The organism is Shewanella sp. SG44-2 (assembly GCF_014164215.1).
Lineage (GTDB): Bacteria > Pseudomonadota > Gammaproteobacteria > Enterobacterales > Shewanellaceae > Shewanella > Shewanella frigidimarina.
In genome coordinates this window covers 55250-112920 of the sequence record NZ_JACJEU010000009.1, presented here as the reverse complement: position 1 = coordinate 112920, position 57671 = coordinate 55250, and the positions used below count along the sequence as shown (strand labels likewise).

Sequence of the window (57671 nt, the reverse complement as noted above, 5' to 3'; positions counted from 1 at the left end):
GGCAAAAAATGAATCACTGCAAATATACGGCGGCGGCATTTTAAGTTCACCGGGTGAAACCATGTATGCATTAAGTGACAGTCCTGAACGTAAGCCGTTTGATTTACTCGATGTACTGCGCACGCCGTATCGTATTGATATCATGCAGCCAATTTATTATGTTATCGATCATATTGACTATTTAGATGAAATTGCCCGTATGGACATTATGAGTATGGTGACCAAAGCGCGTCAATTAGGCATGTTTGAGCCTAAATTTGCTCCAAAAGTCAAAGCCAGTTAACGATTTATTGCAGCTGAGCTTTAGCTCAACAATCTGCAAGTGAGACACTATTTAATTTAGCCAAGGAGTACAAATGAACGCATTAACCGAGATGAAGTGTGAAGCATGCCAAGCAGACGCACCAAAAGTAACGGATGCAGAGTTAGCAGAGCTTGTCGGCATGATCCCAGATTGGGGCGTTGAAGTTCGTGACGGCATTATGCAGTTAGAGCGAGTATATAAATTTAAAAACTTTAAGTTAGCGATGGCCTTTACTAATAAGTTGGCCGATTTAGCTGAAGCTGAGTTCCATCACCCAGGTATCTTAACCGAGTGGGGCAAAGTCACCGTGACGTGGTGGTCACACTCAATTAAAGGGTTACACAAAAACGATTTCATTATGGCTGCCAAGACCGACCAGTTGTTAGACTAGTTACTATCGCCATCCATTTCAGCATGTTACGTTAACGTAACATGCTGAAATAGTTTCTCTGTTACAATTCTACTGTAAACTTCACTTGCCACCGAAGCCATATCCCTCTAACGTTAAGCCAAATTTCCGCAATAAAACATTAATAAATAGGGAATCGTTACATTATGCGTTTGGAAGTTAGCTGTATCGATCGCGTGGGTTTAGCGAAAGACATCCTCGTCGTGCTTGAAAAACATGGTATTAACTTAATTGCCATTGATGCCAGTAATAAAGGTTTCCTGTTTTTGCAGTTTGCAGAAATCAGTTTCGAAACCCTGCGTGAGCTTATGCCACAAATTCGTAAAGTCGAAAGTGTGCATGATGTCCGTACCGTATCTTTTATGCCGTCAGAGCAAGAACATTACGCCCTAAAAACCTTACTTAAAACCTTACCCGATTCGGTGTTTTCAACAGACGCGAAAGGGCGGATCCGCATAGCCAATGAGTCGGCTTTATTGACACTTGGTATGGGCGAGCACGAAGTGGTGGGTGAGTCACTTAATCATTGGGTGCAAGGATTTAACTTTGCTCGTTGGATGAGTGAAATACCGGTGTTGGCGCAAGCCACACGAGTACAAATTAACTCGAGCGAGTATTTGGCTGAAATGCTGCCAATTTACTTACCCGATGACGATGATAAAACCATTTTAGCGGGTGCGGTTATTTCGCTAAAATCGCCCGCTAGAGTGGGTAAACAGTTTAATGCCCTGCAAAATCAAACTACTGGCTTTGATAATGTATTGGCTATCAGCGACAAAATGAAAGACATACTCAAGCAAGCCAAACGTATGGCGCAACTTGATGCACCGTTACTCATCACCGGTGAAACAGGAACAGGTAAAGAGTTGATGGCTCGTGCTAGTCATGACGCCAGCATGCGCCGCGAACATCCTTTTATCGCGATTAACTGTGCCGCTTTGCCTGATAGTGTTGCTGAAGAAGAGCTGTTTGGCTTTGTCAGTAATGGCACAGTCGTTAAACGTGGTCTGTTTGAAGAAGCAAAAGGCGGTACGGTGTTTCTTGATGAAATAGCCGAGATGTCTAAAACCGCACAAGTTAAATTATTGCGTTTATTACAAGACGGGACTTTTAGACGGATTGGTGGCGATGAAGAAGTGCGCGCCGATGTACGAATTATTTGTTCAACCCAAAAACACTTAGCTGAACTTTGCCAATCTGGTGAGTTTAGAGAAGATTTGTATTATCGAATCCATGTTTTAAGTTATCACATGCCATCACTGCGTGAGCGTCGTGTGGATGTGATTCCATTAACTGAGATGTTTTTAGAGCATTATAGTCAGCAGTTATCGAGTCCCTTAAGGCGTATATCGGCAAGTTGTCGCGATTACCTATTTACCTACGCATGGCCGGGTAATGTGCGCCAATTGAAAAATGCAATTTTTAGAGCGGTATCAATGTGGGATGGCTCAACAGAATTGACTGTTGAACAACTTAAATTACCTTCATATGCCGAAGGATTTGGTTATTTCGATGAAGAGTTTGAGGGCACGTTAGACGAGGCGATGAAAGAGTATGAAGCCAGTTTATTACGTCGGTTATATCCCGCGTACCCAAGTACACGCCAATTAGCCAAAAAGTTAGGTGTGTCTCACACCGCTATTGCTAACAAGTTGCGTGATTACAGTATTAGTAAGAAAAAGTAATGTAACGATTTAATGCCAGCCAAGTGCTGGCATTTTGGTCATTTTAACGCTGATAATCAGTGCTGACGTGGCCTTTTATGTTTTGTAACGAATAATTTACAAATCACGATTAGCACCACAAAAATGTGATTTGGTACCTACTATAGGATTTTCCGTCTCGATCGGTTATTTCTATGGTTAGATTGAGAGTCTTGTCTCAAGTAGGACGCAGATCTCACCCAGAATTTAGGAGCAGTAATGAAACTTGCAAGTTATCACAACGGACGTCGCGACGGCCAATTGATGTTAGTCAGTAAAGATTTGACCAAAACAGTCGCGGTACCCGCTATTGCTCATACTATGCAGCAATTATTAGATGCTTGGGATTTGTTATACCCACAACTCAATGAGTTGTATGAAGCACTAAACGCCGGTCAAATGGACAATGCAGTAGATTTTGATGAAGCACGTTGTTTATCACCTTTACCACGAGCCTACCAATGGGCCGATGGCAGTGCGTATGTTAACCATGTTGAGTTAGTACGCAAAGCACGTGGCGCTGAAATGCCAGCATCGTTTTGGACTGATCCTTTAGTGTATCAAGGTGGTTCTGACAGCTTTATCGCCCCTAAAGCGGATATTCAAATGGCCAGCGAAGAGTACGGTATCGATTTCGAATCAGAAATCGCTATTGTTACTGATGATGTTGCCATGGGTGTTAACAGCGAAGATGCGACTAAACACATCAAATTATTGATGTTAGTTAACGACGTATCACTGCGTAACTTAATCCCTGGCGAATTAGGTAAAGGCTTTGGCTTTTTCCAATCTAAGCCATCTAGTGCATTTTCGCCCATTGCGATTACTCCAGACGAGTTAGGTGATAAATGGCAAGACAGCAAAGTACATTTGCCGTTGGTGACTCATTTAAACAGTGAACTATTTGGTCGCCCGAATGCCGGCGTCGACATGACGTTTAACTTTAGCCAGTTAGTAGAGCACGTGGCTAAAACACGTCCATTAGGCGCAGGTGCAATTATTGGTTCTGGTACTATTTCTAACTACGATCGCAGTGCAGGTTCAAGCTGTTTAGCGGAAAAGCGCATGCTTGAAATCATTGCCGACGGTAAAGCCTCAACACCCTTTATGCATTTTGGCGACACTGTTCGCATTGAAATGTTTGATGATAACGGTGTGAGCATCTTTGGTTCTATCGATCAAAAAGTGGTTGAATACAAAGCTTAATATTTTGAAAGCGATGTAAATCGAAATATAAAGGCAATAGCGGTAAACCGTTATTGCTTTTTTATTAGGCTGAATAAAACAAAAGTAAGGGAATTGACATGAAACTCTATGGCTATTGGCGTTCAAGTGCGGCATATCGGGTGCGTATTGCGTTAAATTTAAAGCAGTTAACGGCAGAACATATTTCAGTTCATTTGGTTAATAATGGCGGAGAGCAACACTCAGAGGCTTATCATCAACTCAATCCCTCGGATCTTGTGCCAACGTTTATCGACAATAATGAGTCAGGCGAGATTAACTTATCGCAATCGTTAGCGATTATGGAATACCTCGACGAAAAACACCCTCAGCAACCGTTACTTCCTAGTAATATTGAGCACAGGGCCATTGTTCGAAGCATGGCTCAAGCCATCGCATGTGAAATTCATCCATTAGATAATCTTCGAGTATTACAATATTTAGTTAACGAAATGGGCGTATCAGAAGCAGATAAAATGCGTTGGTATCACCATTGGATACACCTTGGTTTTGCCGCTTTAGAACAGCAGTTAAGCCAATATTCAGGACGTTTCTGTTTTGGTGATACTCCTTCGTTGGCCGATATTTGTCTGATCCCGCAAGTGTATAATGCCAAACGCTTTAATCTAGAGCTTGCAGCGTATCCTAATATTGTCAGAATTTGGGATGAGTGCCATAAGTTACCTGCATTTGTTGATGCTGCGCCAGAACAACAGCATGACGCGACATAAGCAAACTTTGTTTAATCTGCCCTTGTTTAATCCGCCCCAGTTAAATCTGCCTCAGTTAAATCAAGTGGCCATTGATCAGTTACAACAAGGACAGGCTAAACGATTGTCCTTGTTGTGGCTGTGGTTGCAACAAGATGAAACCAGACTGGCTGCGTTAATGGTGTGCCAGAAAGTGATGCAACAACAAGGGATCACCGATTGGTTAATTAGCGCGGGTTTTATCCGCAATTTAATTTGGGACAATTTGCACGGCTTAGCTTCACAAGCCTTAAACGACATTGATGTGATTTACTGGCGCGATAACAATCCATCTTCCGCAGAAGATCAAGCAATACAAGCGATGTTGATTAAACAGATTGATTTGCCTTGGTCGGTGAAAAATCAAGCGAGAATGCATCTTAGAAATGGTGATATGCCCTATATTTCTTGTGCTGATGCCATGTCTTTTTGGCCAGAAAAACAAACGGCTATAGGGGTAAAATTAGTCCCCTGCGATGACCATACAACAGCTGAATTTCAATTGCAGGTAATCAGTGTGTTTGATTTAAGCTGTTTGTTTGATTTGTCCTTAAGTCCAAACCCAAAGCGTGACAAGGCTATTTTTAATCAACGTGTGCTTCAAAAGGAGTGGTTAACTCACTTCCCCAAACTATCAGTCACTGAATAGTCATCAGCAATAATTCCCATGATCAACCCCACAAAAACCTAACTATAAAATACCTCTTTCATCTCTTTTTGTGTTTATTTTGTGATCTGCTTCAAATGCTTTGCATCTAATTAGGTACCCCTATATAGGTACTGCAATTTTGTTGATCTGAATCAATGATATTAGCGATTAACTTCAGTAGGTTGGCCGAAAATGTTGAGGATGCACAGAATTGCATCTAGTTGTCATTGCCAAGGAGTGTTAAAAAATGAATAAGAAAATTACCCTAAGTTTAGTTGTTGCTTCTTTATTAACTACTGGTTTTTCATTTGGTGCTGCGGCCCATCAAGCAGGTGATATTATTGTTCGTGCTGGTGTGGCGATGGTTGCTCCAAATGAGTCAAGCCCAGTAGTCGCAAATATTGCTGAATTTGGCGTGGATCATGATGTCCAATTAGGGTTAAATTTTGGTTATATGCTAACTGATAATTTGGGCATTGAATTATTAGCCGCATCGCCTTTTAGTCACGATGTGTCACTGGGTGAACTCGGTAAAATAGCCGATTCAAAGCAATTGCCGCCAACGCTGGTAGCGCAATATTACTTTGGAGATTCACAGTCTGCTTTACGTCCCTACATTGGTTTAGGGATTAACTTTACTAACTTCTATGACAGTGAATTTACTCAAGAAGCGAAAGATCTAGGTTTAGATAATTTGAGCTTATCTAACTCTTGGGGCGTTGCAGCTCAAGTTGGACTTGATTATCAAATTGACAAAAAATGGTTAGTTAACGCGTCTGTTTGGTACGCACAAATTTCAACGGATGTGAGCTTTGACATGGGGGCAGACCATGTTGTGGTTGATACCGACATTGATCCTTGGGTTTACATGGTCAGCATCGGTTATACTTTTTAAGCTAGCGTAAAATACGTTAGAGAAGAAACAAGAATATGACAAACAGGAACCTGCGGGTTCCTGTTTTTGTTGATGGCGTTTATTGAGACTTTTTACGCGGTTTCCAATGGCGGGTATTGTAAATGTACTCTGGTAATAAACGATTTATCCAAGCGACAACACGCCAGCGTTTAGTGACATAAACTCGCCGTTTGCCTTTTTGTAATGCCGTGATGATTTGTTTCGCCACTTTATCGATAGGCGACAGGAGCAGTTGTGTATTCAAATGAACGGCTTTATCAAATAACCCTAATTGAATATCACTAATGGTAATAGGCAGCTTTAATCGTTGCGCATGCATACTCAAGCCTTGCAGGTAATTTTCAGCAAAGGCTTTAGACGCATGATAAGCCACATTAGGGCCTCCACGTTGACCGGCTATTGAGTTAATGGCGGCAAGTTGGCCATAACCTTGATCGCACATTAATTTAAAAATACAGTTATTGGCAGCAGCAAATCCCATAACGTTAATATTGATGGCGAGCTTATCAATTGCCCAAGGCAGGGAAGGGTCGTAGTCATTGACACCAGTATTAACAATCACCAAATGGGCGCCATTATGTTTGGTCCAAGCAGTATTAAGCTGTGTAATTAGCGTATCAGGTTGATCAATCGCTAACGGATAAACACTCACTTCACCTGGCAGACTTTGACTAAACTCGTTAAGTGATTCAGGGTCGTTAACAAAAAGCACTAACGAAACTTGCTGTGCAGATAACTGTCTGGCTAATGCTTGGCTCAGTTGCGAGCTGGCACCAATAATCATCGCTGTCGCTGTAGACATGATTCATCTCATCAAAAATAATGACTCATAATAGAAATAACATCAGTTGATAACAAGCGAGAAAAAAATTCAACTTAAGACGTGTAGACTTCTAGCCATCCGAGTGTATGATGGTTATCTAACAGATTGACCGCTATTAACGTTAACAATAAGCCATTCTGCCGCGGTGTAGGCTGGTTGAGCATGCTAATGATGTTTGCAAGCGACATCAGACATTCGATGATGGCCACGGTTTTCAGCGACAAACTGAATGTTGAAACTGTGACATAACAGACATTAACGTTATTGTGAAAAGGCTGGTTGGTTAACCGAACGTTGGTTAATCAAGTACATGTATTTAATTAATCTAAAGGTGAGACGTATGCCGGTTCGAATTCCAGATAACCTGCCTGCAGCAGGTATTTTAGAGTCAGAAAATATCTTTGTGATGTCTGAAACCCGAGCTGCTAATCAGGACATTCGTCCAATGCGGGTATTAATCTTGAATCTAATGCCTAATAAAATTGAAACAGAAACCCAGTTATTGCGATTACTGGGCAATACGCCCCTGCAAGTTGGGGTCGATTTATTACGCATTCATGATAAAGAATCAAAGCATACATCAGTGGATCACATGAATACCTTTTATCGTGATTTTGAAGACATCAGAAATAACAATTACGATGGTTTGATTATTACTGGCGCGCCGTTAGGGCAAATTGATTTTAAAGATGTGGTGTATTGGGACCACATTCGCGAAATTATTGACTGGTCACAACAACATGTCACTTCGGTGCTGTTTCTATGCTGGGCAGCTCATGCTGGTTTGTATCATCTTTATGATTTACATCGTCAGTTATTAGCGAATAAACGTTCTGGTGTATTTAATCATCGTAGAACCAGCGACCCACACCCGCTATTGCGTGGTTTTGATGATGAATTTTTTGCACCGCACTCACGATTTGCAGAAATGGATATTGAACAAATTCGTCAACATCCAGATTTAGAAGTACTGGCTGAATCAGATGAGGCTGGCGCGTATATTGTGCTGAGTCGTGATAATCATAATGTGTTTGTTATGGGACACCCAGAGTACCAAAAAGACACACTGAATGAAGAATATGTGCGCGATGTTGGTGAAGGCCTTAATCCAGATATTCCACAAAATTATTACCGTCAAGATGACCCCACACAAGATACTATTGTTCGTTGGCATAGTCATGGCAGCTTATTAGTCAGTAATTGGCTCAATTATTATGTTTATCAGCTAACGCCATATGACCTGTCTGATATGAATGCTAAAACACCATGGGAAAGTAAAAAGTAAATTTGAATATAGTTTCACCAGCGTTTTAACGTTGACTTCGTTTCGATAAAAGCTATTGTTAAACTTAGATGTTTTTATTGTAAGGTCGAGGTTAAATGGTTAAAACCAAGTTGATGATATTATTGGTGTGTGCAATGAGCTGGCCGCTAACGTCTTGGGGGGCCGGTGATGTTTTTAGTGACGTTAATGACACTAAAATGAATGGCGCCAATGTTAGTAATAGTACTGTTAGCGATAATATCGTTAGCGACAATACTGATAGCGCAACAATTACTGATATCAAACAACAGTTAGCCACATTAGACTTACCACAACAACGAATTGACTTTTTACAACAACAGCTACAACAAAGTGCTCAATGGCCGATTGAACAGCAAGGCCAGTTGTTGCATTTGCTAGCAATAGAGCAAGAAGTTAACAGTGATCTTGTCGCGGCAATTGACAGTTATACTCAGGCAATTAAATTACTTACACCACATCCTCTTAGTCAAGAACTGGTCAAAAGCTATCTCGAACGCTCATTCATACTTTACCTTCAAACTAACGACACCCAAGTTTATTGCCCAGATCGTGAAGTGGCGATTACATTAGCCCGTCAGCTTGGAAACGTTGATATCTTGGCCGAAGTGTTAGCTCAAAGCGCGTATTGTTATAATAAACCAAGTGATTTTGGCGAAGGTCTGAAAAGGTTAAATGAAGCATTAGCGTTAGCACAACAGCATCAATTAGGACTGAGCCGCCAAGCGATGATATTTAATGCCACCGCTGCTATCTATCGTGACAATGGTTTAAACCGTAAAGCCTATGAATATTTTAACAAAGCTTATGGCTTTTGGGAGCAAGCCCAAGATAAACAAGACATGTTTAATATGTTGCATAACATGGTGGGTGAATCGATTAAATTGGCCATGTGGGTGGAAAATAAAGCCCATTTAGCCCAAATGCAGCAGTTAGTTGAACAATCGCCAGAGTTTGCTGACTTTGATTTTTTCTATCAATTTAATACTGGCATTAGCTGTTGGGCCCAAGGTTTATTTCAAGAAGGTATTGATCATTTTTTACGAGCATTAGCGGTGCAAGATACAACCCAAGAAAAATACTTTGTCGACGCCACGCATGCATGGTTGGCATTGAGCTATTTTCGCCAACAACAACCAAATAAAGCTTTTAAGTATGCTGAAATATTTTCTGGTTCGGCGACTTATGACGGCCATTCCAATGAACTGAAATTGATGATTGCTGCCATTATTGATTACGCCAATGGGTCGAGTAATCTTGGTATGAATAAGCTTTTGGATACCATCGATTTACAAAAAAAGAACTTTGCTAATATTATTAATAATGATGTGGTTAATTCATCATTAGACCATAATCTTACCGTGGCTGAGTTCAATAATCGTCTGCTCGAAAAGCAATTGGCAATCAATAAGCTGAATTTAGAGGCCGAAATTGATTCTCAAAAAATTACTAACTTATCAATGGCAATCGCAGTGCTAATTGCATTGGTGTTATTGGTGGTGGTCATTTTCTTGTGGCAATCTCGCCGACAATTTAAACGCCGCTCTCAAACTGATTATTTGACGGGTATTGCAAATAGACGTCATACCTTTGAACAGGGTAAAAAGCGCTTTTATCAGGCTAAAAAACATAATCGATCACTAGCCGTTATTATGTTCGATATCGATAACTTTAAAGCCATTAATGATCATTATGGTCATGATATTGGCGATTTAGCCATAAAAGCGTGTGGTAGACGAGCACGCAATTGGCTCAAGAAAAACGATATTTTAGGTCGCATCGGTGGCGAAGAGTTTTTAATTATTTTACCTGATACAGAGCAAGCACAAGCCGTTGAAATAGCCGAACGATTGCGAACCAGTATTGAGTCAAACCAGTTTGTGTTTAACGATGTTAAAATGAATTTCACTATCAGTGTGTCTGTCGCGATGTTAACCCCGCAAACTCATGAGCTTGTCGACATTATTAAACAAGCCGATTTAGGCTTATATCAAGCAAAAGACAACGGCCGTAATCAAGTCGTGGTTGTCGATCATTAACCCTCCCTAAGTGCCGATGCAGTTGTTTGGTCGCTTCGGCTACTTTCTACTTAGACTAAAGTTTTACGCTCAATAAATCACTCAACAGTAATCATGTTACTGATAAATAGGTATTGATATATATCATAAAAACAATATCTTACATCAAATTTAAACGTGACATTCTTAAACTGTAAATCTTCACTGACAATTCCTATTAATTAACATCTGTATTTAGACCATTTTTTACTTGCTTTACGTTCGCGTCAACGTCAAAGTGATATCCATATTATTGATGTTAATTTTTTAAGCGCAGTAAATTGGAGTGGTTATGAGTACAGAGCAAACAGGTCAAGATATCGTTATTGTTGCCGCGAAACGTACACCAATGGGTGGGTTTCAAGGCGCATTGTCTGAGGTAGCTTCTCCAGTATTAGCTGCAACCGCTATCAAAGGTCTTATCGCCCAAACGGGGATCAGCGTTGATGCTGTTGACGAAGTATTGATGGGTTGTGTATTGCCAGCCGGTTTGGGCCAAGCACCTGCTCGCCAAGCGACGCTAGGTGCGGGTTTACCGTTAAGCGTTGGCGCAACAACAGTCAATAAAGTTTGTGGTTCTGGTATGAAAACCGTCATGTTAGCGCACGATTTAATTAAAGCTGGTAGCAGCCAAGTTGTGGTTGCTGGTGGCATGGAAAGCATGAGCCAAGCACCATATTTACTCGATAAAGCACGTAGCGGTATGCGCATGGGCCACGGCAAAGTCATGGACCACATGTTTTTAGACGGCCTTGAAGACGCTTATACCGGTGGTGCAATGGGCACATTTGCCCAAAAAACCGCTGATGACTTTGGTTTAACTCGTGAGCAAATGGATGATTTTGCATTAGGTTCGCTCGAAAAAGCCAATGCAGCGATTAACTCTGGCGCATTTAAAGACGAAGTCGTGCCAGTAACCATTAGTACGCGCCGTGGCGACGTGACGGTAGAGATAGATGAACAACCTGGTAATGCTCGTCCTGAAAAAATCCCGACATTACGCCCTGCATTTACCAAAGACGGTACGATTACTGCGGCCAACTCAAGTTCAATTTCGGACGGCGCTGCAGCGTTAATGTTAATGACACGCGAAAAAGCACAGCAATTGGGCTTAAGCGTATTAGCGACCATTAAAGGCCACACCACTCATTCACAAGAACCGTCAATGTTCACCACCGCACCCGTTGGCGCAATGCAAAAACTGTTCGATAAAGTGCAGTGGAACAAAGATGACGTCGATTTATACGAAATCAACGAAGCGTTTGCCATGGTCACCATGTTAGCTATTTCTGAGCTGAACTTAGATGCCAACAAGGTCAACGTTAATGGCGGTGCATGTGCAATGGGACACCCAATTGGTTGTTCTGGAACGCGTTTGTTAGTCACATTGATTTATGCCTTAAAAGCACGCGGCCTTAAGCGCGGCGTGGCATCGTTATGTATTGGTGGCGGCGAAGCCACAGCAATGGCGATTGAAGTGTAAATAGACAATACAAGTTAAGTTCGACAAGACCACCGCACAGGTAGATGTACACGCAGCCACTGTTAGTGAGACTGACAAACACAACAAATCGCGTCACCTGTGCAGTAACTCAATACGAGTGATGTTATTCACTCATAAGATGTCCAAGGATCGAGGAAAACAACATGATCACACAAGTTAAGCATTATATTGATGGCGAATTCACTTATGGCAGCGGAGATCGCAATATTGATGTGACCAACCCGGCCAATAATAGCGTTATTGCTAAAATTAATTGCGCTACCACTGCCGAAGTTGAGCAGGCCATTCACAGTGCTAAAGAAGCATTTAAAACGTGGAAAGAAGTCCCTGTGTCTGAACGTGCGCGCGTCATGTTGCGTTACCAACATTTACTCAAAGAGCATCACGACGAACTGGCGACCATTTTGGCGCAAGAAACCGGTAAAACATTTGAAGATGCTAAAGGCGATGTATGGCGCGGCATTGAAGTAGCTGAACATGCTTGTGGTGTTGCGTCGTTAATGATGGGTGAAACTGTTGAAAACGTCGCTCGAAATATCGATACCTATAGCTACACTCAACCATTAGGTGTGTGTGCGGGTATTACCCCATTCAACTTCCCAGCAATGATCCCGCTATGGATGTTCCCGTTATCGATTGCTTGCGGTAACACGTTTATTTTAAAGCCGTCAGAACAAGATCCTATGACGCCACAGCGTTTAGTTGAATTGTTTGTTGAAGCAGGCGCGCCAAAAGGCGTGTTGCAACTTATTCATGGCGACAAAACAGCAGTAGACATCTTGCTAAGAGACCCAGCCATTAAAGCGATTTCGTTTGTTGGTTCTGTGGGGGTTGGTCAATACATTTACAAAACCGGTACCGACAATCTAAAGCGTGTGCAAGCGTTTGCAGGAGCTAAAAACCATTGCGTGATCATGCCTGATGCGAACAAGCAGCAAGTGATCAATAACATGGTTGGTGCCTCTGTTGGTGCTGCCGGTCAGCGTTGTATGGCGATTTCAGTCGCTATTTTTGTGGGTAAAGCTAAAGAATGGATCCCTGAATTAAAAGAAGCGTTAGCTAAAGTTCGTCCTGGTTTATGGGATGACAAAGAAGCTGCTTACGGTCCAGTTATCAGTCCAGCAGCAAAAGAGCGTGTACTAAAACTGATTGCTCAAGGTAAAGCTGAAGGTGCTGATTGCTTACTCGATGGAACCGATTTTACCGTTGCAGGTTACGAGTCGGGTAACTGGGTTGGCCCAACCATGTTTACCAATGTCACCACCGACATGAGCATTTACAAAGAAGAAATATTTGGCCCAGTACTGTGTTGTATGGAAGCGGATAACTTAGACGATGCTATCGAACTGGTTAACAACAGCCCATACGGCAACGGCACTTCAATCTTTACTGCATCAGGCGGCGCAGCGCGTAAATATCAACATGAAATTGAAGTAGGCCAAGTGGGTATTAACGTGCCAATTCCTGTGCCATTACCTTTCTTCTCGTTCACTGGATGGAAAGGCAGTTTCTATGGCGACCAACACGCCTACGGCAAGCAAGCGGTGCGCTTCTGCACCGAAACCAAAACCATCACAACTCGTTGGTTTGACTCAGAAGCCGTTAGCGGTCCTAACATGAGTATTGATCTTAAATAGGAATGATGTTTATTGCCGTGACGCCGTCACGGCAATATTTTTCGCTAAACAACAAGACCACCTTACCTCCCATTGCACCTAGTAATGAGTTAACTGCTTAAAGCGGTATGCGGCTAAGGCAATAAATGACCCAAGAGTCATCCAAGACAATATTAGGAGTCCAGCATGGATTTTAATTTAAACGAAGATCAGCGTCAGTTTGCTGATTTAGCCCGTCAATTTTCTGCCGAAGAACTCGCGCCATTCGCCGCCAAGTGGGACGAAGAACATCACTTTCCTAAAGACGTGATTCAAAAAGCTGGTGAGCTGGGGTTCTGTTCTTTGTACTCGCCAGAATCAGAAGGCGGTATGGGCTTATCTCGGTTAGATTCTTCGATTATTTTTGAAGAATTAGCCCATGGTTGTACAGCCACCACAGCAATGCTAACAATTCATAATATGGCCACTTGGATGGTGACTACGTGGGGCACTGAAACCTTACGTAAGCAGTGGTCAGAAGGCTTAACCACAGGGCAGTTATTAGCCTCTTACTGTTTAACAGAACCTGGTGCTGGCAGTGATGCAGCTTCATTGCAAACCAAAGCTGTGCGTGATGGTGATGATTACTTGATCACCGGTTCAAAAATGTTTATCTCTGGTGCGGGTGAAACCGAGCTTTTAGTGGTGATGTGCCGCACAGGTGAAGCAGGCCCTAAAGGGATTTCAGCGATTGCCGTACCTGCCGATGCGGCCGGTGTTACTTACGGAAAAGCTGAAGATAAAATGGGTTGGAACGCACAGCCAACAAGATTAATTAGTTTTGAAAACGTGCGCGTGCCTGCCGCTAACTTACTTGGCGAAGAAGGCCAAGGTTTTACCTTTGCGATGAAAGGCCTAGACGGCGGACGTATTAATATTGCTACCTGTTCAATAGGTACAGCGCAAGCTGCACTAACTCGTGCAACTGAATACATGAATGAGCGTAAGCAATTTGGTAAACCGCTAGCGGCATTCCAAGCATTGCAGTTCAAACTGGCTGACATGGCAACAGAATTGGTTGCTGCTCGTCAAATGGTACGTTTAGCGGCGTTTAAATTAGACACTCAAGACCCAGAAGCCAGCGCTTATTGTGCCATGGCGAAACGTTTTGCGACCGATGTAGGTTTCCAAGTGTGTGACGGTGCACTGCAAATTCACGGTGGTTACGGTTATATCCGTGAATATCCGCTAGAACGCCATTTCAGAGATGTGCGCGTGCACCAGATTTTAGAAGGCACTAATGAAATTATGCGCCTGATTATTGCTCGTCGTTTGCTCGCTAGCGATGCTCATCCAATCCTGTAATTAGCTGATCCACTCGTGACTCACTAGCTCTAGCATAAGGACATAGCATTATGACTGCACACCCTGCGATTCTTAAACATATAGTCGGCCACACGGCCATTTTGACCTTGAACAATCCGCCAGCCAACACCTGGACAGCAGACAGCTTGCAAGCACTGAAACACACAGTACTTGAACTGAATCAAAACAAGGACGTTTATGCCCTTGTGATTACCGGTCAAGGTGACAAGTTTTTCTCAGCAGGCGCTGATTTGAATTTGTTTGCCGACGGCGATAAACAAAATGCAGCCTCCATGGCAAAACATTTCGGTGAAGCGTTTGAAGCATTAAGTGCATTTAGAGGTGTTTCGATTGCGGCCATTAATGGTTATGCCATGGGTGGCGGGTTAGAAGTGGCATTAGCCTGCGATCTACGTATTGCAGAAGCGCAAGCCCAAATGGCATTGCCAGAGGCCTCAGTGGGGTTACTACCTTGTGCTGGTGGCACCCAAAACCTAACGGCTTTAGTGGGGGAAGGTTGGGCAAAACGGATGATTTTATGTGGCGAACGTATTGATGCCGCCAAAGCGGAGAAAATAGGCCTTGTTGAAGAAGTAGTAGGACAAGGTCAAGTCTTAGATGCTGCAGTGGCATTAGCCGCTAAAGTGGCTAAGCAATCACCTAGCAGTGTCAGCGTATGTAAAACCCTTATTCAAGCCGGACGAACTATGCCGCGGGCTCAAGCATTGCCGTTTGAGCGCGAAATGTTTGTGGACTTATTTGATACCGAAGATCAGGCTGAAGGTGTGAATGCCTTTTTACAAAAACGCACTCCAAACTGGAAGAACTGCTAATGACTCAAGATGTAATATTTCAAACCCAAGGCACGTTATCAGGTCAATCTATTGGCATGGTAACTCTGAATATTGAAAAAGCACTAAATGCATTAACCCTCGACATGGTTGCAGCAATGCAGGCACAACTCACCAAGTGGCAACAAGACGACAGCATTGCGTGTGTTGTGTTAGATGGCGCCGGCGAAAAAGCCTTTTGTGCTGGCGGCGATGTGCGCGCTATTTACCATGCATCTGTCGCCAACCCAAACAACATCACCACAGAAGCGTGTGAGTTTTTTACCCAAGAATACCAACTTGATTATTTACTGCATCAATTCGGCAAACCCGTTTTAGTATGGGGTGATGGTATTGTTATGGGCGGTGGACTTGGGTTAATGGCGGGCGGCAGTCATCGTGTTGTTACCGAGCGAAGCCGTATTGCAATGCCAGAGGTGACCATTGGTTTATATCCAGACGTTGGCGGCAGCTACTTTTTAAACCGTATGCCAGGTAAGACAGGATTGTTTTTAGGCTTAACCGCTTACAACATGAACTGTGCAGATGCGCTGTATGTTGGTTTAGGAAATCACATTCTTAATAGCGATGAAAAAGAGCCACTATACAATGCCATGGCTGAACTCGCTTGGAGTCAAGATAGTGAGCAAAATCATCAATTGCTAAGCGGATTGTTGACCAATATGAGTCAGCCGCATTTAGCGGCATTATCTATTAGCCCACTGCAACAATTCCAAGCACAAATCGATTTGTTGATGTCGGGTGACATCCTTGATGTGCATCATCAATTATCGTCATTAAACACTGATCTGGATTGGCTAAAACGAGCACAAAAAACCGCCTTAGCAGGTAGTCCAATAAGCTGGCATTTAATTTTTGCTCAGGCTGCACTTGGCACCGAAATGAGTTTGGCAGACTGCTTTAAGTGGGAGTTAGGTGTAAGCGTCAATTGCTGCTCTATGGGTGATTTTTGCGAAGGTGTTCGCGCCTTATTGATTGATAAAGATCGTCAACCTAAATGGTTATTTGCAGATGTAGACGCAGTGGATGCGAATAAAGTGACCCAATTGGTTACCTCGCCTTGGGCTGAAGATAAACACCCATTAGCAGACTTTACTTAAAAAGGATTAACGACATGGCAACAGTAGCATTTATTGGTTTAGGTAACATGGGTGGCCCAATGGCGGCCAATTTAATTAAAGCGGGTATGACAGTCACAGTGTTTGACTTAAATCCTACAGCAGTCGAAGCGTTAACAGCTCAAGGTGCACTCAGCGCTAAAACAGCATGCGGCGCAGCGGCAGCCGCCGATTTTGTGATTACCATGCTGCCAGCAGGCAAGCATGTACGCAGCTTGTACCTAGGCGATGACAATAATAAAGGTTTGTTAGATGTCGTGTCTAAACAGGCATTATTGATAGATTGCTCAACCATTGATGCCGACAGCGCCCGTTTAGTTGGGGCAAAAGCCGCTGAAAAGGGCATCGAATTTATGGATGCGCCAGTATCTGGCGGTACAGCAGGCGCAGCAGCCGGTACCTTAACCTTTATTTGTGGTGGTAGTGAAGCCGCCTATCAACAAGCCCAAACGGTATTAACGGTTATGGGTGGCAATATATTTCACGCCGGTGCAGTAGGTGCAGGTCAAATAGCAAAGATTTGTAATAACATGCTGTTGTCTGTGTTGATGGTGGGTACTAGCGAATCGTTACAACTTGGTTTGGATAATGGTTTAGATCCTAAAGTGTTGTCTGATATCATGAAAGTCAGTAGCGGCGGTAACTGGACGTTAGAAAAGTACAACCCATGCCCAGATGTGATGGAAAATGTGCCGTCGTCAAAAGGTTACCAAGGTGGTTTTATGGTTGACTTGATGGTTAAAGATTTAGGGTTGTCGCAAGAAGCGGCAGTCGCCTCTAATTCAAGTACACCTATGGGTTCCTTGGCTCGTAGCTTATATGTTAATCATGCTCGCCAAGGCCATGGCCGTCGCGATTTTTCGAGTATTTTTGAACAATTTTCAAAGAAAAAATAAAGGATTCAGTTGATGGAATTAAAAGATAAGGTTGTCGTCATTACTGGCGGAGCAGGTGGGTTAGGTTTAGCTATGGCGCATGATTTAGCTGCCCAAGGTGCTAAATTGGCGCTTATCGATGTTGATCAGGCTAAACTTGAACAAGCTTGTGCTGATTTAGGTTCTGTAACTGAAGTTCAAGGTTATGCATTAGACATTACCGATGAAGAAGATGTGGTCTCTGGCTTTAAATTTATCGTTGAAGACTTTGGCAAAGTGAATGTATTAATTAACAATGCCGGTATTTTACGTGATGGGCTAATGATTAAAGCCAAAGATGGCGTAGTGACTGACCGCATGTCATATCAGCAGTTCCAATCTGTTATCAATGTTAATTTAACTGGCACCTTTTTATGTGGTCGCGAAGCCGCAGCAGCGATGATTGAAACCAAGCAAGCTGGGGTTATTATCAATATCTCTAGCGTTGCTAAAGCCGGTAACATGGGACAATCTAATTATTCAGCGTCTAAAGCGGGCGTTGCGGCTATGGCGGTTGGTTGGGCAAAAGAGTTAGCTCGCCATAATATTCGCAGCGCAGCAGTTGCTCCTGGAGTTATTGCTACCGAAATGACCGCAGCAATGAAACCAGAAGCATTAGAGCGTTTAGAAAAAATGGTCCCAGTAGGGCGCTTAGGTCAGCCAGAAGAAGTGGCTGCAACGGTGCGGTTTATTATCGAAAACGATTACGTTAACGGTCGTGTATTTGAAATTGACGGCGGTATTCGCTTATAAGCGATAGAGTGATGCTTTTGCTCATTATCTGTTCGCTCAGCGCAATATAACGCGTTGAGCACTTTCATATAATGAATGTGATTGGTATTCCCTGTATTCAGTTTGTTATGATGTTGTCACGCCGAGCTTATGCTCGGCGTGGCTTTTTTACTTTTAAGGATTAATGACGTGGCGAAGTTAGAATACCTGCTAAAAAAAATCATGCTAATCGTAGGCATTCTGGGCGTGATTATTATCTATGGCGGATTTTTGTATTTATTATTTTCAGGTCGCTCAACTGCTGCGCTACCGTGGTTTTTACTCCTTTCACCGTGGATTTGTGTTTACTTTGGTTTAACCCACGTACAGCAAGTGGCTGTAATACAGTGGTTTACTCATAAATTTAGTTTCAAAAAATCGACTAAGTAACTCTGTTATGTCTAGCTTATCCGCATTTTTATCAAGGTTTTCTATCGCTTTGTATACCTTAATTGCCTTGGTCGCATTTGCTGCCAATTCAGTTTTGTGTCGCATGGCGTTATCGACTCAACAAACTCCGGCACTCATCGATCCCAGTAGTTTTACTGCAATTCGTTTAACCGCAGGTGCGTCGGTATTGTGGTTGTTAATGCTGTTGCGAAGTACTAAAACCACAGTGAGTAACTCTACTAGCCGTGGCAGCATGTTTGCAGGGGCATTGTTGTTTATCTACGCGGTGACTTTTTCATACGCCTATGTGTTACTTGATACCGCGACCGGAGCACTAATTTTGTTTGCCGCAGTGCAAATTAGCATGATGTTAATCAGCTATTTTCAAGGCCAGCGGTTAACGCTACTTGAGTGGATAGGCGCATTATTGGCATTCAGTGGATTTGCTTATTTAGTATTACCTGGCGTAAGCGCGCCTTCGATGACCGGATTAGTATTAATGGCGATCAGCGGTTGTGCTTGGGGCGGGTATACTTTGTTAGGTAAAAAGTCAGTTAACCCATTATTTGATACAGGTTATAACTTTATTCGCAGCCTACCTTTGGTTGTGGTGATGATATTGGTGGTGTGGCTCCTGCCTCAATTAACCTCAGCGACACAATTAGTCTCAATATCACAAGTAACAGTATTGTCTGCTAAAGGCATATTGTTGGCTGTGTTATCGGGTGCAATGGCATCGGGTATTGGTTATGCGTTGTGGTATCAAGCATTGCGCGGACTCACATCAACCCATGCTGCGGTTTTACAATTAACGGTACCTGTGATTGCCGCAGTGGGCGGTATTCTCTTTTTAGATGAAGTGATCAGTTTTCACCTTAGTGTATCGGCGGGCATTATTTTTGTTGGGATTGCATTGGTTATTTTTGCTAAATCCCATCCAGTTAGCCAATAAAGCGGCATATAAGTAAACAAATAGTTGAGCAATAAACATCAGTTAACAACAAGTGACTTACACATACATAACTCAATAAAATAAACGATTAACGAGGTTATATGAGCAATTCAACACCGTATCCAATTGGTACACCAGGTCAAAAATGGACCGACGCAGACAAAGCACAATGGTTGGCACAAGTTGCCATAAAGCGCTCATATCAAGATGAAGTGGTGAGTAAACTGGCTCAGATTAATGGTCCGTTTGAACAGGTACAATACGGCGCATTATCTTATGACGCTAATAAATATCCACTGTTTGCTTTTAAATCTCAGCAATGGGATAGCAATAAGAAAACCATTCTAGTGACTGGTGGAGTACATGGTTATGAAACGAGCGGCGTACATGGTGCTATTCAGTTTTTAGCCACTAAAGCACAGGATTATACTCAGTATTTTAATGTGGCCATCGCGCCGTGTGTTAGCCCGTGGGGTTATGAGACCGTTAACCGTTGGAATCCTAAAGCCATCGATCCTAATCGCTCTTTTTATGCTAATAGTCCTGCAGAAGAGTCTGCCGCGCTGATGGCATTTGTGGCAAGTTTGGGAGATGTATATGCCCATATCGATTTGCATGAAACGACTGACACTGATGAGTTAGAGTTTAGACCTTTGCTGTCTGCGCGTGATGGCATTGAATACGATAAAGGCATTATCCCTGATGGTTTCTATTTAGTCGGCGACAGTGATAACCCAACTCCAGCCTTCCAAAAAGCAGTGATTGATTCTGTGGCTAAAGTGACTCACATTGCGCCTGACGACAATGGACAATTAATTGAAGTGCCGATAGAGCAATTTGGGGTGATTAATTACCCGGTTAAAAAACTCAGTTTATGTGCCGGGATTACTGACAATCACTTCAATACCACTACTGAGGTTTATCCGGACAGTCCACACGTGACAGCACAAGAATGTAACGATGCTCAAGTTGCTGCCATTACTGGTGGATTAGATTACATAGTGGCTTATTTAGAACTGTAAAACGCTTATGCGGCTAGAGTTAGCGGTATTTCTACAAAACGTTTTACATCTTAGCGTTAGGGCGCAATCTGCGCCCTCATCTATAACTGCACTTTGAGTGGTAGCGGGGTGAATACTCGTTACCACTCTTATTAAGTGTCCTGCCTTTATTTACCATCTTAGCCCTACAGCATTTAAATTTTCTAGCAGCATGTTGCTTTGGTGTTGATGCTTTCAGCATAGAATGGTATCGCTACATGCCATTTTGTGGCCAGTTAATCAATAATAAAAATAATGAGTTGAATATCACAAATCAATAGGATAGGACTTAGAGATATTTAAATTAGAATTTACTATATAAGGATATTGCCTTAAGTATGTATCATTATTCTGATTAAAAGTGATTATATTTTTGGTGTTTGTATCATTTCTATTTTAGCCATTGAATGAGATCATTATGTTTACGACTACAAAAAAATATCAAATAAAGTGTCAACAAAATGAAGCACTAATTCAAAGCGTTCAACGACTAGAGCAGGAAAACCAGCAATTAACTCTGCACAATGATGAATTAAAAACGCAAGTAAGCCTCAATCAGGCCAATCAAGAAGAGCTGTTTTTTGAACAGCAATTATTAAACTGTACTATTGAATGTATTAAGCATATTGAGGGGGTTCGTGAAACAGTTTTATCGTCATATCAAGCTATCGATCGTGAAAATCAATCAACCAATGTGATCAGTGAATTACTCCATTCATCGAGTGATTCTCTTAGTCGTATTGTGGCTGAAATGAATTCGTTAACATCGAAGATGGGCATGCTAACTGAGAATATTTCTGGTCTTTCTAAAATGGCCGATAACATCAATTTGTTCGTTTCGACTATTTCAAAAATTTCTGCGCAAACAAATTTATTAGCACTTAATGCCGCAATAGAAGCTGCGCGCGCAGGTGAAGCGGGTCGAGGATTTAGTGTCGTGGCCGACGAAGTCCGTTCATTAGCCAATAATACTCAAACTTCCGCAAACGAAGTGTCTGAACTGGTCAATAAAATTATTGATACCACCTCAACAACCGTTGAATCCGTCAGTGTTATTCAAAATAGTAATGGTGATTTATCATTAGGTGTTGAAAAGCTTGATGCTGACTATGTCGAGATTATTGATTGCTGTACATCGATGAAAAACACCATTAGCCACGCATCATTAAGAACCTTTATTCAAACTGTAAAACTAGACCATATTGTGTGGAAAGGTGAAATCTATGCCGTTGCTCATGGCTCTAGTCAAAAATCAATTGATAGTTTTGCTGATCATACAATGTGTCGATTAGGCAAATGGTATCAAAGTAGTGGTAAGAATGATTTTGCCGCCAATAATGCCTTTCGTTCGTTAGAGGTTCCACATAAAGAAGTGCATGCTAATGGAGTAAAAGCATTAGAGTTGATCATCAAAGGTGATAAAAAGACCGCGATTGACCATTTAACTAAAATGGAAAAAGCCAGTCAACAAGTCATGCATTACCTTGATCAACTGAGCCAATAGATAAGGTCTCATGTCTCGTAGAGTTAGCAACGGGAAAGCTTAGGTAAATAGGTTGACTAGATAGTATTTTTCCTGCTATTTCCCCAGCCATAACCGCTAGTGAAAGGTTTACGGACGCTTAGCTTACCGCCACATGTATTAACTGCATTTTATGGCGTTGTAGAATTTAAAGAGAAAGGCACTAATATTCTCGTCGTCATTAATTATAATTGTTAATGCCGTTATCTATTTTACATTGCCAATGTGTCGTTTTATTTTATCACACCATTTCTCATCATTTAGCTTGTTAGAAAGTCACTTCCTTGTGTCTAATATTGAGGTCCACAAGCGCTAAAAAATAACTGTAATGCTATTTTTGAGATGTTACTGTTATCGACCTCTGAATATATTTGGGTATAATAACCCTGAATTGTTAGTCGAAAGGAATCAATACAAGACTAACTGCGCATACGTAAATCCATAATTTACTTTTTGTTATTGATTGGTATTAAATACCAATTGCATATTTTTTATTCATAAAGGATTAAAATGAAAAATACTCTGTTTCTATATCTATTTCTTCTCGTTATTGCCCCTAATGCTGCACACGCTAAAGCAGGCTTAATTTCATTTGGTGGCGAAAATATTGTCCCTGTAGTGGAATTGCCAAATGATGAACGTTTTCAAACCGTTGATGGGGATTATGTTGATATTGGTTATATTTATAAATCAGTTGAAATACTATTTATCCCCCTGTGGAATTATGACGGTCGGTTTGCTGGCATGCTGCCACAACAAGACGCGTATATAGACCTCACTCCTTTGCAAGTGACAGGGCTGACTTTGGAAGCTGGCATGGTGCTTCCTGAAGCGCCATATCTTGATTTTTGGCATCGCATAGGCGGTAAAATAGTTTGTTTAGTTCTTTGTGGAGCATTAGCGCTTTACGTTAGACGTAATATGCAGAAAAAAGCGTCATATTTTAGCTCGTTGCCCACAGGCCGAGAACGATTAAAAGATATCTTAGTGAATAGCAATGAGTTTGTTGAGTTAGCGGTATCAGTGCTTGAGCAAGACGATAAATTCAAAGTACAAGGTCTCGAGTTTATTGCGGCGAAAAAGTATTTTAATAATGTCATTTCGATATCGGTATTCGATATGAATAAGGTCTCGATTGAACAAGTTCAAGCACAAAATGATGACTTATTTAATAGATTGCTAGGGCTGAAAAAAATGCTCGCCATGAAATCGCAAAATACGATTCATTATCTTTACTTTACCTTCGATAGCTCGCCAACAGCTGCAGAAATCACCGCATTGAAAAAGTTGAGAAAACGTAAAATATCCAAAGCAAGCAATCTTATTCCGATTATTATCGATTTTGAAAAGCAGGTTATCGAGAGTGCTATGGGTGTTTATCCATCTAAAAAGATTCTACAGAACTGTTTTACCCAAGCAGAAACTCACTTAGATGAAATTGTAGAACCTGCCAAAGTATAACAATTGACAAGTTTGTTATGGAATACGCCAAAATGGCACATTTTGGCGTGTTCATTCAATTCCTTAGCCCAAGTTAATGTTAAAAACAGAAAAGTTATTGCCGGCGCCGAAAGCCAGATTTAGTTTTCGGCGTTAAAGGTAGGCCATCAAGTTATTGCCATTACAACATTCACATAGATGATCTCATACCGGTTCACATCGAAGCATTATCATAAAAGTCGATTGAATTTGTATAGCCTATTCTTTATTGCTAGGTTGATAATTAGGCCAAAAATCCTTACACTGTCGCGCTTCGCATTTACCTCGGCTCTGCCGTATGCCAGTTTCAATATCATTTTTGTTCGCTTGAGTCATATAGACGTCAACTCGAGCAAGTAGACTACAATTTGATATGGGCTTTAACACACAACACGATTTGGAATTTCATTTTGATTACAACAGCTAACATCACGATGCAGTTTGGCGCTAAGCCACTGTTTGAAAATCTCTCAGTAAAATTTGGTGGCGGTAATCGCTACGGTTTAATTGGCGCGAATGGTTGTGGTAAATCCACCTTTATGAAAATCCTTGCCGGTGATTTAGAGCCATCAAGCGGTAACGTCTCTATAGATGTTAACGAACGCATGGGTAAATTAAACCAGGATCAGTTTGCCTACGAAAGTTTTTCAGTCGTTGACACCGTGATCATGGGCCACAAAGAGTTGTGGGAGGTCAAGCAAGAGCGTGATCGTATTTATTCTTTACCTGAAATGAGTGAAGAAGACGGAATCAAAGTCTCTGAGCTTGAGATGGAATTTGCTGAAATGGACGGTTACACTGCTGAATCTCGCGCAGGTGACTTACTTTTAGGCGTGGGCATTGCCATTGAACAACATTTCGGTTTAATGAGTGAGATTGCACCAGGCTTTAAATTGCGGGTGTTATTGGCGCAAGCATTATTCTCAAACCCAGATTTACTGTTACTTGATGAACCTACCAACAACTTGGACATCGATACGATTCGCTGGTTACAAGACATGTTGAACCAACGTAACAGCACCATGATTATTATTTCGCATGACCGTTATTTCTTAAATTCAGTGTGTACTCACATGGCTGACTTAGATTACGGTGAACTACGAGTGTTCCCTGGCAACTACGACGAATACATGATGGCTGCACAGCAATCACGTGAACGTTTAATGAGTGACAACGCCAAGAAAAAAGCGCAAATAGCTGAATTACAAACGTTCGTAGCACGTTTCTCTGCCAATGCATCTAAAGCTAAACAAGCTACATCACGCGCTAAGCAAATTGATAAAATTAAGCTTGATGACATCAAAGCATCGAGCCGTGTAAACCCATTTATTCGTTTCGAACAAGAAAAGAAATTGTTCCGTAATGCACTTGTGGTTGAAAATTTAGCCAAAGGTTACGACAAACCATTATTTAGCAAGCTTAACCTAATGGTTGAAGTGGGTGAGCGAATTGCTATCTTGGGTCAGAACGGTATTGGTAAAACGACTTTATTACGCACTTTAGTTCATGATATTCCACAAGACGAAGGAACGATTAATTGGTCTGAAAATGCCAATATTGGTTACTACGCACAGGATCATGAAGCTGATTTTGCTAATGACATGACTTTGTTCGAATGGATGAGTCAATGGCGTAAAGAAAACGATGATGATCAATCCGTTCGCGGTATTTTAGGTCGTATGTTGTTTGGTGCAGATGACATTAAAAAGTCAGTTAAAGTGTTGTCTGGTGGTGAGAAAGGCCGTATGTATTTCGGTAAACTTATCATGCAAAAAGCCAACATCTTGTTACTCGATGAGCCAACCAACCACATGGATATGGAATCTATTGAGTCATTAAACAATGCGCTTGAAAAATACGAAGGCACCTTAATGTTCGTCTCACATGACCGTGCATTCGTTTCATCTTTGGCCACTCGTATTATTGAAATCACTGAAACCGGCATTAATGATTTCAAAGGTTCTTACGACGAATTTTTGGCAAGTAAAGGTATCGACGCGTAATTTTCATTTACTGCGAATAACCGTTATACCCAATAGCTACGTATTAACACCATTAGCCCTGAACAAAAGTTCGGGGCTTTTTGTTTTTATTTACCCTGCTAAGCCATATACTCTATTGATATAAATCAATGGTATTACCTACAACAGGCATCTATTTTATGAGCATCACCCATGAGCAAGTCGCATCAACCTTGAATGATTTGAAATGTCGTACTAATTTTAATATTAAGAATGTCACCGAATACATGCTGCCTGAGTTAAAAGAGCCTGTTTATTTGCATGTAGAAGGAAAAACGCCATTACTGATTATTCGTCCGGCATTTGAAGTGTTTTCGACTGAACTGGCTACCATTGACGGGGTACACGCTAAATATGATTACTATCACAATGCCCAAATGACCCGATTCCCAACTCGTCAAAACAAAGGCTTAAATGAAATTCACTACGGTTTAGCCTTTCGATTTGATACCACAGATGCCATTAAATTATTTATTAATAGATTGATTGAAATAGTAAAAGGATAAGTGACTCATTAAGGGAGCCCAACATCATGACAGAGCAATTTAATATTAATCAGTTTAATTGTTCCATCAGTGGTAAAGGGCCAACTCTTATTTGGGCTCATGGTTCAACAGGCTGTATTCAAAGTGAAGATGCCATTGGTTTATATGCTTGGCATCGATTTCCTAAAAAATTGCAGCTGATTCGTTATGACGCAGTTGGTCATGGTTTGTCTTCTGCCGGTAAGTGCGTAGAAGACTATTTATGGCCAGAACTGGCCAATGACATGATAAGTGTAGCGACGCATTGTAAAGCAACGTCAGAGCTTATTTTAGGTGGCCAATCAATGGGCAGTGCCACAAGTTTATATGCAGCGTTGAAGCATCCAGGCATGGTAAAAGGATTGATCTTAATGAATCCACCAAACGCATGGCATGCACGGGCGGCACAAGTGGATGAATATCATAAAATGGCAAAAGCAGCTCGTATTTTTGGTGGTAAAGGTTTAGCTAAAATAAGTGCTAAACATTGGGATAAATTACTTCCTAATTGGCTGATTAATGGTCATGAGCACAGCGTGCTAGGAATGCTCGATGGGTTAAAACAGATGACTCGCCAAACTCTTGATCAGTTGTTTCGTGCCGCAGCCCTTAATGATTTGCCAAATAAGCAGCTGCTTAGCGGATTGACAATGCCAACGCTTATTTTAGCCTGGCATGGCGATAAGACCCATCCGGTTGAAACCGCCATTGAATTGCACCAAACATTACCCAATTCGACTTTACACATTGCTGACTCAGTAGATGAAGTCAATGAATGGCCTGAATTGATCAGCGAGTTTTGTTTTCGTTTATAAATCGTTATCGATAGTGAGAAGATTCGTTTTCAGTTGATTTTATCACGGTAGCTTTACACGCTAAATTCATTCACTCAATTTCATCGTCTGAGATGCAGATTGCATTGGGTTCACGCAGGAGAAAAGATAGTAACTACTCAATTATATGTATTTAAAGCATTATTAAATTAAAAGAAACTAAATTAGCTGTGAGCTAGATCTGAGTTTGTTGTAAAGTCTTTACCAAAATCTATCAATGTGGTTTATGGTTTGGTGTAGAAAAACGTATTTACCGAAAGAGTTTTAAAAGGATGATGTATGAATTGGCAATGGATTAGCAACCTCAAAATTTCGCGTAAACTGGCTTTACTTGTAATCCCCCCGTTATTAACCAGTATTCTATTTGGTGGTATGTACCTTAATAATGAATACAACACTCAGCATCGGTTAGCACTGATTATTGATTTAACCCAGGTTGCCATTATCAATAGCTCATTAGTACATGAACTGCAAAAAGAGCGTGGCATGAGTGCCGGTTTTCTCAGTTCTAAAGGCCAAGCATTTAAAGACAATTTAACTAACCAACGTGCTGAAACAGACATACAAATTCAACGTTTTAATCTTGTTGCTCAGCAAGAGAATTTTCCACAACAACTGCAATCCACATATAGTGAAGTTGCCGCTGCATTTAATCAGCTAAGCCAAATACGTAAAAATGTCACAGCGTTAAACATTAGCGTCGCAGAGCAGGTTAGTTATTATACCCGCATCAATACCCTATTATTATCAATGGTTGATAATGCTGCTAGCCAGAGTTTAGACAGCCAAATAGCCATAAAGCTCAAAGCATTTGCGGCATTTTTACAATTAAAAGAACGAGCAGGAATAGAGCGTGCTGTCCTCAGCACCACTTTTGGCCGCAGTGAATCTCCCCCTGGGTCATATCGAAAATTTGTCACGCTAGTGGCAGAGCAACAAACTTATGCAGAACGGTTTATTGCCGCTGCCAGCCCAGAAAACATCCGTATTTTTAAACAAGCACAACAAGACAGTGCTATGGCGAGTGTTGACCAACTTCGTGAAATTGCCTTTGCACAAGACAGCGTCGCAATGGCACAACAAAGCCCAGAAGATTGGTTTAAAATATCGACGGCACGGATTGAATTGCTAACTCAACTAGAAAAACAATTCAGCCAAGACTTGTCACAGTTAAGCCAAGATAAATTGTCACAAGCAACTGAGCATATGTATCTCACTGGCGCTGTGTTATTGCTGGCTCTTATTTTTGCTATTGTGATGAGCATGGTTGTTTCTCGCTACTTACATCGTAGCTTAAGTGTGCTACACAAACAGGTGCTACATGCAGGCACTCAATTTGATTTAACCACTCGCTTAAGCCATCAGTCAGATGATGAATTTGGTCAAATTTCGATAGCATTCAATCAAATGATGGCAGAGTTTGAACTTGTTATTACCCAAGTGCGTCGTAATGCATTGAGTTTGGTTCATGCGGTTGAAAAAATGAATGGTTTTACTCACTCAATGCAAGCAGATGTTGAACAAGGTTCGTCAGAAGCTGAGCAAGTCGCTTCTGCGATGACTGAGATGAGTGCCACGGTCCACGAAATTGCCGCTAATGCAGTGCAGGTTTCAGAAGCATCAGCCAATGCCAATATCGAAGTGCAGAGTGGTAACAACGACGTTAGTAAAACCAGTGATGCGATTCAATTGTTGGCTAAAGAAATTGCCAACGCTGCGCAAAGTATTGAACGTTTAGATAAAGATGTACAAGATATTGTGACCATTTTAGCGGTCATCAGCTCTATTGCTGACCAAACTAATTTACTCGCATTAAATGCGGCAATCGAAGCAGCTAGAGCGGGTGAGCAAGGAAGAGGTTTTGCCGTTGTTGCAGATGAAGTGCGTACCTTAGCTCAGCGCTCACAACGTTCAACAGAAGACATTAAAGCGATGACCGAGCGTCTTAAAGCGGGGGCGGCCACTGCCGTCAGTGCTATGCAGCGAGGCCAGGTACAAGCACAACAAAGTGTTACAGAATCTCAACATGCAGGCAATGAGCTTAAATTGATTGCTCAACACGTTGGTGTGATTGACAGCATGAACCAACAAATTGCCGCTTCAACACATGAACAATCAGCCGTGGCTGAGGAAGTGAATCGTAATGCGATGAAAATCACTGAGATCTATCACCATACGCAGGAGATATCACATCAGATTGCTTTGCTAAATGATAATTTATTGAGTGATGCCAGTGACATGTCACAACAAGTCAGCAAATTTATCTTATCTACTACGACAAGCTAAAACGATAACGAGCGAGAAAAGCGGTAACGTCGATGACAATCTACGCGAAGATGACAAGCGAAAAAACAGCGAACGAGCCTAGATGCTAGAACGCTTGTCATCGCTCGTTATCGTTTTCATCACTTGCTCGCTTAATCTGCTTTTATAGCCGCGCAGCGATCTAGCAGGACGAAGTCCGCCCTAGTCTCTAGGCTATAAATGGATAACAAGCGGTAAGGGCGATGACAATCTAAGCAAAGATAGCAAGCGAACAAGCCTAGATGCTAAAACGCTTGTCATCGCTCGTTATCGTTTTCATCACTTGCTCGCTTAATCTGCTTTTATAGCAGCGCAGCGATCTAGCAGGACGAAGTCCGCCCTAGTCACTAGGCTATAAATGGATAACAAGCGGTAAGGGCGATGACAATCTAAGCAAAGATAGCAAGCGAACAAGCCTAGAGGCTAAAACGCTTGTCATCGCTCGTTATCGTTTTCATCACTTGCTCGCTTAATCTGCTTTTATAGCAGCGCAGCGTCTAGCAGGACGAAGTCCGTCCTAGTCCCTAGGCTATAAATGGATAACAAGCGGTAAGGGCGGTGACAATCTAAGCAAAGATAGCAAGCGAACAAGCCTAGATGTTAGAACGCTTGTCATCGCTCGTTATCGTTTTCATCACTCGCTCGCTTAATCTGCTTTTATAGCAGCGCAGCGATCTAGCAGGACGAAGTCCGCCCTAGTCTCTAGGCTGTTAATCGCTTGTCATCGCTAGTCACCGCTCTTTATAGCCTGTGACCTTTCTCAACTCATTTGGTGCAATGTTGCAGTAATTGGACAAAGAAATCGCTTCCTTTTCGTTCTGCAAACGCAATATTTCGCTCAGGAATAGATTCCGGATCAGTATAGTTGGCTAATGCCATTTCCATGCTGGCTTCGCGGATAATATGCAGGCAAGGGTAGGGGGAACGATTGGTAAAATTAGCTGCACTGTTTTGTGGTTCTCCTTCAAAACAATAGTCCGGATGAAATGTCGCTAATTGATAAACACCCTCATAACCTTGTTCAATTAGTTCATCTGTAGCGTAATCAACTAAATCTAAATAAGGGTAAAAACCTTCAAAACCTCGCGGCAAAATAAACAGGGTTGTTTCAGTGTCAGGATGATTATCTAAGTATTGGCATTCTTCAATCAACGCCTTTAGCACAGCCTTTGTTTTAGTTTCTTCAATGGCAACATAGCGAATGCTTGCTCGTTCGACTTCTCGACGGGCAAATGGGCAAATGTTGTATTTCATAATGACATCTTTTACCCAAATTTCGGTATGAGCAAGACATTCATGTTGTTCCATTACTTAACCCTTTATCGCTATTAAATTGATTAGTGTGTTGTTGGCGGTAACATCATTGGGATGATCGATGCCACTAATAATAAAGCCATAGTGATATTAAAAATACGTTGTTGACGCTCATTTTTAAGTAACCGTTTTAGTGCCACCCCAAATCCTAACCAGACAATCGCACAGGGAAAGGCGACACATAAAAACACACTCGCTATGGTCATCACCTGGCTATTAAGTTCTTGTTGTACTGAGGTAAATGTTGCTATAGCACCAACAGCCATAATCCAGCCTTTCGGATTAACCCATTGAAACGCTGCAGCTTGTAAAAAAGTAAATGGTTTACTCACCTGCTTGCCTTCCATTTTATTGCTGCTATTAGCGATGAGCCATGATAAATACAGCAAATAGCTAATTCCAATTACCTTAATCACAATATGAATGAAAGGATAAGCTTGAAATATTGCACTTAACCCAAGCCCGACCGCTAATATCATGGTCGGAAATCCTAAGCTAATACCCATTAGATGAGGAATGCTGCGTTTAATACCAAAATTCACACCTGAGGTCATCAACATGATGTTGTTTGGGCCTGGAGTAATTCCGGCAGAAAAAGCAAATAAAGCAATGGCGAATACTAACTCCATGAACAAATCTCTTTGGGTTATATTTTTTAGAAGCAGAATTTTAGGGGATTTTAGTCATTCACCATAATGAATTTTTTAGCAGTTGCGCAAATTAATTGTTTTATAAGCGCTACAACTGGCTTGCTGCTGTGTTTCTTCGCCAACATCTGGCAATAAAGCACAACAGCAAGCAAGTAAGTTAATAGCTCACTTCGATTTCGTAAGATGAGAATTTACGAATATTAATCACACCAGTATCAAAAATAAGGTATTGGCCTTTAATGCCCTGCAAAATACCTGTTACTTCAGCAATTTTATCAAAATTATGCGATTTAACTTTAATTGGAAATTGCGTTATTGGGTAACTAATGGCTTGAATGTTCGCGTCTAGACGTTCAATAACAATGTCCTGGTATTCGGCCGCGAGAGCTTGCAGTTTATCTTCAATTAACGGGATAAGTTTGGCTGCTTGTTCAACCAAATCGACATCATCATTATGGCCTTTTAGCATAGCCTGCCAATGGGTTTTGTCGTTAATGAATTTGGCTAATTCAATTTCAATTAAGCCTGACATTTTACGTGTCGACACTTTAAAAATAGGTAAGCCTTGGGTTGCGCCTTGGTCTATCCAACGGGTTGGGATTTGAGTATGGCGGGTAATACCGACTTTAATGCCTGAAGTGTTCGATAAATAAACATAGTGGGGTACAAAGCAATTTGACATGGCCCATTCTGGTTCGCGACAAGTACCTTGATCAAAATGGCATGTTTCTGGCTTCATTATACACAAGTCGCAACTGGCCAGTTTTGACATGCATACGTAGCAGTGACCTTGAGAATAACTTTTCTTGGTCTTTTTACCGCAGTTGCTGCAAAAAATATTACCTGTATGAGTCATGGTTAATGACTTACCAATAAGCGGGTTAAGGGCTAAACGCGCTTCACCAACAGGTAAATGGTACTCCACCTCATGGTTATCATTGAGGTGGGTTTTCAGTTTTGATAGCGTTCCAAACATGGTTAATCCATTTTTATCATCATTATTTTGTGGCAGTTTAACAGATGATCAAAATGGATTTTAGGCTTAATTCGTTCTAAATGTTCAAATCAACTTATGCCGATTTACTCAGTTTATCTAATACAACATCATCACCCATTTCATACAGTGATGCTGTAATTTGCTCTTCTTGGCTTGGGTCGGTTAACCCTAATGCCATCGTTGCTCTAAATAATGCAATACCGGTGTGGCTTGCTGTTTCATATTGGCTACTAAATTGTTCTATATTTACGCCTAGAGCATTCATTTTATTAGATATATGTAACACAATCCCAGGACGATCATATGCGACTAAGTTATAGTGCAAATGTTTAATCGGTTTAGCACTTAATGTTGTTTTAGCAAAGGTTAAGGTTAAGCCGTCAATGCATTCTAAGGCGTCAATTAACTCATCCCATTTTAGAGCTGGAACTTCTAATTGTAATATTGCAGCAAAAATACCGTCTATATGGCGCATTTCAGAGTCTAGCCAATTGCCACCATGGCGACTAACTACATTAGCAATTTGTTCTACTAAGCCTTTTCTATCAGGTGCTTGAAGAGTAATAAGATAACGCATCATTCGATATTTCTCCTATAAGTAATGTCTGTAACACAAATGTCATATTTACGTCATATAATCGCAGCCACTTAAGATTGTGTTATTGTTTTACTGTGGTTTACTTTCATTTATTTAGTAATAAATAATTATTGTTAGCATAGTAGACTACACATTCAAAGCGCTAATTATGGCATCGATTAATTATTAGAGGTTCTTAATGGAAAGTCAGGTCAATAAACCTGGTTCTGCGGAAAAAAGTCTACTCGTTGATAGACATGCAACCCGCAGAGCATTTAAGGATAAAGCAGCAGAGATTGGGGTAACCGTTGGTGGCACATTAGTGTTTGTCACCCTGTTATTAATATTTTTCTATTTGCTGTATGTCATCAAGCCCATTTTTGATGGAGCGCATATAGAACCTGTTACCAGTGTGAGTTATCAACATACTGATGCGAAAACCTTAACTGTTGGCAGTGATGAACAAAACGAAGTGCTTTATCGAGTGACCGAATCGGGTGTCGTTGATTTTTATTCAGCCGCTAGCGGTGAATTGATTTCATCTTTTAAGCCAAAAATCCCTGAAGGCACAACGGTAACCAGCAGCGCAAAATCAAGCCCAAGCGAGCAACGTTTTGCATTAGGGCTGAGTAACGGCCAAGTGATTGTTGTCGGCATTGAGTTTGGATTAACTTACCCAGACAATAAACGTGTCATTACACCCTCTTTGCGTTATCCGATGGGTGAAACGCCTTTGACGATTAATAGTGACGGTGCGGTTTATAATCTGGTGTTTGATTTTAGCGACAGTCGCATGAGCTTTGCATACCAAGACGCCAAAGGTGCTTGGAAGCTTAATCGCCAAGAAGGCGAAGAAAACATGATGACTGAAGAAGTTGAATGGTCATCTGTTGAAGTATTTATAAGCGATGCTCCTAGTAATGTTATATCAGCGATAATGACTCCTGATCACCGTCAGCTTATTTTGAGTGCTAATAATAAACTGTTTATTTATAACACTCGCGATGCCGACTCTGTTGAGTTACTTCAAGTTGTCGATGTTCAAAAAGTAAATGCTGAAGTTAAGCAAGTAAATTTACTTGCCGGTGCCAGCTCTATTTTGGTGAGTTATGACAGCGGTATAGTGAGTCAGTACTTCCAAGTTAATAGCGAAAAAGGTCGTTTATATCAGCAGATTCGTGAGTTTGATGATCTTGCTCCTGTTAGTGTAATGGCAACAGAGTTTTATCGTAAAAGCTTTGCCGTGCTGAGTGCAGAAGGGGAGTTAACACTGCTTTATACGACCAGTGAACGTCAGTTATTCGACGAGAAATTTCAGTTAACCAACCCCGGTAAAATGGGCTTTAGCCCGCGTTCAAACGCCTTGGTGATTGAAGCCGATAACAAACTTAACCTGTTCTCTGTTGAAAATGATCATCCAGAAATATCCTGGAGCGCACTGTGGGAAAAAGTGTGGTACGAAGGTTACCCTGAACCACAATATGTGTGGCAGTCGACTTCAGGTTCTGACGACTTTGAAGCCAAATTAAGCTTAATGCCACTGGCATTTGGCACCATGAAAGCGGCATTTTACGCCATGCTATTTGCCGCGCCATTGGCGATTGCTGGGGCGATTTATACCGCTTACTTCATGACACCTAAAGTGCGTAATGTCGTTAAACCTACCATTGAAATTATGGAAGCATTACCGACAGTAATTTTGGGTTTCTTGGCCGGTTTATGGTTAGCGCCACTGATTGAAGATCATTTGCCCGGTATTGTGGTGTTATTGATGTTATTGCCCACATCAATACTTGCCACTGCTTTTGCCTGGAGTAAATTGCCTGAAAAATGGAAGCATCGTCTACCAGAAACCTACCAAGAACTAATGCTATTACCGGTGATTATATTTATTGGTTGGTTCTCTTTTGAGATAAGCCCAGTGATTGAAGTGGCATTATTTGATGGCAATACTCGTCAATTTATTACTAATGATTTAGGCATCACTTTCGACCAACGTAATGCGCTGGTTGTGGGTATTGCCATGGGGTTTGCGGTAATTCCAACCATTTTCTCAATTGCTGAAGATGCGATTTTCTCTGTGCCGCGTCATTTATCAAACGGCAGTTTGGCACTGGGTGCAACAAACTGGCAAACCTTGACTAAGGTGGTATTACTTACCGCCAGCCCGGGTATTTTCTCGGCCATTATGATGGGCTTAGGCCGTGCAGTGGGTGAAACCATGATTGTGTTAATGGCAACCGGTAATACTGCAATCCTTGAGTGGAGTGTATTTGAAGGTATGCGTACCTTAGCGGCAAACATTGCTGTAGAAATGCCTGAGTCGGCCATTGGCAGTACGCATTATCGCGTATTGTTCTTAGCTGCCTTTGTATTGTTCGTGTTCACCTTCTTCTTTAATACCATTGCTGAAGTTGTTCGCCAACGTTTACGCGAACGTTATAGCTCACTGTAAGGAAAGATGATGACTCAATTAATGATTAATTCGCCAATCGCCTTGAGAGGTTTGTGCAATGGGTAAGTGGTTTAAATCAGGTTCACCGTGGATTTGGATGACCGGTGGTGCCGTTAGTATCAGTTTGATTGCCGTTTTAGGCTTACTACTGTTAATCGCGTGGCGTGGCTTGAGCTACTTCTGGCCTGCTGATGTTTACGAATGGCAACTCGAAGACAACAATGGCGTTAAAAGTACCTTAATTGGTGAGATTTACGACCGTGAAGAGGTGCCTACAGAGCGCTTAATTTCAGCTGGTCATAAATTTACCAAACACCCTGGTGAGTTTGTTACTCGTTACTTGGTAAAAACCGGTAACCGTGAGTTTGTTGGTCTAGATTTCCGTTGGATTTTGGGAACCGATATCGTTAGCCGCTCTATGCCCACTGATGTCGCTAAACTTGAACGAACTAAAAACGGTAATTTTTACGGTTATCCTGTTGCGGTAATCGAAGACGGTAAACGCTTAGAGTTAACTAATGAAGCAGACATAGAAGCGTCTTTGTTCGACCATATCGACCGCGCAGTGGCAATTTCTGATCAAGCCTTGGCGTTGCAAAAAAGCGATATTGGCTCGATAAATTATCAAATGGAACGTCTACGTTTGAAAGAACGTGGTTATGAGCTTGATGGCGAATTAACCGCTGAGCGTAAAGCAGACATCAAAGCGCAAATCGGACAGCTTAACAAAGACTACTTAGTGCTTGAAAAAGACTTGTTTGCCCTGCGTGATAAAGCAGCTCGTGATTCTGTTGTAGTGAAAGATATGCGCGGTGTTGAAGTCACCTTGCAACTGGACTCTATTCTAGACGTCAGTTACGTCAATCACATGAACTTACTCGGTAAAGTGGGCCACTGGTTTGTGGGAATTGGTCGCTTTGTTAGTGATGACCCACGTGAAGCCAATACTGAAGGTGGTGTTTTTCCCGCTATTTTTGGTACGGTATTTATGGTGATGCTCATGGCTGTTATCGTAACGCCATTTGGGGTTATTGCTGCTATTTACTTGCATGAATACGCCAAGAAAGGCCCTATTACTAAGCTTATCCGTATTGCGGTAATTAACTTAGCCGGTGTACCGTCAATTGTTTATGGTGTGTTTGGTTTAGGTTTCTTTGTGTACATGATGGGCGGCTCAATTGACCAATTGTTCTTCCCTGAGGCGTTACCAGCACCCACATTTGGCTCTCCTGGAGTGATTTGGTCTGCATTAACCTTAGCCATTTTAACCTTGCCAGTGGTCATTGTATCAACCGAAGAAGGCTTAAGCCGAATTCCGAGTGCAGTGCGTCAAGGCAGCTTAGCATTAGGCGCGACTAAAGCTGAGACCTTATGGCGCATTGTGATCCCAATGGCAAGCCCAGCCATTATGACGGGTTTGATTTTAGCCGTGGCACGTGCTGCCGGTGAAGTAGCACCGTTGATGTTAGTGGGGGTGGTAAAATTAGCCCCAACATTACCGATTGATATGAACTTCCCGTTTGTGCATTTAGAACGTAAGTTCATGCACTTAGGTTTCCATATTTACGATGTAGGCTTCCAAAGCCCTAACGTAGAAGCAGCACGCCCATTGGTGTATGCAACTTCGTTCTTATTAGTATCTGTAATTGTTGCTCTTAATTTAACCGCTATCAGCGTGCGCAACCATTTACGTGAAAAATTCCGTTCGCTAGAACATTAATTAGCGATATCCTGAGGAAAGATAAAATGATTTCTATTGATAGTTCAGCAATGCAAACAGAAGCCGTTGATTTAGCTAATTTACCGGCACAGGATACCGCACTTGAAATTCGTAACCTTGATTTACGTTACGGTGACAAGCAAGCGCTATTTGATGTGTCGATGAAGATCCCTAAAAAACAAGTTACGGCATTTATCGGCCCAAGTGGTTGTGGTAAATCAACGCTGTTACGTTGCATTAACCGTATGAATGATTTGGTTGATAGTTGTAAAATTGAAGGTGAAATCTTACTTCATGGGCAGAATATTTATGACAAGAAAGTTGATGTCGCAGCACTACGTCGTAACGTCGGCATGGTGTTTCAGCGTCCTAACCCATTCCCTAAGTCAATTTACGAAAACGTAGTGTATGGCTTACGTTTACAAGGGTTAAGCAACCGTCGTGATTTAGACGAAGCGGCAGAGCGTTCATTACGTGGCGCAGCGATTTGGGACGAAGTGAAAGACCGTCTACACGATAATGCTTTTGGTTTATCTGGTGGTCAGCAACAACGTTTGGTGATTGCCCGTGCTATTGCTATTGAGCCAGAAGTACTGCTACTCGATGAACCAACGTCAGCACTTGACCCAATCTCGACTTTAACCATTGAAGAATTGATTACTGAGCTAAAACAACAGTATACCGTGGTGATTGTGACGCATAACATGCAACAAGCGGCTCGAGTGTCTGATCAAACGGCCTTTATGTACATGGGTGAGTTGGTTGAGTACGCTGATACCAACACCATTTTCACGACCCCTAAAAAGCGTAAAACAGAAGATTATATTACCGGTCGTTACGGTTAATCTTGCTTAAAACGCTTTTTATTAACATACAGAATTTAGGTGGGTATCATGGAAAAAATGAATTTAAGTAAACACATATCAGGTCAGTTTAATGCTGAGCTTGATGATATTCGTAATCGCGTATTAGCCATGGGCGGTCTTGTTGAGCGCCAGCTTGAGCAAGCATTGGATGCTCTGGCAACACTTGACTCAGAATTAGCGCAACAAGTGATTGAAGGCGATCATAAAGTCAATGGTATGGAAGTGGCTATTGATGAAGAGTGCACCCGTATTATTGCTAAGCGTCAACCTGCTGCCAGTGATTTACGCTTGATTTTGGCCATTTCTAAAACCATTACTGATCTTGAACGTATTGGTGATGCTTGTGTTCGTATTGCTAAAGCAGCGGTAGAAAAGCGCGCTAACAGTCAACAACCTTTATTGGTGAGTATTGAAAACATGGGGCGTCACGCCACACGTATGTTGCACTCAACGTTAGATGCATTAGCACGTATGGATGCAGACCAAGCATTTGAGTTACACAAAGAAGATGCGAAATTAGACAAGGAGTATGAAGGTATTATCCGTCAGTTGATGACTCATATGATGGAAGATCCTCGCTCAATCCCTGGTGTGTTAGACGTATTATGGGCTGCGCGTGCGGTCGAGCGTGTCGGAGACCGTTGTAAGAATATCTGTGAGTACGTGATTTACTATGTGAAAGGTAAAGACGTTCGCCATATTTCTTACGAAGAAATGGAAAAAGAGCTGTAAGAGGTCTTAACGACTTTTGAAACGCCCTATGTTGCACTGTTTATCTAACAAACAGCCCAGCATAGGGCGTTTTTGTTTAGCTGTTTTGATGGATATTTGCTATCTTTGGCGCCTAAATCTGATGTAGAAGAAAACGTTCATGAAAAATACCCTTACTCGTGGTTTAACCAATTTATTGCCTATGGTGTTGTCTATCTGGCTGTTTTGGTCACTGTTTATCTCACTAGATGGCTTAGGTAAATTATTGCTTGATATCGTGGGGGTAAAAGCGGCTTTTGTTGGCGCAGGCTTTTGTTTGGTGGCGGGTTTAGTGTTTGTTGCGGGGTTACTATTTTCAGTTAGCCCGATTGCTTGGGTTTACGGTTGGATTGAAAACCAACTGATGAAGTTTCCTTTGTTTAAATCTGTTTATGGCAGTATCCGTGATATCGCCAGTTTAATGAACCGTGACGGCCAACCTAAAACTCAAAAAACGGTATTAGTCAAACAAGCCAATGGCAGTTTTGTTGTGGGTTTTATCATGAGTGACTCAGCGCCACAGCCTCTTGCAGATGCATTGCCAGAAGGTGATTGGGTGCCAGTATTATTCCAACTCAGTTACCAAATCGCAGGGGTGACCAGTTTGGTTAAACGCGACGACCTTATTTTTGTCGACTGGTCATTTGAAGATGCGATGCGTTTTAATTTAACCGCTGGGATATCTAACAGTAAAGAAGCTTAAATAGGCTAACAACCGATTAGAGCGATAATAAGCGATAACGGGGATATCAAGCGAAAACGGCGATATCAATCGGTTATAGCGAACGTAGCACTTGTCATCCCATTTTATCGCTGTTCATCGTTTTAACTTTGCTTTTATAGCGCCTAGGCTTGAGGCTATTATATTACGCTAAGCGATCGATTATCAGCGCTTTGTCATTGTTAATTTGCGTCAGTCGCGATTAATCGTAAAATAGCTGTTACAAACAATTGCCCCAAGAGATAACAGTGATTATCCTTGGGGTAATTTTATTTATGAGTGATAAATCAATGTCAGCCAATGAAAGTAAATTAGATAAAGTATTAGCAGAAGCGAGAGACTACAAAGCCTCTCGTGAAAAAGGATATCGTGAGCAAGCGCTAAAGCTCTACCCTTGGGTATGTGGGCGTTGTACCAGAGAGTTTACTCATAAAAATTTATCTGAATTAACTGTGCATCATCGCGACCATAATCATGATAATAATCCGTCAGATGGTACTAATTGGGAGTTGTTGTGCCTGTACTGTCACGACAATGAACATTCACGCTTTGAAGAGTTGATTCGTTACGGTAGCACCAAAGAAGCCAAACAAGATGCTGCCACTTTCAATCCATTCGCAGACTTAAAAGCGATGATGAAGAAGTAGAGCTGAGACGCTAGAAGCGGTTAAGAGCGATGACAAGCGATAAAAGCCTAGGAACTAGGTCGCTTCGCGGTGAGATGCTATACAGGCAAAGTCAAAAGCTAGTAAGAACGATAAATATCGATAACAGGCGATGACAAGCGGGAAACCGCCTAGGAACTAGGTCGCTTTGCGGCGAGATGCTATACAGGCAAAGTCAAAAGCTAGTAAGAACGATAAATATCGATAACAGGCGATGACAAGCGGGAAACAGCCTAGGAGTTAGGTTGCTTCGCGGCGAGATGCTATACAGGCAATGTCAAAAGCTGGTAAGAACGATAAAAATCGATAACAGGCGATGACAAGCTGGAAACCGCCTAGGAGCTAGGTCGCTTCGCGGCGAGATGCTATACAGGCAATGTCAAAAGCTGGTAAGAGCGATAAAATCGATGACAAGCGATAAAAGCCTAGGAACTAGGTCGCTTCGCGGCGAGATGCTATAAAATCAAATTCAAAAGATACAAGCTTAGGGCTAGGTCCCATCATGGAAATACTTCTGAGCAGGGATCTGCTTGATGTTTTACCGTTGTTATAGAAGCGAAGCGCACTAGCTGGACGCAGTCCGCCCTAGCATCTAGGTTTGTTACCGCTTGTAATCGCTCGTTATCACATTTTATCTCAACGTTACCGCTTGATTCGCTTTTCAGCTTCTAACCACTTAGCTCTCGACAATGTTTGACTGTTACCGTCACCTGAAAATAGCTGTTTTCTATCGGCTAATTTATCGCAAATCTGTTTTTTTTGTTCATCACTTGCTTGTGACCAAATCACAATTTCATCAATGTGACGAAAACAGCCCATACAATAATCGTCAGCATTTAGGCCACAACGGGCGACACAAGGTGAGTGCATAGTTTACAATTCCAGTCCGGCGATTTAATGACTCGCATCCTATCATTTCAATCGGCTAAGGTTAACTACAAGTCTCAATATGTCAGTAATCAAATATCAACAGACCTTTAATGTCATAGACTCATTTCTACATGGCCTAAAACCCTTATGGCAGCTGGTCGCGTTTGAGTGTGACCACTTACCTTGGCAACACGCATTTCCACATTTAGCCCAAACGGTATGGCAACTTGATGATGCTGAAATTGATATACTCGATTCTGATCAACAACATCTTGTTGATGCATTATTACCAAGTTTAATTGCAGACATACAGCAAGGTCAGTTTGCAAACAAAGATCAACTGATTAATCAATTAAGCTTGTTAGTCATCACTTTGCCTACAAGTGCCACTAACAGTGACGATGCGCAAGATGTGCCTTACATTGAACCGCTTGCTAATGAACATCAAAATAGCGATTTAGCGCATTTTAGTGCTCACATTAAAGGTCGTAAATGGCAACAAATCAGCGCGTTTGCGGAGCAAGTTGATCCACAACATCATCCCCAATTACCTCTGTTACCTATCTTGGAGTGGTGTGCGGGTAAAGGACATTTAGGCCGATTAGTGACTAAGCAGCAAAAGGTTGAGGTAACGAGTATTGAGTGGCAAGCGAGTTTGTGCGCACAAGGCCAGGTTTTTGCAAAACAATGGCAATTAGCACAAACTTTTATTTGTGCTGATGCTTTTGCGCCAATCGACTCAAGTAAACCGCTATTGTTAATTGACCAACATGCTATAGCATTGCACGCTTGTGGTGATTTACACGTTCGACTACTCAAACTTGCTGTATCGGCAGGCACTCGGGTGCTGTCTATTTCACCATGCTGTTATCATTTGATTGAAGATACACATTATCAACCGCTATCGGCTTTAGCCAAAGTGAGTGCGGTCAAACTGTCAAAGCATGACTTACAGCTGCCATTGCAACAAAGCGTTATTGCTGGCACCAAAAAACAAACATTACGTAATCAAGAGATATCATGGCGCTTAGGTTTTGACAGTTTGCAACGAAAAATACGCGATATAGATGCTTATTTATCGGTGCCGACCATTAAAAAAAGTCAGCTTAGTGGCAATTTTAGTGACTTTTGCCAGTGGGCAGCAAATCAAAAGCATTTAGTTATATCCAGTGAGATTAATTTGAGCCATTATTTGCGCCGTGGAATCGAACGACAAAGACTTACTAAGCGAATCGATTTAGTCGCTCATTTATTTCGTCGAGCCTTGGAGCATTGGCTGTTGCTCGATCGAGTGTGTTTTTTACAAGAGCAGGGATATCAAGTTACGTTGACTGAATTTTGTGCAAACAGTGTTACACCACGAAATGCGCTGATCCAAGCAATTAAAACAAACTAATAGCAGTCTTTGTCACAAAACTGCAAATTAAACCTTTGTTTATACTAGTCTATTTGCCCTAAAACTGTGAAAATCAACAAACTAGTTAATCAAATAATAAAATTTAACCACAATATATTATCCACATTACCGCATTGGCTTGCTGTTTTTGATTGAATAATTAAGCCATTCTTGTTCAAATGGCGGGTTAATAACGAATAACAACTATTCTAGTGGCTTTTGGGCTTGCTAGAGCGAAGCGAATTATACGGTTTAATGAAATATTCACGCGTCTTTATCAATAGTCTGGCTTATGAGCTAGCACCACAAGTAGTGTCGAGTAGCGATTTAGAATCTCGCTTGGCCCCACTTTATCAAAAGTTTCGTATTCCGATGGGGCAACTTGCCGCATTAACCGGAATTACCGAGCGTCGTTGGTGGCCTAAAGGTCATCGTTTATCAGACGGCGCTATTGCTGCTGCACGTAAAGCCGTGAATGAAACCGGCATTAATGTCAGCGACTTAGGTGCCGTGGTATACACTGGTGTGTGTCGTGATCAACACGAACCCGCAACCGCTTGCCGTATTGCTGCCGAACTTGGCGTGTCTAAAGACACTGCCATTTATGACATCAGCAATGCTTGTTTAGGGGTGTTGTCGGGTATTTTGGATATTGCCAATCGTATCGAACTTGGTCAAATCAAAGCAGGAATGGTTGTGTCGTGCGAATCTGCACGAGACATCGTCGATGCCACAATTGACCACATGCTAGCCGAACCGACAATGCAAAACTTTGCCCAGTCATTGGCAACGCTTACGGGCGGTTCAGGCGCAGTTGCTGTTATTTTAACTGACGGCAGCTTGCCACTCACCACCACGCGTCAGCATCAGCTATTAGGTGCCAGTCATTTGTCTGCACCAGAGCATCACCAATTGTGTCAATGGGGCCTACAAGAAGCTGGGCACTTATTATATCGCGAGTTTATGCGTACCGATGCAGTTACCTTGCTTAAAGAAGGCGTAGAGCTTGCTAAGCACACTTGGGAGCATTTCCTAGAGCAGCGTGATTGGGTTGTTGAGCAAGTTGATAAAGTGATTTGTCACCAAGTAGGTGCATCAAACCGCCGACAAGTGCTAAATGCATTAAACATCCCCCACGAAAAAGAATATCCCACCTATCAAACCTTAGGCAACATGGGCACGGTTTCACTACCGGTTACTGCTGCAATTGCCCACGATGAAGGTTTTTTACGTGTTGGCGACCAAGTCAGCTTTTTAGGGATAGGCAGTGGTTTGAACTGCATGATGTTAGGAATTAAGTGGTAAGCCTTGGGCTGCACTGAGTTTTTGCATATCATTATAAAAATAGTTAACAGGATGCATCATGCTAGACAACTTACTGCCATTCAAAAGTCATTATTTAGACCGTAACGGCAATAAACTACATTACATAAACGAAGGCCAAGGCGAGCCAGTCGTTATGGTGCACGGTAATCCTAGTTGGAGTTACTACTACCGTAATTTAGTGAGCGCGTTGAGCGATAAGCATCAGTGTATTGTGCCAGACCATATTGGTTGCGGCTTATCAGACAAACCCGATGATCCACAATACGATTACACCCTAAAAAACCGTATTGATGACTTAGAAGCCTTGCTTGACAGCCTTGATGTAAAACAAAACATCACCCTAGTGTTACACGACTGGGGCGGTATGATTGGAATGGGCTTTGCGGCTCGTCATCCTGAGCGCATCAAACGCATTGTGTGTTTAAACACGGCAGCGTTTCATCTTCCTAAAACTAAGCCTTTTCCCTGGGCATTGTGGATTTGCCGCGAAACCTTACTCGGCACCTTGTTGGTTCGTGGTTTAAATGCATTTTCATCAGCAGCCTCGTATGTGGGTGTTAAACGCAAACCCATGTCTAAAGAAGTGCGTGAAGCTTACGTAGCGCCGTTTGATTCGTGGAAAAATCGTATTTCGACCTTACGTTTCGTACAAGACATTCCACTCAAACCTGGCGACAGAAACTACGACCTAGTGACTAGCATTGGCGATAGCTTAAGCGAGTTTGCTGAAGTACCGACATTGATTTGTTTTGGTTTACAAGATTTTGTATTCGATAAGTATTTTTTAGAAGAATGGCGACAGCGAATGCCTCACGCAACGGTGCACGAGTTTGCTGACTGCGGTCATTACATCCTTGAAGATGCCAGCGACGAAGTGATTGGCTTAATTAAAGACTTTATCGCAAAAAATTAATTACACCCTAAAAGGCTCATTTGAGCCTTTTAGCTATTTAATCGTCTAAAATTATCTATATGTTGGCGTTTTTGATAGCCAGCATATGCGTTATTCACATTAGCCCAAAATGAAGCCACATGACCCAAACCTCTGCACCTGCTAATGCCAATATCTGTCAGCACCTTAAAACGGCTGCGCAAACTATGCCTGCCGGACTTGCTGTTGCTGTCCAACACGCTAAGCAAGGCCAATTCGATTATCAAGAAATCGACTTTGTTACCTTACATCAACAATCGGATATGATCGCCAAAGGGCTTATTCAGTACGGCATTAAACGCGGCATGAAAGCGGTGTTGATGGTGACGCCGAGCATTGAGTTTTTTTCGTTAACGTTTGCCTTGTTCAAAGCCGGTATCATCCCCATTTTAGTTGACCCTGGTATGGGTATTAAAAACCTTAAACAGTGTTTTGCAGAGTCGCAACCGGATGCGTTTATCGGCATCCCTAAAGCGCATATTGCTAGGCGGGTTTTGGGGTGGGGCAAAGGCAGTGTTAAGCAGGTGATTAATGTCGGTGGTTCAGCCATTCAACGTTTGTTAGCTAATGCAACGAGTCTCGAAACTATTACTGAAATTGGCCGTAATACCGCTCATCCGCTGGAAATGGCATTGTTAAAGCCAGATGATATGGCGGCCATTTTGTTTACCAGTGGCAGTACTGGCACACCCAAAGGCGTGGTTTATAGCCATGCGATGTTTGAAGCTCAAATTAGCGCACTTAAACACGATTACGGTATTGCACCTGGAGAGCGAGACTTAGCTACCTTCCCGCTGTTTTCATTATTTGGCCCTGCATTAGGCATGGCATCCATTGTGCCAGACATGGATGCCAGCAAACCCATTACCGCCAACCCAGCCCATTTGTTTGCGGCAATCGAGCACTATCAATGCAGCAACATGTTTGTGAATCCTGCATTGTTAGAGCGATTAGGCCAAGCTGGTGAGCAAAGCCAGCATAAACTCACTAGCGTTAAGCGAGTGATATCAGCAGGTGCTCCGGCAACCATTAGCTCAATCAAACGTTTTAGCAAAATGCTCAACCCACAGGCTGAAGTACTTAACTCTTACGGTGCGACAGAATCGTTACCCATCAGCATGATTGGCAGCCATGCGTTGTTTGCGACCAGCGAACTGACCGATCAAGGTAAGGGCATTTGTGTTGGTAAACCAATATCGTCGGTAAGCGTTGATATTATTGCGATTACAGATAAGGCCCAACCTCATTGGGCTGAAGTCAAAAAACTTGCCACCAATGAAATTGGTGAAATTGTCGTGAGCGGCCCAATGGTCAGCCAAGCCTATTATCAACGTCAACATGCCACTGAGTTAGCTAAAATCAACGATGGTGAACACGTTAAGCATCGGATGGGTGACGTAGGATATTTAGACGATAACGGCTTATTATGGATGTGTGGTCGTAAAGGTCATATTGTTGATGCTACGCGTGGTCAACAAAGAATCAAACGCTTTTACACCTTACCTTGTGAGCGCGTATTTAACACCCATCCGCAAGTAAAACGTTCAGCCATTGTGGGTGTTAAGGTGGGCAATAATACCGTGCCGGTATTGTGCATTGAACTACAAAAAGACATCGTATGCTCAACCTCTAAAGCACTCTATCAAGAGTTATTAGTCATAGCAGAACAATATCCGCATACCGAAGGAATAGGACGCTTTTTAATTCATCCTGAATTTCCGGTTGATGTGCGTCATAACGCAAAAATATTCAGAGAAAAACTTGCTGTTTGGGCACAAAAACAGTGGAAAGAATAAAGCTCGTCTTAGAGTAAGAATAAGGTATTAATAATGGATCTGACAGATTTACATCCTCTTGAGCAAGCAGCGCTTACGCAATTATCATTGTCGGTCAACAAAGTGTTTGTAACCGGAGCAGGCGGCTTTTTAGGATTGGCGATTTGTCAGCGATTATTGGCAGTAGGTATTCAGGTGGTGGGCTTTGCCCGTGGTGATTACCCAAGACTGGTTGATCTGGGCGTCGATATGCGCCAAGGCGATATCAGCGACTACGATAACGTTAAACAAGCCATGCAAGGCTGTGACTTAGTGTTTCATGTGGCATCAAAGGCTGGCGTGTGGGGCAGTAAGCAAAGTTATTACTCGCCTAATGTTGATGGCGCAAATAATATTATTAATGCCTGTAAAGCGCTTAATATTCAACGTTTAGTCTACACCAGCACCCCAAGTGTGACCTTTGCAGGGCGTGACGAAAACGGCATTAATGAATCAGCGCCTTACGCTGACACATACCTCAATTACTACGGCGAATCTAAAGCCATCGCAGAGCAACATGTGCTTGCCGCTAATTCTGCTCAACTTCACACTACAGCCTTACGACCACATTTGATTTGGGGACCAAACGATCCTCATCTCGTGCCAAGAGTCATTGAACGTGCGCGGGCAGGGCGACTAAAGTTAGTTGGCCATGAAGACAAACTGGTCGATACCATTTATGTTGATAACGCAGCTTATGCTCATGTTTTAGCGGCGTTAGATTTAGTCACTAATGCTAAGTGCGCAGGTAAAGCGTATTTTTTAAGTAATGATCAACCCATTACCATGGCAGATATGCTTAATCGTATTCTAGCCAGTGTTGATTTACCGCCAGTAACCAAGCGCGTGCCAGCCGGTGTTGCTTACAGTGCAGGTGTGGTGCTTGAAACCGTATATGGTTTGCTGAATAAATCGCAAGAACCCATCATGACTCGTTTTGTTGCAAGACAACTCTCAACCAGCCATTACTTTGACATCAGCGCAGCCAAACAAGACTTAGGTTATCAACCGCTTGTTAGCATTGATCAAGGTATGCAAAAGCTGAAGCAATCACTCACAAGTTAGGCTAGCCCATTTTCATTGCGTGAACTGCATATGCAAGTGAATGGTCTAAACGATGTAAACAGCTGTTTGTAAAATTGTTTTTACATCACTTTGTGGGTTATTTTTCAACAATCACTTGGTTATATTTTATTCCACTGTATCTTAAATTCCGACCACCACAACAATAACCCCAAAGAGGGTAACAACTCATAACAAGGTGGCGCAGGGAGAAGCAATGCAAGATAACAATCAGGGTAAATGGAACTTAGCCACATTAGCCATTCATGGCGGACATCAACGCGAAGCCTTTGGCTCACTCACCACACCTTTATATCAAACAGCCACCTTTGTATTTGATACTGCCGAACAAGGCGGAGCACGTTTTGCAGGTGAAGAGCCGGGTTATATTTATACTCGCCTTGGTAACCCAACCACCGCAGAACTTGAACGTAAAATGGCGCTGCTAGAAGGCGCAGAAGACGCAGCTGCAACCGCATCTGGCATGGCGGCAGTATCAAGTGCATTATTAACTCATTTGCATGCAGGCGATCACTTAATCGCATCTAAAGCGGTTTATGGTTGTACGTTCGCGCTGATGACCACTCAGCTAACCCGCTTAGGCATTACGAGTACATTAGTCGACTTCACCGACATGAACGCAGTAGAGGCGGCCATCAAGCCAAACAGCAAAGTGCTGTTCTGCGAAACACCAGTAAACCCACATTTACAAGTATTCGATCTTACCGCCATGGCCAACGTCGCCAAAGCGCACAATCTAGTATCAATCGTCGATAACACCTTTATGACACCACTATTGCAGCAACCGTTAGCGTTAGGCATCGACATGGTGATCCACAGTGCGACCAAGTACTTAAACGGCCATGGTGATGTAATCGCGGGTATTGTGTGCGGTAATGCAGAACACATGCACAGATTAAAATACGAAATATTAAAAGACTTTGGTGGCGTGATATCACCACACGACGCTTGGTTAATTTTACGCGGTTTAAAAACCCTAGACGTACGCTTAACTCGTCATTGCGATAACGCAGAAGTGTTAGCTGAATTTTTAGATAAACACTCTAAATTCAGCCAGGTCTTTTACCCAGGCTTAGAACACCACCAAGGTCATCGCTTCATTGGTAACCAAATGAAACGCGCCGGCGGCGTTATCGCATTTGAGTTAAAAGGCGATAAGCAAGATGCCATCAACTTTGTTAACCGTGTAAAGCTATTTACCATCGCCGTAAGCTTAGGCGACGCCGAATCACTTATTCAACACCCAGCATCAATGACCCATTCACCCTACACTCCAGAGGCACGATTAGCCGCAGGTATCACCGACAATTTACTGCGTATCTCAGTTGGCTTAGAGAATGTAGAAGATTTAATCGCAGATATAGAACAAGCGTTAACGTGAAACAAAAGGTTAAAATAGTACGCTGCGCTTAAGTTAATTACGTGGCGTTTATTTTTATGGAAAACAAAACCTTCAAAGTACTGAATATTGGCTATTAGTAAATATAAATCGATAAAAATGAATGTTTCTTTGGTCATTCAGCTTTGAACCCGTTTTCCATTTATTACTAAATGACAGCCGCCTGACATTTTACGCTATTTATATCAAAGCCTTTCCTTTTAGCAATTTACGCAGCCACATTCTGTTGGGGCTAAGCAAAGCTTGTAGCTCTAGGCTTAATGGTGATAGTTCGCCACATAGATTTGCTGCTAAGCATTCGGCGACTAATGGGCCTGAGCTTAGGCCGCGTGAGCCTAGTCCTCCTAACACATATAACCCGTCATAAATTGGTGCTGGTGTTGTTTGCCAGTAATGTTGCCATAGACTGGGTTTGTCTTTCGATTGCTGTTGAACAGCATAGCGTGTAAATAACGCTTCAACATCAGGCGCACAACCCATTACCGGGAAGTGATCGCGACTGACCATCCTGACGCCAACTCTGGCATCGTTGTTTGAAACATCAATATCATTAGGCCAGTTTGAATTAGGAAAGTTTTGTTGCATTTTAAGGCTATTTTCATGCTGCTCTATCGGGCAAAAGTCAAGATGTTGTGGGTCTTTTACATAACTGGCTCCAACGCAATGTAGTTGGTTATGTTGTGGGGTTAAATAACCATTGGCGCAGATAACAGTATTAAGCTGTGCTAGCTCACCTTGTGGCGGTACATGGCTAACTTGACCTCTAAAACCTGTAATTGGTAGATTTTTTGTCTGCTTATACTGAGTAAGTTGAGCTCCTGAGGCGATGACAACCTGTTCGTAGGTTGCTATAGGGGTATTGTCTTCGGCGCTAAACAGTTGCCAGCCAGATGAGTGTGATTCAAGTGAGCTAATGTCGCTATTATAGACAATGCGAACTTTGGTTAATGTTTGTGCTTTGGCAATACTTGCTTGTGCGAATTCAAACGGACAAGCCCAACCGCCTAATGGATAATAAAAGCCAGGTTTATCAATATCGACGTTAGCAAGTTGTGTGGCTTTATGTGGACTTACTGCAAAAGCAATTTCAGTTGGCCATGCTTGGCCATCAATAATTTTATCCAATCTTGTTTGGCTACGTTGATCGAAACCTGTATGTAATACACCACACCACTCATGTCCTATGTCATATCCATTATCAACTAAGGCCTGAATTCTGCGTCGACTGTATAGAAAGGCTTGTTGGAAAAATTGACTTAGCGAGCCATTTTCGGGGGTAAGCAGGGGATAAATAGCACCTTGTTTGTTGCCTGATGCGCCTTGTCCTAATGTGTCATCTTTGCAATAAATAATCACATCTTTGCCGCGTTCAGCCAGAGACAAGGCAAGACTTGCAGAAGCGATACCGCCACCTATAATAGCTATAGGGCTGTTGTTATTAGAATGTAACGGTGGCAATGGGTTATAAGCAAACTGTTGCTGTAGTTGTTGTCTTAGCGCGTTACGTTCTGCGATAGCAATGTCATCAGTCGATTTGAATGATGTGGAGGATAAAAATCCGCAAAATGCTAGTTGCTTTTTGATAGTTGGAGCAATATTTTCGTCATTTGTGCTAGCCGCTAAAAATGTTGCATTATCAACACTGAGTCGACCATATTCCCAAACTGAACGTTGATGAAAATATTGATCTGAATGAGCCTCTTGGTTCGTATGGGGTAGGGCAAACCAATGTGTTATCCTTTGTTTATTCGGCGTAGCAATGGTTTTGGCTTGCGCTAGTGGCGAACCTTGATACAGGTCAATGATAATTTGGTTTTGGAGTAGACTCAGCCGCTGGCAACCTTCGATGGCTGCAATTTCACCATTGAGTAATGCTTGGGTAAAATCGAATAAATGATGGTCTGAATCAAGTAGCCCTTGTTGTTGCCATGTATGTTGCAGTTGCTTACGGTTTACTGGGCCTTGTTCAAATACACTGATGTGAATTCGAGTTTGTTGCTGTATCAAAGGATTTTGCAAGTTAGCCTCTTGTAAGGCTGCCAGTAATAGTATTATTTCGTGGCCATCGCCAAAACCGAGTTGGCCTAGCGTTAGTAAATGTGGTTGAGTATTTGTGGCTGCTATTTTATCGTCACTGCTTTGCAATACTTCGGCGATATACTGCTTAACAATGTGGGAATATCGGCTATTTTGATTGACGTTGTTGCCCAGTAATTCACAAATATGCAACTCGTGTAAGTTCGGGGATACAGATAATAAAGGTGTTTTATTCAAAATGTTTTACTCAGGGCCGATAACTTGGCATTATTTTACCTGCGTTTATGGAAAGCTGACCACTTAATTGCTTCAAAGCAGCTATGATTGCCGCAATTAAGTACCGACATGTACCAAATGGATAGCATAAAAATGAAAAGAGTCGTGATCACCGGAATGGGTGTTGTTTCAAGTATCGGTAATAACAAGCTAGAAGTGACTGAGTCACTTAAAGCGGGTCGTAGCGGTATTACTCACTCGGCACAGTTTGAAGAAATGCAATTACGTAGCAAAGTTTGGGGTGACATTAAAATGAACCCAGCTGATCATATCGATCGTAAAGCACTTCGCTTTATGGGCGATGCTGCTGCATATGCTTACATTGCTATGCAGGAAGCGATTGCTGATGCTAACCTAACAGAAGAGCAGTATTCTAATTTCCGTGTCGGTTTGATTGCTGGTACGGGTGGCGCTTCTTCAAAAAACCAAGTTCAGGCAGCTGATACACTTCGTGAAAAAGGTGTTAAGCGTGTAGGCCCTTATATTGTGCCTCGTATTATGTCTAGTACTGCAAGTGCTTGCTTGGCGACACCATTTAAAATTAAAGGTACGAGCTATTCAATCAGTTCAGCTTGTGCCACTTCAGCTCATTGTATTGGCCATGCTGTTGAACTTATCCAAATGGGTAAGCAAGATATGGTATTTGCTGGTGGTGCTGAAGAAGTTGATTGGACACTCACCATGGGCTTTGATGCCATGGGAGCACTATCGACTAAGTACAATGACACGCCTGAAAAAGCGTCACGTACATATGATGCAGATCGTGATGGTTTTGTTATTTCTGGCGGCGGCGGAATTGTTGTTGTTGAAGAATTAGAACATGCCTTAGCACGTGGTGCGAAGATTTATGCTGAGATTGTTGGTTACGGTGCCACATCTGACGGCTACGACATGGTTGCTCCGTCTGGTGAAGGTGCCGTGCGTTGTATGCAGATGGCACTTGCAGATGTAGACACGCCAGTTGATTACATCAACACTCATGGTACTTCTACTCCTGTAGGCGACATGCGTGAACTTGAAGCATTACGTGAAGTGTTTGGCGATAACATGCCTCCAATCGCATCGACTAAATCAATGACAGGTCATGCTTTAGGTGCTGCGGGTGTACATGAAGCGATTTACAGCTTAATTATGATGGAAGACAGTTTTATTGCTCCAAGCATTAACATTGACAACCTAGATGAAAAAGCAGCTGGCATGCCAGTGGTTCGTCAAATGCGTGAAGCTGAATTGAACACCATCATGAGCAACAGTTTTGGTTTTGGTGGCACTAACGCAACGTTAGTCATGCGTAAATTTAAAGCATAAAACGTTATTAGTGGGTTAACCCGCGAATGATTTCAAAGCCAGCATCGGAAACGATACTGGCTTTTTTGTTGCCTTTTAAACAAGTGGCTAGAGAAAAATCGGTGACAGGCGATTACAAGCGAACGCTGCGCTTATGGAAAGGCTAAATGCCTAGATGCTAGTTCGATTCGCGGCTAGAAGTTATAAAAACGAAAGCGACTTAAGCGTATATCGGAGTTATTTGTCGGTTGTTTCTGATGTTAACTGCTTAGCTTTTATAGCCGCAAAGCGAACTAGCAGGACTAAGTCCGCTCTAGCATCTAGGTATAGTCAGCGATAATAATCAGCGCTATTTGCCATGACGGACTAGGTGAATTTGGTATAAGATACGGGTTATAAAAAAACGCGATGTGATGTCGTTAAACTCGCAGTGAATAAGATACCCAAATGAAAATAATTGCCGATGAAAACATGCCTTATGTTGATGCCTTGTTTGGCTATTTAGGCAAGATTGAATATGTAAATGGCCGAACCTTGACGCCTAAACAAGTCGAAGATGCCGACGTGTTATTGGTGCGTTCGGTGACGAAAGTGAATGCAGAGTTAATTAAAAATGCACATAAACTGAAATTTGTGGGTAGTGCGACGATTGGTACCGATCATGTAGATGTTGATTATCTTTCGTTGCGCAATATTTATTTTACTAATGCTCCTGGGTGTAATGCGACGGCCGTGGGTGAGTACGCATTTATTGCCATGCTGGAGTTAGCGCAACGTTTCGGAGAGTCTTTAGCCGGTAAAGTTGTGGGGATTGTCGGGGCTGGTAATACCGGCACTGCAGCCGCGAAGTGTATGCAAGCTTATGGGCTAAAAGTATTGTTGTGCGACCCCATTAAAGCATTGCAAGGTGATACTCGTGAGTTTGTGTCACTAGACACTATTATTGAGCAAGCCGATATAATCAGTCTGCATGTGCCTATCACCAAAGACGGTGAGCATAAAACCTGGTACTTATTTGATGAAGCCCGACTGAATAAGTTAAAACCCAATACCTGGTTACTAAATTGCTGTCGAGGAGAGGTGATTGATAACCGAGCGTTGATCAAATTTAAACAGCAGCGCGATGACGTAAAGCTGGTACTTGATGTGTGGGAAGGTGAGCCTAACCCAATGGCCGAATTAGTCGCCTTGGCAGAGTTTGCTACGCCGCATATTGCTGGTTATAGCCTTGAAGGCAAAGCCCGCGGAACGTTTATGTTGTATCAAAAATGGTGTGAATTACTCGATTTTCCGGTAAAAAAATCATTAGAGAGTTTATTACCGACATTTCAATTTAATCAAATTGTCAGTCAAGGTGATTTAACCGAAAGCCAATTGCTGAAATTGTCGCGTTTAGTTTATGATTTACGTGACGACGACGTTAACTTTAGAGGGTGTTTCTCAACAGCTACAGGTTTTGATTTAATGCGTAAAAACCACACTTATCGTCGTGAATATAGTGCTATCTCGTTAGCTCAATCTGTGGACTATTTATCTGATGGTAAGATAGACCCATCGATGTTGAGTGCTTTAGGCTTTAATTAATTAGTGTCATTATATACGGCCAATATAGCCAATAGAATGCAGATTGAGCCTAAAAAACAGTAATTTTAGCCAGTTGAGAAAAAATCACTTCAAAGTCGGCTTTTTTAGTACATTAACCCTAGTAAAGCATAACTAAACTAGGGTAGATTGATTGTTCAAACTGGATAATATGGAGTCGAGCGTTAATTATGTCTCAGGAATTTAATGTAGTCGTTTTAGGTGCATCGGGCGCAGTGGGTCAAACAATGATTGAGATCCTCGAGCAGCGTAATTTTCCGGTTGCTAAGTTGTTTCCATTAGCGAGCAGTCGCAGTGCTGGCGAAACGGTCAGTTTTCACGGTAAACAAGTTGAAATTCTTGACGTAGAAACGTTTGATTGGACCCAAGCACAAATTGGCTTCTTTTCTGCTGGTGGCGATGTGTCTGCTAAATGGGCGCCGATTGCGGGTGACGCGGGTTGTGTAGTTATCGATAACACTTCACATTTTCGTTACGACGTAGATGTGCCACTGGTGATACCAGAAGTTAACCCAGAAGCCATTGCTGATTTCCGCAATCGCAATATCATCGCTAATCCTAATTGTTCAACGATTCAGATGTTAGTGGCTCTTAAGCCTATTTATGATGCTTTTGGTATTTCACGTATTAACGTGGCGACGTATCAGTCAGTATCTGGAACAGGTAAAAAGGCGATTGATGAACTAGCGGGTCAAAGTGCTAAATTATTGCAAGGTTTACCGTCAGAGCCGACAGTTTATCCAAAGCAAATTGCCTTTAACGTATTGCCTCAAATTGATGTGTTTATGGAAAATGGCTACACCAAAGAAGAAATGAAAATGGTGTGGGAAACGCAGAAAATTTTTGGTGATGACGAAATTGTTGTTAATCCAACGGCTGTGCGTGTGCCTGTTTTTTATGGTCACTCTGAGGCTATTCATATTGAAACTCGTCAACCTGTTGATGCAGAAGATGTTAAAGCCGTTTTACGTGATGCACCAGGCGTAGAATTGTTTGATGATGATAGCGAATATCCAACAGCGGTAACTGAAGCTGCAGGTAATGATCCTGTTTATATTGGTCGCGTTCGTAAAGATATTTCACACTCTCACGGTATAAATTTATGGGTTACTGCCGATAACATTCGTAAGGGTGCTGCATTAAACAGCGTACAAATTGCCGAGATTTTGATTAGAGATTACTATTAATTACGCTTTAACAATGTGTAATGACTTAGTCAACAACGCGATTTAGTTTAAAAAGCCTGCAATGCGCAGGCTTTTTCCGTTTTACTGAGCCCAATAGTAGCAGGTGCGGTGAATCTAGTTTATAGTCGTAAACATATCATTTTTAACATCAATAGCATTGAAAAAGCCTGCAAAATTGGCTCACGATTGATGTGACTAGATACAGTTAACGACCATAATATTAACGATAAAAATTGCCTAAAGCCTGTTGCCAAGTCGGTAACTCAATAGCGCTAAAAGGGAAGGATGGGATGACTTTGCGTACTTCATATATTGTGGGTTTGATTGCCTGCACAGCCGTTGGCTTAACCAGTGTACAAATTATTGAGTCTGCGCATGCAGAAACGCTGAAAATTACTGGCCCCAACGGTGAGGTTAAACAACAAGCGAAACGCCAATATGGTCCAACAACATCAAGAGATACGTTTTGGAGTATTGCGCAAAAAGTCAGACCCAGCGATAAGGTCAGTGTTTACCAAGTGATGGCAGCGTTGTTTGACGCTAATCCACATGCTTTTAGTGGTAATAATTACAATACATTAGAGCGAGGGATGATATTACTTGTTCCGTCTGTTGATGTAATAGCCGCAATTCCCAATGATGTCGCTAAACGCCGTGCAGAACAAGATGACCGCCGTGCTAGCAGACAAACCCAGCCTCGTCCCGTCATTAATAATAAACCTATTCAATCTCCTATAGTCGAAACGCCTAAAAAGCCTACCGTTTCAAAACCACTACAAATAGTGCAGCAAACACCTGCTGTAGAAGTACAAACCAAAGCGATTACAGAGGCCAATGCCGTTGTCGTAAATGACCTCAATAGCACCTTAGATAAAGCCAATGCAAAAACCTTGATGCTGACCGATGAGCTTGCGCGTGCACAAGATGAATTAATGGTCAGCAACAATGACAATCAAGTGTTGAAAAACAAAATTGAACAAATGTCATTAAACATTTCCTCACTTGAAGAAGATCTACAACTATTACGCGAGAAATATGAAGGGTTAAGTTTAGAAAATAAAAAACTTGTAGATCAAACTGAAAATGTGGAACCCGTTGTAGAAGAACCCACTGACTTTTGGCGCAGCCTAATGGATAACACCATTTTGTTGATCATTGCTGCATCGATTCCTCTGTTAATCATCTTCGGGCTTATTTTCTGGTTACTTAGTCGCCGTAATAAAAAAAATCAGCAGTCTGAAGTAAAAACAGCAACCCAGTCTGAACAAGAGTCTGCAGCTGCAACAGACCGCGATGACTTAGATGACTCTGATGATATTGTGGTCCATTTAGATTCAAGCGATGAAGAGTCAATTGATGATTTATTGGATTTAGACAGCGTAGATTTACAGCCTGAAATCCAGATGGAAGGTGATGCCGAAATGGATATGGCATCAGATATGTTTGTTAGTGAAACCGAAACAGAAATAGAAGATGAGGAAGGGACCTCATTAGATGATTTATGGGCAGAGGCGATGGAAGATCAAGATTCTGATCTTGAACCTCTTGAAGATGACGATGATCTCGACAGTCTACTGGCTGGATTAGATGACAAGCCAGCTGCAACCCTAAATTCTGCTGCACCAGAAGATGATTTAGACAGTTTGTTGGCGGGTTTAGATGAAGATACAGAACAAGATGAGCTAGATGCTTCAGCAGAAAATGATATTGACTCGCTATTAGCTGAGTTTGATATGCCAGCTGAATCGGACGATGCTGCCGCCGAAGAACCGGTGAAATCAGCTGAAACAAGTGCGGAAGATGATATCGACTCACTATTGGCTGAATTTGACATGCCAGCAGAGTCAGATGATGTTGCCGCTGCCGCAGCAGTAATATCAGCTGAAGCAAAGGCTGATGATGATATCGATGCATTGTTAGCTGAGTTTGATATGCCAGCAGAGCCAGATGATGTGGCCGCCGAAACACCGGTAAAATCAGCTGAAGCAAAAGCGGATGACGATATCGATGCATTGTTAGCTGAGTTTGATATGCCAGCGGAGTCGGATGATGTTGATACCGAAACACCGGTCAAATCAGCTGAAGCAAACGCGGATGACGATATCGATGCATTGTTAGCAGAGTTTGATATGCCAGCGGAGCCAGATGATGTGGCCGCCGAAACGCCGGTAAAATCAACAGAAGCAAACGCGGAAGACGATATCGATGCATTGTTAGCTGAGTTTGATATGCCAGCGGAGCCAAATGATGTGGCCGTTGAAGAACCGCAAATATCAGCTGAAACAAAGGCCGATGACGATATCGATGCATTGTTGGCTGAGTTTGATATGCCAGCTGAATCGGACGATGTTGCTGTTGAAGAATCAGTAAAATCAGCAGAAACAAAGGCGGATGACGATATTGATGCATTGTTGGCTGAGTTTGATAT

General features: G+C 42.2%; 48 protein-coding genes (1 of these 48 cut by a window edge). 41 read left to right on the top strand and 7 right to left on the bottom strand.

Features of this window, described 5'->3' with window-relative positions:
• From phhA to ompW, 7 genes are all read left to right on the top strand, one after another.
• Positions 1-283, top strand: the 3' end of a protein-coding gene (gene phhA, locus H5181_RS09580; RefSeq protein WP_182750890.1) for a phenylalanine 4-monooxygenase. It extends 515 nt beyond the left edge of the window; the window shows 283 of its 798 coding nt (coding positions 516-798); its start codon lies off the left edge, out of view; the stop codon is at positions 281-283.
• Between the two features lie 73 nt (positions 284-356).
• Positions 357-695, top strand: a complete 339-nt coding sequence (locus H5181_RS09575; protein WP_059747329.1) for a 4a-hydroxytetrahydrobiopterin dehydratase — start codon at positions 357-359, stop codon at positions 693-695.
• A 164-nt stretch (positions 696-859) separates the two neighbouring features.
• Positions 860-2398, top strand: a complete 1539-nt coding sequence (gene tyrR / locus H5181_RS09570; RefSeq protein ID WP_182750889.1) for a transcriptional regulator TyrR — start codon at positions 860-862, stop codon at positions 2396-2398.
• Between the two features lie 237 nt (positions 2399-2635).
• Entirely contained in the window at positions 2636-3622 is a 987-nt protein-coding gene (locus H5181_RS09565) for a fumarylacetoacetate hydrolase family protein (protein ID WP_102037636.1), read from the top strand.
• 98 nt (positions 3623-3720) lie between these two features.
• Complete coding sequence (maiA, locus tag H5181_RS09560; protein WP_102037635.1) at positions 3721-4371, top strand: maleylacetoacetate isomerase; 651 nt, start codon at positions 3721-3723, stop codon at positions 4369-4371.
• Positions 4358-5038, top strand: coding sequence for a nucleotidyltransferase family protein (locus H5181_RS09555; RefSeq protein WP_182750888.1), 681 nt, complete (start codon positions 4358-4360; stop codon positions 5036-5038). The genes maiA and H5181_RS09555 overlap by 14 nt, the downstream gene beginning before the upstream one ends.
• Positions 5039-5285: 247 nt before the next feature.
• Positions 5286-5933, top strand: coding sequence for an outer membrane protein OmpW (gene ompW, locus H5181_RS09550; protein ID WP_182750887.1), 648 nt, complete (start codon positions 5286-5288; stop codon positions 5931-5933).
• 79 nt (positions 5934-6012) lie between these two features.
• On the opposite strand, the gene H5181_RS09545 is transcribed toward ompW, so the two are convergent.
• Positions 6013-6756 (bottom strand): SDR family oxidoreductase, encoded by a 744-nt coding sequence (locus H5181_RS09545; RefSeq protein WP_182750886.1) that lies wholly within the window; start codon positions 6754-6756, stop codon positions 6013-6015.
• Positions 6757-7117: 361 nt separating this feature from the next.
• On the opposite strand from H5181_RS09545, the gene metA reads away from it, so the two are divergent.
• The 18 genes from metA (at position 7118) to H5181_RS09455 (ending at position 29302) form a co-directional block, all read left to right on the top strand.
• Positions 7118-8062, top strand: a complete 945-nt coding sequence (gene metA / locus H5181_RS09540; protein ID WP_011636810.1) for a homoserine O-succinyltransferase — start codon at positions 7118-7120, stop codon at positions 8060-8062.
• Between the two features lie 95 nt (positions 8063-8157).
• On the top strand, positions 8158-10119 hold the full coding sequence (locus H5181_RS09535) for a GGDEF domain-containing protein (protein ID WP_182750885.1): 1962 nt from the start codon (positions 8158-8160) through the stop codon (positions 10117-10119).
• A gap of 310 nt (positions 10120-10429) precedes the next feature.
• On the top strand, positions 10430-11620 hold the full coding sequence (locus tag H5181_RS09530; protein ID WP_011636812.1) for an acetyl-CoA C-acyltransferase: 1191 nt from the start codon (positions 10430-10432) through the stop codon (positions 11618-11620).
• A gap of 164 nt (positions 11621-11784) precedes the next feature.
• Positions 11785-13278, top strand: a complete 1494-nt coding sequence (locus H5181_RS09525; RefSeq protein ID WP_011636813.1) for a CoA-acylating methylmalonate-semialdehyde dehydrogenase — start codon at positions 11785-11787, stop codon at positions 13276-13278.
• 165 nt (positions 13279-13443) lie between these two features.
• Positions 13444-14601, top strand: coding sequence for an acyl-CoA dehydrogenase family protein (locus H5181_RS09520; RefSeq protein WP_011636814.1), 1158 nt, complete (start codon positions 13444-13446; stop codon positions 14599-14601).
• A 50-nt stretch (positions 14602-14651) separates the two neighbouring features.
• Positions 14652-15434: an enoyl-CoA hydratase gene (locus tag H5181_RS09515; protein WP_102037659.1), complete on the top strand. Its 783-nt coding sequence runs from the start codon at positions 14652-14654 to the stop codon at positions 15432-15434.
• The gene (locus tag H5181_RS09510; RefSeq protein WP_123884081.1) at positions 15434-16552 is read left to right on the top strand and encodes an enoyl-CoA hydratase/isomerase family protein; all 1119 of its coding nucleotides are present in this window, start codon (positions 15434-15436) and stop codon (positions 16550-16552) included. Before H5181_RS09515 ends, H5181_RS09510 begins: the two co-directional genes overlap by 1 nt.
• A 14-nt stretch (positions 16553-16566) precedes the next feature.
• A complete protein-coding gene (mmsB, locus tag H5181_RS09505; RefSeq protein ID WP_182750884.1) occupies positions 16567-17466 on the top strand; it encodes a 3-hydroxyisobutyrate dehydrogenase in 900 nt (299 codons plus the stop codon).
• A gap of 12 nt (positions 17467-17478) precedes the next feature.
• The gene (locus H5181_RS09500; protein ID WP_102037211.1) at positions 17479-18237 is read left to right on the top strand and encodes an SDR family oxidoreductase; all 759 of its coding nucleotides are present in this window, start codon (positions 17479-17481) and stop codon (positions 18235-18237) included.
• Between the two features lie 201 nt (positions 18238-18438).
• Positions 18439-18645 carry a hypothetical protein gene (locus H5181_RS09495; RefSeq protein WP_011636819.1) on the top strand — a complete coding sequence of 69 codons (207 nt, stop codon included), beginning with the start codon at positions 18439-18441 and terminating at the stop codon, positions 18643-18645.
• A 7-nt stretch (positions 18646-18652) separates the two neighbouring features.
• On the top strand, positions 18653-19597 hold the full coding sequence (locus tag H5181_RS09490) for a DMT family transporter (protein WP_182750883.1): 945 nt from the start codon (positions 18653-18655) through the stop codon (positions 19595-19597).
• 101 nt (positions 19598-19698) lie between these two features.
• On the top strand, positions 19699-20619 hold the full coding sequence (locus H5181_RS09485) for a M14 family metallocarboxypeptidase (protein WP_182750882.1): 921 nt from the start codon (positions 19699-19701) through the stop codon (positions 20617-20619).
• A gap of 436 nt (positions 20620-21055) precedes the next feature.
• Positions 21056-22141, top strand: coding sequence for a methyl-accepting chemotaxis protein (locus H5181_RS20910; protein WP_182750881.1), 1086 nt, complete (start codon positions 21056-21058; stop codon positions 22139-22141).
• A gap of 528 nt (positions 22142-22669) precedes the next feature.
• Positions 22670-23620, top strand: coding sequence for a hypothetical protein (locus H5181_RS09475; protein WP_182750880.1), 951 nt, complete (start codon positions 22670-22672; stop codon positions 23618-23620).
• A gap of 428 nt (positions 23621-24048) precedes the next feature.
• Positions 24049-25641: an ABC-F family ATPase gene (locus H5181_RS09470; protein ID WP_081430125.1), complete on the top strand. Its 1593-nt coding sequence runs from the start codon at positions 24049-24051 to the stop codon at positions 25639-25641.
• A 158-nt stretch (positions 25642-25799) separates the two neighbouring features.
• On the top strand, positions 25800-26165 hold the full coding sequence (locus tag H5181_RS09465) for a hypothetical protein (RefSeq protein ID WP_041413484.1): 366 nt from the start codon (positions 25800-25802) through the stop codon (positions 26163-26165).
• Between the two features lie 26 nt (positions 26166-26191).
• A complete protein-coding gene (locus H5181_RS09460) occupies positions 26192-26998 on the top strand; it encodes an alpha/beta fold hydrolase (RefSeq protein ID WP_102036648.1) in 807 nt (268 codons plus the stop codon).
• Positions 26999-27295: 297 nt separating this feature from the next.
• Entirely contained in the window at positions 27296-29302 is a 2007-nt protein-coding gene (locus H5181_RS09455; protein ID WP_182750879.1) for a methyl-accepting chemotaxis protein, read from the top strand.
• A gap of 783 nt (positions 29303-30085) precedes the next feature.
• Here the strand turns inward: H5181_RS09455 and H5181_RS09450 are convergent.
• From H5181_RS09450 to H5181_RS09435, 4 genes are all read right to left on the bottom strand, one after another.
• On the bottom strand, positions 30086-30628 hold the full coding sequence (locus tag H5181_RS09450) for a DUF1415 domain-containing protein (protein ID WP_182750878.1): 543 nt from the start codon (positions 30626-30628) through the stop codon (positions 30086-30088).
• A gap of 29 nt (positions 30629-30657) precedes the next feature.
• A complete protein-coding gene (locus H5181_RS09445; RefSeq protein ID WP_182750877.1) occupies positions 30658-31263 on the bottom strand; it encodes a LysE family translocator in 606 nt (201 codons plus the stop codon).
• A gap of 178 nt (positions 31264-31441) precedes the next feature.
• Positions 31442-32260: a DUF2797 domain-containing protein gene (locus H5181_RS09440; RefSeq protein ID WP_123776964.1), complete on the bottom strand. Its 819-nt coding sequence runs from the start codon at positions 32258-32260 to the stop codon at positions 31442-31444.
• 94 nt (positions 32261-32354) lie between these two features.
• Positions 32355-32861 carry a glycine cleavage system protein R gene (locus H5181_RS09435; RefSeq protein WP_011636830.1) on the bottom strand — a complete coding sequence of 169 codons (507 nt, stop codon included), beginning with the start codon at positions 32859-32861 and terminating at the stop codon, positions 32355-32357.
• Positions 32862-33057: 196 nt separating this feature from the next.
• Here H5181_RS09435 and H5181_RS09430 point away from each other — a divergent pair, with 196 nt between their 5' ends.
• From H5181_RS09430 to H5181_RS09405, 6 genes are all read left to right on the top strand, one after another.
• A complete protein-coding gene (locus H5181_RS09430) occupies positions 33058-35313 on the top strand; it encodes an ABC transporter permease subunit (protein ID WP_011636831.1) in 2256 nt (751 codons plus the stop codon).
• 58 nt (positions 35314-35371) lie between these two features.
• Entirely contained in the window at positions 35372-37033 is a 1662-nt protein-coding gene (gene pstA / locus H5181_RS09425; protein WP_182750876.1) for a phosphate ABC transporter permease PstA, read from the top strand.
• A 26-nt stretch (positions 37034-37059) separates the two neighbouring features.
• Positions 37060-37878: a phosphate ABC transporter ATP-binding protein PstB gene (gene pstB / locus H5181_RS09420; protein WP_011636833.1), complete on the top strand. Its 819-nt coding sequence runs from the start codon at positions 37060-37062 to the stop codon at positions 37876-37878.
• A gap of 48 nt (positions 37879-37926) precedes the next feature.
• Positions 37927-38631 (top strand): phosphate signaling complex protein PhoU, encoded by a 705-nt coding sequence (gene phoU, locus H5181_RS09415; protein WP_041412865.1) that lies wholly within the window; start codon positions 37927-37929, stop codon positions 38629-38631.
• A 139-nt stretch (positions 38632-38770) separates the two neighbouring features.
• Positions 38771-39352, top strand: a complete 582-nt coding sequence (locus H5181_RS09410) for a DUF502 domain-containing protein (RefSeq protein ID WP_011636835.1) — start codon at positions 38771-38773, stop codon at positions 39350-39352.
• Between the two features lie 308 nt (positions 39353-39660).
• Positions 39661-40017 carry a YajD family HNH nuclease gene (locus H5181_RS09405; RefSeq protein ID WP_041413485.1) on the top strand — a complete coding sequence of 119 codons (357 nt, stop codon included), beginning with the start codon at positions 39661-39663 and terminating at the stop codon, positions 40015-40017.
• A gap of 660 nt (positions 40018-40677) precedes the next feature.
• Here H5181_RS09405 and H5181_RS09400 read toward each other — a convergent pair.
• Positions 40678-40905 carry a DUF1289 domain-containing protein gene (locus tag H5181_RS09400; RefSeq protein WP_182750875.1) on the bottom strand — a complete coding sequence of 76 codons (228 nt, stop codon included), beginning with the start codon at positions 40903-40905 and terminating at the stop codon, positions 40678-40680.
• Positions 40906-40984: 79 nt separating this feature from the next.
• Between H5181_RS09400 and H5181_RS09395 the strand changes: the two genes are divergently transcribed.
• From H5181_RS09395 to megL, 6 genes are all read left to right on the top strand, one after another.
• Positions 40985-42301 carry a methyltransferase gene (locus H5181_RS09395; RefSeq protein WP_182750874.1) on the top strand — a complete coding sequence of 439 codons (1317 nt, stop codon included), beginning with the start codon at positions 40985-40987 and terminating at the stop codon, positions 42299-42301.
• 255 nt (positions 42302-42556) lie between these two features.
• The gene (locus H5181_RS09390) at positions 42557-43606 is read left to right on the top strand and encodes a 3-oxoacyl-ACP synthase III (RefSeq protein WP_011636839.1); all 1050 of its coding nucleotides are present in this window, start codon (positions 42557-42559) and stop codon (positions 43604-43606) included.
• A 58-nt stretch (positions 43607-43664) separates the two neighbouring features.
• Complete coding sequence (locus H5181_RS09385) at positions 43665-44540, top strand: alpha/beta fold hydrolase (RefSeq protein ID WP_182750873.1); 876 nt, start codon at positions 43665-43667, stop codon at positions 44538-44540.
• A 119-nt stretch (positions 44541-44659) separates the two neighbouring features.
• A complete protein-coding gene (oleC, locus tag H5181_RS09380) occupies positions 44660-46354 on the top strand; it encodes an olefin beta-lactone synthetase (protein WP_182750872.1) in 1695 nt (564 codons plus the stop codon).
• A gap of 33 nt (positions 46355-46387) precedes the next feature.
• Positions 46388-47437, top strand: a complete 1050-nt coding sequence (gene oleD, locus H5181_RS09375; protein ID WP_182750871.1) for a 2-alkyl-3-oxoalkanoate reductase — start codon at positions 46388-46390, stop codon at positions 47435-47437.
• Positions 47438-47651: 214 nt separating this feature from the next.
• On the top strand, positions 47652-48836 hold the full coding sequence (gene megL / locus H5181_RS09370; RefSeq protein ID WP_182750870.1) for a methionine gamma-lyase: 1185 nt from the start codon (positions 47652-47654) through the stop codon (positions 48834-48836).
• A gap of 198 nt (positions 48837-49034) precedes the next feature.
• On the opposite strand, the gene mnmC is transcribed toward megL, so the two are convergent.
• Positions 49035-51128, bottom strand: coding sequence for an FAD-dependent 5-carboxymethylaminomethyl-2-thiouridine(34) oxidoreductase MnmC (gene mnmC / locus H5181_RS09365; protein WP_259397018.1), 2094 nt, complete (start codon positions 51126-51128; stop codon positions 49035-49037).
• 132 nt (positions 51129-51260) lie between these two features.
• Here mnmC and fabB point away from each other — a divergent pair, with 132 nt between their 5' ends.
• The 4 genes from fabB to H5181_RS09345 all read left to right on the top strand — a co-directional run.
• Positions 51261-52475 (top strand): beta-ketoacyl-ACP synthase I, encoded by a 1215-nt coding sequence (gene fabB / locus H5181_RS09360; protein ID WP_041412867.1) that lies wholly within the window; start codon positions 51261-51263, stop codon positions 52473-52475.
• A gap of 426 nt (positions 52476-52901) precedes the next feature.
• On the top strand, positions 52902-54038 hold the full coding sequence (locus H5181_RS09355) for a 4-phosphoerythronate dehydrogenase (protein ID WP_182750869.1): 1137 nt from the start codon (positions 52902-52904) through the stop codon (positions 54036-54038).
• Between the two features lie 188 nt (positions 54039-54226).
• The gene (locus tag H5181_RS09350) at positions 54227-55243 is read left to right on the top strand and encodes an aspartate-semialdehyde dehydrogenase (RefSeq protein ID WP_182750868.1); all 1017 of its coding nucleotides are present in this window, start codon (positions 54227-54229) and stop codon (positions 55241-55243) included.
• 290 nt (positions 55244-55533) lie between these two features.
• Positions 55534-57671, top strand: a 2138-nt coding sequence (locus H5181_RS09345) for a FimV/HubP family polar landmark protein (RefSeq protein ID WP_310734276.1), incomplete at its 3' end; no start/stop codon positions are given.

What these genes read in the sequence shown, in the direction of transcription:
- H5181_RS09575 (WP_059747329.1), top strand. Translation starts at nt 357, where the DNA reads ATGAACGCATTAACCGAGATGAAGTGTGAAGCATGCCAAGCAGACGCA.
- tyrR (WP_182750889.1), top strand. Translation starts at nt 860, where the DNA reads ATGCGTTTGGAAGTTAGCTGTATCGATCGCGTGGGTTTAGCGAAAGAC.
- H5181_RS09565 (WP_102037636.1), top strand. Translation starts at nt 2,636, where the DNA reads ATGAAACTTGCAAGTTATCACAACGGACGTCGCGACGGCCAATTGATG.
- maiA (WP_102037635.1), top strand. Translation starts at nt 3,721, where the DNA reads ATGAAACTCTATGGCTATTGGCGTTCAAGTGCGGCATATCGGGTGCGT.
- H5181_RS09555 (WP_182750888.1), top strand. Translation starts at nt 4,358, where the DNA reads ATGACGCGACATAAGCAAACTTTGTTTAATCTGCCCTTGTTTAATCCG.
- ompW (WP_182750887.1), top strand. Translation starts at nt 5,286, where the DNA reads ATGAATAAGAAAATTACCCTAAGTTTAGTTGTTGCTTCTTTATTAACT.
- H5181_RS09545 (WP_182750886.1), bottom strand. Translation starts at nt 6,756, where the DNA reads ATGTCTACAGCGACAGCGATGATTATTGGTGCCAGCTCGCAACTGAGC.
- metA (WP_011636810.1), top strand. Translation starts at nt 7,118, where the DNA reads ATGCCGGTTCGAATTCCAGATAACCTGCCTGCAGCAGGTATTTTAGAG.
- H5181_RS09535 (WP_182750885.1), top strand. Translation starts at nt 8,158, where the DNA reads ATGGTTAAAACCAAGTTGATGATATTATTGGTGTGTGCAATGAGCTGG.
- H5181_RS09530 (WP_011636812.1), top strand. Translation starts at nt 10,430, where the DNA reads ATGAGTACAGAGCAAACAGGTCAAGATATCGTTATTGTTGCCGCGAAA.
- H5181_RS09525 (WP_011636813.1), top strand. Translation starts at nt 11,785, where the DNA reads ATGATCACACAAGTTAAGCATTATATTGATGGCGAATTCACTTATGGC.
- H5181_RS09520 (WP_011636814.1), top strand. Translation starts at nt 13,444, where the DNA reads ATGGATTTTAATTTAAACGAAGATCAGCGTCAGTTTGCTGATTTAGCC.
- H5181_RS09515 (WP_102037659.1), top strand. Translation starts at nt 14,652, where the DNA reads ATGACTGCACACCCTGCGATTCTTAAACATATAGTCGGCCACACGGCC.
- H5181_RS09510 (WP_123884081.1), top strand. Translation starts at nt 15,434, where the DNA reads ATGACTCAAGATGTAATATTTCAAACCCAAGGCACGTTATCAGGTCAA.
- mmsB (WP_182750884.1), top strand. Translation starts at nt 16,567, where the DNA reads ATGGCAACAGTAGCATTTATTGGTTTAGGTAACATGGGTGGCCCAATG.
- H5181_RS09500 (WP_102037211.1), top strand. Translation starts at nt 17,479, where the DNA reads ATGGAATTAAAAGATAAGGTTGTCGTCATTACTGGCGGAGCAGGTGGG.
- H5181_RS09495 (WP_011636819.1), top strand. Translation starts at nt 18,439, where the DNA reads ATGCTAATCGTAGGCATTCTGGGCGTGATTATTATCTATGGCGGATTT.
- H5181_RS09490 (WP_182750883.1), top strand. Translation starts at nt 18,653, where the DNA reads ATGTCTAGCTTATCCGCATTTTTATCAAGGTTTTCTATCGCTTTGTAT.
- H5181_RS09485 (WP_182750882.1), top strand. Translation starts at nt 19,699, where the DNA reads ATGAGCAATTCAACACCGTATCCAATTGGTACACCAGGTCAAAAATGG.
- H5181_RS20910 (WP_182750881.1), top strand. Translation starts at nt 21,056, where the DNA reads ATGTTTACGACTACAAAAAAATATCAAATAAAGTGTCAACAAAATGAA.
- H5181_RS09475 (WP_182750880.1), top strand. Translation starts at nt 22,670, where the DNA reads ATGAAAAATACTCTGTTTCTATATCTATTTCTTCTCGTTATTGCCCCT.
- H5181_RS09465 (WP_041413484.1), top strand. Translation starts at nt 25,800, where the DNA reads ATGAGCATCACCCATGAGCAAGTCGCATCAACCTTGAATGATTTGAAA.
- H5181_RS09460 (WP_102036648.1), top strand. Translation starts at nt 26,192, where the DNA reads ATGACAGAGCAATTTAATATTAATCAGTTTAATTGTTCCATCAGTGGT.
- H5181_RS09455 (WP_182750879.1), top strand. Translation starts at nt 27,296, where the DNA reads ATGAATTGGCAATGGATTAGCAACCTCAAAATTTCGCGTAAACTGGCT.
- H5181_RS09450 (WP_182750878.1), bottom strand. Translation starts at nt 30,628, where the DNA reads ATGGAACAACATGAATGTCTTGCTCATACCGAAATTTGGGTAAAAGAT.
- H5181_RS09445 (WP_182750877.1), bottom strand. Translation starts at nt 31,263, where the DNA reads ATGGAGTTAGTATTCGCCATTGCTTTATTTGCTTTTTCTGCCGGAATT.
- H5181_RS09440 (WP_123776964.1), bottom strand. Translation starts at nt 32,260, where the DNA reads ATGTTTGGAACGCTATCAAAACTGAAAACCCACCTCAATGATAACCAT.
- H5181_RS09435 (WP_011636830.1), bottom strand. Translation starts at nt 32,861, where the DNA reads ATGATGCGTTATCTTATTACTCTTCAAGCACCTGATAGAAAAGGCTTA.
- H5181_RS09430 (WP_011636831.1), top strand. Translation starts at nt 33,058, where the DNA reads ATGGAAAGTCAGGTCAATAAACCTGGTTCTGCGGAAAAAAGTCTACTC.
- pstA (WP_182750876.1), top strand. Translation starts at nt 35,372, where the DNA reads ATGGGTAAGTGGTTTAAATCAGGTTCACCGTGGATTTGGATGACCGGT.
- pstB (WP_011636833.1), top strand. Translation starts at nt 37,060, where the DNA reads ATGATTTCTATTGATAGTTCAGCAATGCAAACAGAAGCCGTTGATTTA.
- phoU (WP_041412865.1), top strand. Translation starts at nt 37,927, where the DNA reads ATGGAAAAAATGAATTTAAGTAAACACATATCAGGTCAGTTTAATGCT.
- H5181_RS09410 (WP_011636835.1), top strand. Translation starts at nt 38,771, where the DNA reads ATGAAAAATACCCTTACTCGTGGTTTAACCAATTTATTGCCTATGGTG.
- H5181_RS09405 (WP_041413485.1), top strand. Translation starts at nt 39,661, where the DNA reads ATGTCAGCCAATGAAAGTAAATTAGATAAAGTATTAGCAGAAGCGAGA.
- H5181_RS09400 (WP_182750875.1), bottom strand. Translation starts at nt 40,905, where the DNA reads ATGCACTCACCTTGTGTCGCCCGTTGTGGCCTAAATGCTGACGATTAT.
- H5181_RS09395 (WP_182750874.1), top strand. Translation starts at nt 40,985, where the DNA reads ATGTCAGTAATCAAATATCAACAGACCTTTAATGTCATAGACTCATTT.
- H5181_RS09390 (WP_011636839.1), top strand. Translation starts at nt 42,557, where the DNA reads ATGAAATATTCACGCGTCTTTATCAATAGTCTGGCTTATGAGCTAGCA.
- H5181_RS09385 (WP_182750873.1), top strand. Translation starts at nt 43,665, where the DNA reads ATGCTAGACAACTTACTGCCATTCAAAAGTCATTATTTAGACCGTAAC.
- oleC (WP_182750872.1), top strand. Translation starts at nt 44,660, where the DNA reads ATGACCCAAACCTCTGCACCTGCTAATGCCAATATCTGTCAGCACCTT.
- oleD (WP_182750871.1), top strand. Translation starts at nt 46,388, where the DNA reads ATGGATCTGACAGATTTACATCCTCTTGAGCAAGCAGCGCTTACGCAA.
- megL (WP_182750870.1), top strand. Translation starts at nt 47,652, where the DNA reads ATGCAAGATAACAATCAGGGTAAATGGAACTTAGCCACATTAGCCATT.
- fabB (WP_041412867.1), top strand. Translation starts at nt 51,261, where the DNA reads ATGAAAAGAGTCGTGATCACCGGAATGGGTGTTGTTTCAAGTATCGGT.
- H5181_RS09355 (WP_182750869.1), top strand. Translation starts at nt 52,902, where the DNA reads ATGAAAATAATTGCCGATGAAAACATGCCTTATGTTGATGCCTTGTTT.
- H5181_RS09350 (WP_182750868.1), top strand. Translation starts at nt 54,227, where the DNA reads ATGTCTCAGGAATTTAATGTAGTCGTTTTAGGTGCATCGGGCGCAGTG.